At 33.8% G+C, this 57671-nt stretch carries 50 protein-coding genes and 1 pseudogene (2 of these 51 only partly in view); 27 read left to right on the plus strand and 24 right to left on the minus strand.

The window, feature by feature from the left end:
* Positions 1-928 carry the 3' portion of an ADP-glyceromanno-heptose 6-epimerase gene (gene rfaD, locus MJQ71_RS06215; RefSeq protein WP_238805529.1) on the plus strand. The gene continues 38 nt to the left of window position 1, outside the view, so only the last 928 of its 966 coding nucleotides appear in the window; its start codon lies beyond the left edge, outside the window; the stop codon is at positions 926-928.
* Positions 929-1079: 151 nt separating this feature from the next.
* Positions 1080-2870 (plus strand): translation elongation factor 4, encoded by a 1791-nt coding sequence (gene lepA, locus MJQ71_RS06220; RefSeq protein ID WP_238805534.1) that lies wholly within the window; start codon positions 1080-1082, stop codon positions 2868-2870.
* A gap of 90 nt (positions 2871-2960) precedes the next feature.
* Here the strand turns inward: lepA and MJQ71_RS06225 are convergent, their stop codons facing one another.
* Positions 2961-3674, minus strand: coding sequence for a glycosyltransferase family 2 protein (locus MJQ71_RS06225; protein ID WP_238805535.1), 714 nt, complete (start codon positions 3672-3674; stop codon positions 2961-2963).
* Between the two features lie 7 nt (positions 3675-3681).
* The gene (locus MJQ71_RS06230) at positions 3682-5262 is read right to left on the minus strand and encodes an ArnT family glycosyltransferase (protein WP_238805536.1); all 1581 of its coding nucleotides are present in this window, start codon (positions 5260-5262) and stop codon (positions 3682-3684) included.
* A 523-nt stretch (positions 5263-5785) separates the two neighbouring features.
* Here MJQ71_RS06230 and MJQ71_RS06235 point away from each other — a divergent pair.
* From MJQ71_RS06235 to hslV, 3 genes are read left to right on the plus strand one after another with little or no spacing between them, the layout of a single operon-like run.
* Positions 5786-7387 (plus strand): dihydrolipoyl dehydrogenase family protein, encoded by a 1602-nt coding sequence (locus tag MJQ71_RS06235; RefSeq protein ID WP_238805537.1) that lies wholly within the window; start codon positions 5786-5788, stop codon positions 7385-7387.
* A 15-nt stretch (positions 7388-7402) separates the two neighbouring features.
* Positions 7403-7954, plus strand: a complete 552-nt coding sequence (locus tag MJQ71_RS06240; protein ID WP_238805539.1) for a hypothetical protein — start codon at positions 7403-7405, stop codon at positions 7952-7954.
* Positions 7955-8491: an ATP-dependent protease subunit HslV gene (hslV, locus tag MJQ71_RS06245; RefSeq protein ID WP_238805541.1), complete on the plus strand. Its 537-nt coding sequence runs from the start codon at positions 7955-7957 to the stop codon at positions 8489-8491.
* A 65-nt stretch (positions 8492-8556) separates the two neighbouring features.
* On the opposite strand, the gene MJQ71_RS06250 is transcribed toward hslV, so the two are convergent.
* Genes MJQ71_RS06250 through MJQ71_RS06260 form a run of 3 tightly spaced genes read right to left on the minus strand, consistent with a single transcriptional unit; the run spans position 8557 to position 11587 of the window.
* On the minus strand, positions 8557-8937 hold the full coding sequence (locus tag MJQ71_RS06250; RefSeq protein ID WP_238805544.1) for a sugar 3,4-ketoisomerase: 381 nt from the start codon (positions 8935-8937) through the stop codon (positions 8557-8559).
* A 48-nt stretch (positions 8938-8985) separates the two neighbouring features.
* On the minus strand, positions 8986-10851 hold the full coding sequence (locus tag MJQ71_RS06255; RefSeq protein ID WP_238805547.1) for a hypothetical protein: 1866 nt from the start codon (positions 10849-10851) through the stop codon (positions 8986-8988).
* Between the two features lie 19 nt (positions 10852-10870).
* Positions 10871-11587 (minus strand): glucosamine-6-phosphate deaminase, encoded by a 717-nt coding sequence (locus MJQ71_RS06260; protein ID WP_238805548.1) that lies wholly within the window; start codon positions 11585-11587, stop codon positions 10871-10873.
* Positions 11588-11679: 92 nt separating this feature from the next.
* On the opposite strand from MJQ71_RS06260, the gene MJQ71_RS06265 reads away from it, so the two are divergent.
* The 8 genes from MJQ71_RS06265 to MJQ71_RS06300 all read left to right on the plus strand — a co-directional run bounded on the left by MJQ71_RS06265 (position 11680) and on the right by MJQ71_RS06300 (position 21382).
* Positions 11680-11853 (plus strand): hypothetical protein, encoded by a 174-nt coding sequence (locus tag MJQ71_RS06265; protein ID WP_238805549.1) that lies wholly within the window; start codon positions 11680-11682, stop codon positions 11851-11853.
* Between the two features lie 186 nt (positions 11854-12039).
* Positions 12040-13917, plus strand: a complete 1878-nt coding sequence (locus MJQ71_RS06270; protein ID WP_238805550.1) for a tetratricopeptide repeat-containing sensor histidine kinase — start codon at positions 12040-12042, stop codon at positions 13915-13917.
* A gap of 137 nt (positions 13918-14054) precedes the next feature.
* On the plus strand, positions 14055-15824 hold the full coding sequence (locus MJQ71_RS06275; protein ID WP_238805551.1) for a tetratricopeptide repeat-containing sensor histidine kinase: 1770 nt from the start codon (positions 14055-14057) through the stop codon (positions 15822-15824).
* Positions 15825-15918: 94 nt separating this feature from the next.
* A complete protein-coding gene (locus MJQ71_RS06280) occupies positions 15919-16563 on the plus strand; it encodes a response regulator transcription factor (RefSeq protein WP_238805552.1) in 645 nt (214 codons plus the stop codon).
* An 82-nt stretch (positions 16564-16645) separates the two neighbouring features.
* Complete coding sequence (locus tag MJQ71_RS06285; protein WP_238805553.1) at positions 16646-18292, plus strand: tail fiber domain-containing protein; 1647 nt, start codon at positions 16646-16648, stop codon at positions 18290-18292.
* Between the two features lie 64 nt (positions 18293-18356).
* The gene (locus MJQ71_RS06290) at positions 18357-18677 is read left to right on the plus strand and encodes a LytTR family DNA-binding domain-containing protein (RefSeq protein WP_238805555.1); all 321 of its coding nucleotides are present in this window, start codon (positions 18357-18359) and stop codon (positions 18675-18677) included.
* A gap of 13 nt (positions 18678-18690) precedes the next feature.
* Positions 18691-19752: a hypothetical protein gene (locus tag MJQ71_RS06295; protein ID WP_238805558.1), complete on the plus strand. Its 1062-nt coding sequence runs from the start codon at positions 18691-18693 to the stop codon at positions 19750-19752.
* 295 nt (positions 19753-20047) lie between these two features.
* Positions 20048-21382 (plus strand): hypothetical protein, encoded by a 1335-nt coding sequence (locus MJQ71_RS06300; RefSeq protein WP_238805560.1) that lies wholly within the window; start codon positions 20048-20050, stop codon positions 21380-21382.
* A 2-nt stretch (positions 21383-21384) separates the two neighbouring features.
* Here MJQ71_RS06300 and MJQ71_RS06305 read toward each other — a convergent pair whose 3' ends face one another.
* Positions 21385-22317 carry a 1-aminocyclopropane-1-carboxylate deaminase/D-cysteine desulfhydrase gene (locus MJQ71_RS06305; protein WP_238805564.1) on the minus strand — a complete coding sequence of 311 codons (933 nt, stop codon included), beginning with the start codon at positions 22315-22317 and terminating at the stop codon, positions 21385-21387.
* A 34-nt stretch (positions 22318-22351) separates the two neighbouring features.
* Here MJQ71_RS06305 and MJQ71_RS06310 point away from each other — a divergent pair, with 34 nt between their 5' ends.
* Positions 22352-23386: an RluA family pseudouridine synthase gene (locus MJQ71_RS06310; RefSeq protein WP_238805566.1), complete on the plus strand. Its 1035-nt coding sequence runs from the start codon at positions 22352-22354 to the stop codon at positions 23384-23386.
* 17 nt (positions 23387-23403) lie between these two features.
* Positions 23404-23856: a GNAT family N-acetyltransferase gene (locus tag MJQ71_RS06315; protein WP_238805568.1), complete on the plus strand. Its 453-nt coding sequence runs from the start codon at positions 23404-23406 to the stop codon at positions 23854-23856.
* Positions 23857-23867: 11 nt separating this feature from the next.
* Here the strand turns inward: MJQ71_RS06315 and MJQ71_RS06320 are convergent, their stop codons facing one another.
* Positions 23868-24017 (minus strand): hypothetical protein, encoded by a 150-nt coding sequence (locus MJQ71_RS06320; RefSeq protein WP_238805569.1) that lies wholly within the window; start codon positions 24015-24017, stop codon positions 23868-23870.
* Positions 24018-24225: 208 nt separating this feature from the next.
* Here MJQ71_RS06320 and MJQ71_RS06325 point away from each other — a divergent pair, with 208 nt between their 5' ends.
* A complete protein-coding gene (locus MJQ71_RS06325; protein ID WP_238805570.1) occupies positions 24226-25356 on the plus strand; it encodes a hypothetical protein in 1131 nt (376 codons plus the stop codon).
* 68 nt (positions 25357-25424) lie between these two features.
* Here MJQ71_RS06325 and MJQ71_RS06330 read toward each other — a convergent pair whose 3' ends face one another.
* The 3 genes from MJQ71_RS06330 to MJQ71_RS06340 form a co-directional block, all read right to left on the minus strand.
* Positions 25425-26417, minus strand: coding sequence for a polysaccharide deacetylase family protein (locus MJQ71_RS06330; RefSeq protein WP_238805572.1), 993 nt, complete (start codon positions 26415-26417; stop codon positions 25425-25427).
* Between the two features lie 4 nt (positions 26418-26421).
* Positions 26422-27171, minus strand: a complete 750-nt coding sequence (locus tag MJQ71_RS06335) for an NIPSNAP family protein (protein WP_238805575.1) — start codon at positions 27169-27171, stop codon at positions 26422-26424.
* A gap of 88 nt (positions 27172-27259) precedes the next feature.
* Positions 27260-28486, minus strand: coding sequence for a serine hydrolase domain-containing protein (locus MJQ71_RS06340; protein ID WP_238805577.1), 1227 nt, complete (start codon positions 28484-28486; stop codon positions 27260-27262).
* Positions 28487-28588: 102 nt separating this feature from the next.
* Here MJQ71_RS06340 and MJQ71_RS06345 point away from each other — a divergent pair, with 102 nt between their 5' ends.
* Positions 28589-28939 carry a DoxX family protein gene (locus MJQ71_RS06345; RefSeq protein WP_238805579.1) on the plus strand — a complete coding sequence of 117 codons (351 nt, stop codon included), beginning with the start codon at positions 28589-28591 and terminating at the stop codon, positions 28937-28939.
* Between the two features lie 12 nt (positions 28940-28951).
* On the opposite strand, the gene MJQ71_RS06350 is transcribed toward MJQ71_RS06345, so the two are convergent.
* From MJQ71_RS06350 to MJQ71_RS06400, 11 genes and pseudogenes are all read right to left on the minus strand, one after another.
* Complete coding sequence (locus MJQ71_RS06350) at positions 28952-29842, minus strand: carbohydrate kinase family protein (RefSeq protein ID WP_238805581.1); 891 nt, start codon at positions 29840-29842, stop codon at positions 28952-28954.
* Positions 29843-29854: 12 nt separating this feature from the next.
* Positions 29855-30265, minus strand: a complete 411-nt coding sequence (locus MJQ71_RS06355; RefSeq protein ID WP_238805583.1) for a VOC family protein — start codon at positions 30263-30265, stop codon at positions 29855-29857.
* Positions 30262-31797 carry a glycoside hydrolase family 32 protein gene (locus MJQ71_RS06360; protein ID WP_238805584.1) on the minus strand — a complete coding sequence of 512 codons (1536 nt, stop codon included), beginning with the start codon at positions 31795-31797 and terminating at the stop codon, positions 30262-30264. The genes MJQ71_RS06355 and MJQ71_RS06360 overlap by 4 nt, the downstream gene beginning before the upstream one ends.
* 192 nt (positions 31798-31989) lie before the next feature.
* Entirely contained in the window at positions 31990-34941 is a 2952-nt protein-coding gene (locus MJQ71_RS06365) for a VPS10 domain-containing protein (protein WP_238805585.1), read from the minus strand.
* Positions 34942-35060: 119 nt separating this feature from the next.
* Complete coding sequence (locus MJQ71_RS06370; RefSeq protein ID WP_238805586.1) at positions 35061-35924, minus strand: sugar phosphate isomerase/epimerase family protein; 864 nt, start codon at positions 35922-35924, stop codon at positions 35061-35063.
* A gap of 64 nt (positions 35925-35988) precedes the next feature.
* Positions 35989-37698, minus strand: coding sequence for a GMC oxidoreductase (locus tag MJQ71_RS06375; protein ID WP_238805587.1), 1710 nt, complete (start codon positions 37696-37698; stop codon positions 35989-35991).
* 87 nt (positions 37699-37785) lie between these two features.
* Entirely contained in the window at positions 37786-38301 is a 516-nt protein-coding gene (locus MJQ71_RS06380) for a gluconate 2-dehydrogenase subunit 3 family protein (RefSeq protein WP_238805589.1), read from the minus strand.
* 132 nt (positions 38302-38433) lie between these two features.
* Positions 38434-39222, minus strand: coding sequence for a cupin domain-containing protein (locus MJQ71_RS06385; RefSeq protein WP_238805591.1), 789 nt, complete (start codon positions 39220-39222; stop codon positions 38434-38436).
* A 59-nt stretch (positions 39223-39281) separates the two neighbouring features.
* Positions 39282-39689 (minus strand): Dabb family protein, encoded by a 408-nt coding sequence (locus MJQ71_RS06390; protein WP_238805593.1) that lies wholly within the window; start codon positions 39687-39689, stop codon positions 39282-39284.
* 21 nt (positions 39690-39710) lie between these two features.
* Positions 39711-40697 (minus strand): annotated as a pseudogene (locus MJQ71_RS06395) (aldo/keto reductase).
* A gap of 297 nt (positions 40698-40994) precedes the next feature.
* Entirely contained in the window at positions 40995-42158 is a 1164-nt protein-coding gene (locus MJQ71_RS06400; RefSeq protein WP_238805595.1) for a LacI family DNA-binding transcriptional regulator, read from the minus strand.
* A 353-nt stretch (positions 42159-42511) separates the two neighbouring features.
* On the opposite strand from MJQ71_RS06400, the gene MJQ71_RS06405 reads away from it, so the two are divergent.
* From MJQ71_RS06405 to MJQ71_RS06450, 10 genes are all read left to right on the plus strand, one after another.
* Positions 42512-43849, plus strand: coding sequence for a putative oxidoreductase C-terminal domain-containing protein (locus MJQ71_RS06405; protein ID WP_238805597.1), 1338 nt, complete (start codon positions 42512-42514; stop codon positions 43847-43849).
* Between the two features lie 3 nt (positions 43850-43852).
* Complete coding sequence (locus MJQ71_RS06410; RefSeq protein WP_238805600.1) at positions 43853-44743, plus strand: DUF6807 domain-containing protein; 891 nt, start codon at positions 43853-43855, stop codon at positions 44741-44743.
* 44 nt (positions 44744-44787) lie between these two features.
* Complete coding sequence (locus MJQ71_RS06415; protein WP_238805602.1) at positions 44788-46167, plus strand: Gfo/Idh/MocA family protein; 1380 nt, start codon at positions 44788-44790, stop codon at positions 46165-46167.
* 70 nt (positions 46168-46237) lie between these two features.
* Positions 46238-47398 carry a Gfo/Idh/MocA family protein gene (locus MJQ71_RS06420; RefSeq protein WP_238805604.1) on the plus strand — a complete coding sequence of 387 codons (1161 nt, stop codon included), beginning with the start codon at positions 46238-46240 and terminating at the stop codon, positions 47396-47398.
* 36 nt (positions 47399-47434) lie between these two features.
* Positions 47435-48628 (plus strand): mannonate dehydratase, encoded by a 1194-nt coding sequence (uxuA, locus tag MJQ71_RS06425; protein WP_238805606.1) that lies wholly within the window; start codon positions 47435-47437, stop codon positions 48626-48628.
* A 2-nt stretch (positions 48629-48630) separates the two neighbouring features.
* Complete coding sequence (locus tag MJQ71_RS06430; RefSeq protein WP_238805608.1) at positions 48631-49020, plus strand: VOC family protein; 390 nt, start codon at positions 48631-48633, stop codon at positions 49018-49020.
* Positions 49021-49086: 66 nt separating this feature from the next.
* Positions 49087-51198: an alpha-glucuronidase family glycosyl hydrolase gene (locus MJQ71_RS06435; RefSeq protein ID WP_238805610.1), complete on the plus strand. Its 2112-nt coding sequence runs from the start codon at positions 49087-49089 to the stop codon at positions 51196-51198.
* A complete protein-coding gene (locus MJQ71_RS06440; RefSeq protein ID WP_238805611.1) occupies positions 51195-52010 on the plus strand; it encodes an SDR family NAD(P)-dependent oxidoreductase in 816 nt (271 codons plus the stop codon). The genes MJQ71_RS06435 and MJQ71_RS06440 overlap by 4 nt, the downstream gene beginning before the upstream one ends.
* 89 nt (positions 52011-52099) lie before the next feature.
* Positions 52100-53137, plus strand: coding sequence for a glycoside hydrolase family 43 protein (locus tag MJQ71_RS06445; RefSeq protein ID WP_238805613.1), 1038 nt, complete (start codon positions 52100-52102; stop codon positions 53135-53137).
* A 468-nt stretch (positions 53138-53605) separates the two neighbouring features.
* Positions 53606-54019, plus strand: a complete 414-nt coding sequence (locus MJQ71_RS06450) for a sugar 3,4-ketoisomerase (RefSeq protein ID WP_238805615.1) — start codon at positions 53606-53608, stop codon at positions 54017-54019.
* 31 nt (positions 54020-54050) lie between these two features.
* Here the strand turns inward: MJQ71_RS06450 and MJQ71_RS06455 are convergent, their stop codons facing one another.
* The 3 genes from MJQ71_RS06455 to MJQ71_RS06465 all read right to left on the minus strand — a co-directional run.
* The gene (locus tag MJQ71_RS06455) at positions 54051-56006 is read right to left on the minus strand and encodes a sialate O-acetylesterase (RefSeq protein WP_238805617.1); all 1956 of its coding nucleotides are present in this window, start codon (positions 56004-56006) and stop codon (positions 54051-54053) included.
* Between the two features lie 171 nt (positions 56007-56177).
* Entirely contained in the window at positions 56178-57359 is a 1182-nt protein-coding gene (locus tag MJQ71_RS06460) for an AGE family epimerase/isomerase (RefSeq protein ID WP_238805620.1), read from the minus strand.
* A 5-nt stretch (positions 57360-57364) separates the two neighbouring features.
* A protein-coding gene (locus MJQ71_RS06465; protein ID WP_238805622.1) for a glycoside hydrolase family 130 protein crosses the window boundary here: on the minus strand, positions 57365-57671 show its 3' portion. Its footprint extends 884 nt past the window's final position; 307 of the gene's 1191 nt are visible here — the last part of the coding sequence; its start codon lies off the right edge, out of view — the gene reads right to left on this strand; its stop codon occupies positions 57365-57367.

The following is a 57671-nucleotide window of genomic DNA, read 5'->3' on the forward strand; positions in this document are numbered from 1 at the left end:
TTGCTTGATTCAAAGATTGAATCAAGATAACTTTAATTTCATTATTGCAGTGGATGATTTCTCTAATCCTTTGAAAATGAGAAACTTAGCTGACAAGAAAATTCAAGAATTTGTTCATCGAGATAATTTCTTTGAATGGTTAGAAAAAAACCAAGCTGAAGTAGAATTCTGTTTTCATATTGGTGCCAGAACTGATACAACCGAATTTGACACCGAAATTTTCGACCGATTAAATCTAAATTATTCTAAGAAAATTTGGAAAAAATGCCATGAATTCCAAATTCCATTGGTTTATGCTTCATCAGCGGCAACTTATGGTGCAGGTGAATTAGGTTACGATGATAACGAATTATTGATTCCGAACTTAAAACCGTTAAATCCTTACGGTGATTCAAAGAATGACTTTGATAAATGGGCTTTGCTACAAAAAGATGCTCCATTTTTTTGGGCTGGATTGAAGTTTTTCAACGTTTATGGGCCAAATGAATACCATAAAGGACGTATGGCTTCGGTTATTTTCCATTCTTTTAATCAAATCAATAAAAATGGAAATATTAAACTTTTCAAATCTCATCGCCCAGACTACAAAGATGGTGAGCAAATGAGAGATTTTATTTATGTCAAAGATTTGGTGGATGTTTGTATTTTCTTGATGCACTCTCGCCGAAATTCTGGCATTTATAACTTAGGAACTGGAAAAGCCCGCACTTTTCTTGACCTTGCAAAAGCCACATTTACTGCCCTTAATTTAGCCCCAAATATTGATTTTATTGATACTCCCGAAGACATTCGTGACAAATATCAATATTATACGCAAGCTAATATGAGTAAATTACGCATGATTGGTTATAAAAAACCATTTACAAGCCTCGAAGATGCTGTAAATGATTATGTGACAAATTATTTAGTTGGCGAAAAATATCTTTAAAAATCTGCCTTTTTCTTTCTATTTTTGCAAAAATCAATAACAAATTGTTTGTTTGACAGGTTTTTAGCCTGTTGGGGCTTTATGTTGCCATTCAAAACAATCAAAATTTGTCAACAAACAGGTTCAAACCTGTTGTACATATAGGTACTTAATGAAAAATATTCGTAATTTTTGCATCATTGCACACATTGACCACGGTAAAAGTACACTTGCCGACCGTCTATTACAATTTACAGGTACAGTTTCAGGCCGTGATATGCAAGCCCAAGTGCTTGATGATATGGATTTAGAGCGTGAAAGAGGTATCACAATCAAAAGTCACGCAATCCAAATGAATTATCAATTTGAAGGACAAGAATATGTTCTAAACTTAATTGATACGCCTGGTCACGTTGATTTTAGTTATGAAGTTTCTCGTTCGATTGCAGCCTGTGAAGGTGCTTTGTTAGTTGTTGATGCTGCTCAAGGTATTGAAGCACAAACAATTAGTAATTTATTTTTGGCATTAGAACACGACCTCGAAATTATTCCCGTTTTGAATAAAATTGACTTACCAGGTGCAATGCCCGAAGAAGTTAAAGACCAAATCGTGGACTTAATAGGTTGTGACCGTGACTCAATTATACCTGCAAGTGCCAAAGAAGGAATTGGTATCAACGAAATATTAGCTGCAATTATACATAGAATTAAAGCTCCTGTAGGAAACCCTGCAGCAGAACTTCAAGCCCTAATTTTTGATTCAACATTTAATTCATTTCGAGGAATTGAAGTTATTTTCCGAGTAAAAAACGGGAGAATTAATAAAGGAGACAAAGTAAAATTTGTGGCAACGGGCAAAGAATATTTTGCTGATGAAGTTGGAATTTTACGTTTAACAAAAGAACCTCGTGATTATGTCGATTGTGGCGATGTAGGTTATATTATTTCAGGAATTAAAGTTGCTAAAGAAGTTAAAGTTGGTGATACAATTACCAATGCCTTGTTTCCAACCAAAGAAATGATTAAGGGTTTCCAAGAAGTAAAACCAATGGTTTTTGCTGGAATTTACCCAGTTGATACGACAGAATTTGAAGATTTGCGTGATGCCATGGAAAAGTTGCAACTCAATGATGCAGCTCTAATTTGGGAACCAGAAACATCGGCTGCTTTGGGCTTTGGATTCCGCTGTGGTTTTTTGGGAATGCTTCACATGGAAATTGTGCAAGAACGACTCGAAAGAGAGTTTGATATGACTGTTTTGACGACAGTTCCATCTGTAAAATTCCATGTTATAGACAAGAAAAGTGAATTGTTGGAAGTTTCTGCACCGTCAGAAATGCCCGACCCAAATGTTATTAATTGGATTGAAGAACCTTTTATTAATGCTCAAATCATAACTGCAGCCGATTATGTTGGGCCAATCATTGGTTTATGTATGGATAAACGTGGTCTTTTGAAAAACCAAGTTTATTTGACTGCCACACGGGTTGAATTAACATTTGAATTACCACTTTCGGAAGTTGTGTTTGATTTCTTTGATAAATTAAAAACTATTTCACGTGGCTATGCTTCTCTTGATTATCATTTAATTGGTTATCGAGAATCTTCATTAGTTAAACTTGATATTTTATTAAATGGTGAGCCTGTTGATGCACTTTCAGCCATTGTTCACCGTGATAAAGCTTACGATTGGGGCAAGAAATTATGCGAGAAATTAAGAGAATTACTTCCTCGTCAACAATTTGATATTGCTATTCAAGCCGCTATCGGTGCAAAAATTATTTCAAGAGAAACTGTAAAAGCATTAAGAAAAGACGTAACAGCCAAATGTTACGGTGGTGATATTTCTCGTAAAAGAAAATTATTGGAAAAACAAAAGAAAGGCAAAAAACGTATGCGTCAAATCGGAACGGTAGAAGTTCCTCAAGATGCATTTATGGCTATTTTGAAAATAAATAATTAAATTTATCTCCCATCAAAAACTAAAGGCATGGAAAATAACATTCCAGGCCTTTAGTTTTTTACAATCACAGGATAATCTTTTTTTAATCAGTCAAAAACCATATTTTAAGATACAATACAAGGCTCTAAAACCATCTTTCCAATTTATTTTTTTTCCTTCTTCATAGGTTCTTCCATAATACGAAATCCCTACTTCATAAATACGAATTCTCGGAATTTTAGCAATTTTGGCAGTTACTTCTGGCTCAAATCCAAATCTTTTTTCTCTCAATTCAAGGCTTTGAACCATCTTGGTATTAAACAATTTATAACAAGTTTCCATGTCTGTTAGGTTTAAATTATTAAACATATTGGAAAAAAATGTCAACAATTTATTCCCTATTGTATGCCAAAAAAACAGGATTCTATGTGGATTTCCACCCATAAATCGAGAGCCAAAAACTACATCTGCATGTCCATCAAGTACAGGTTTGAGTAAAATATTAAACTCCTCAGGGTCATATTCTAGGTCTGCATCTTGAACAATCAAAAATTCACCACTTGCAACCTTAATTCCTGTGTGAAGAGATGATCCTTTGCCTTTATTTATCTCATGTTTAAGGTAAATAATAGTTGTTGTTGAGTTACTTTTAAATCTTAAAATTTCGCTTTCGGTATCATCAGACGAACAATCGTTAACGACAATTATTTCTTTTTCAATTCCACCTATCAATTGTACTTCTGAAACTTTTTGTAAAACACTCTGAATGGTTTTCTCTTCATTATAGGCAGGAATAATGATTGATAATTTCTTAATTAGTGGCATTTAGTTTTTAGTGCTTATTTATATTTTTTAAAGGTGTAAAAATAAATAAATCTGAACTATTAATGACGTTTTTTTTGTAATTATTAACTATTTTTAATGTGTCTGGAGGCGTAGAAGTGAAAAATAGGACTGCATCAAAATTCATATTTGTACTATCTAAAGATTTAGTTTGATTAAACATTTGTACTGGATAAAATTTTGATTTATGTCTCAAATTATACATAATCGGATACAAAATATCATTGCCATATTTTTCTTCAGATTTCACAGCAATTGTTTTAAAATTCTTCTTCTGTAAATATTTTATTACTGCCTGCATTTGATTGCCTTTTTCTTCTTGCATTGTATAAAATTGAGCTATCCTAGATTCTGAAAAATAAACATTCGATGTTAATGGTGGAAATTTAATAATGGGTCGATTAAAACAAAACAATGAAAAAGTTATTGCTGAAATACCTATGAGTAAAACAATTGGCTTTGAAAACTTATATTGTTCGATAAAAAAAGCAATCGGAATACTCATTAACAAAAATACTGGAATATGAAGCCTTGAATGCCATAATTGCCACTTAATCTGAAAGCAAAAAAGTAAAAATGAAAAAATCCCAAAAAAAGTAATGGCTTTTAAAGTTGTATTTCTTGATTTAAACACAAAAGTCAATGCAGGAATTATGAGAAGAATATGTAATAAATTGCCAGCATTATCTTCTGTCATTCCAAGCATCGGTAAATCGAAAGGACAAAAAGATGTAGCTGGGTCATTTACACTTACATTCAAAATGCTTTGATGTAAAAAATAGATTATTTTTTCTGCTATCAAATGAATTCCAGGAAATGTAAAATGTAAACTTAGATTTCTAAATACTACCGATAAAAAACTTGAAATAGTATGCGATTGATTGTTATAAACGTAAAATAATTCTTTAGAAACCCCCAATGGTGAACCAATTAATACGTAATTCCTATAATAAAATGATAAACAAATTGTTAAAAATGGGATAACAAGAAGCATTAAAAATTTCAATTGTTGAATAAACTTTACTTCCTTATTATAGATTTTTATCAATTTCATTATTCCCCAAAACATACAAATAGGAAACAAAAAAACGTAAGCTGTGCCTTTTGTCAGGATTGCTTCACCAATTGAGATTCCGCTCAAAAAGGCTGATGTTGATTTATTTTCTTTAAGGTTTTTTAGTAAATGTAAAGCCGTCATAATAATAAAAAAAGCAACAACAACATCATTCTGAGTTGAAGAAGATTGCAAAATTAGCATAGGAATAGTTCCTGCAATAAATAAACTTAGCTGCTGAACTTTCTTATTTGCACCTGCAATTTCCGCTAATAAACTAACGCCTAAACACGCCCCAATAGCAAATAACCATTGAATAATAAAGCTGAAAGTATCAGAATCTTTAAGCAGCCTAAACTGCAAAATCATATATTCTGCTAGCGGCGGTTGGTATAGCATTCGGTCTGTTTGTGTTGCAAAATAATTTACATTTTTATGTTGCAACCAAAATTCAATCCGAGTAAGATGATAAACTGTCGAGTCGATAGTGTTTGGAGCATAAAGAATTCCAGACAAGAAAGTAAATAAAAAAACACTACCCAAAAGAACAATAGTTGGCTGAATTTTTAGGTTAACAAACTCAATTTTAGGTAGTTTTTTTCTATTATTGAAAAGATAAAAAATTGAAAATAAAGTGGGAAATAGCCAAAAAATAAAGCATACATACCATGCAATCGCATCGAAAAAACCAAACAATTCAACAAAAAACCAGCTTAAGAAAGCAAACAATTGCAAAGACAAACAAAACGACAAACGCCAAGAGTAATTCGTAAAGATTTTTATTGATAAAAAAAAATTGAATAAAAAGAAGATTAATAGCAACATAGTTGGTGTTTTTTTGATTATTTATGGGTAAAAAAAGGCAAAATAAAACTTATTACAAACTTTCTTATTAGTTTTTTAAGGACATACAAAACTTTGTTATAATTTTGAGGATTGAAGCGGGAAGTCTCTCATCGAAACTCCGTCCAGCGGTATTGCCGCCAAGCGGAATACCGCCCATAATGATACTATCCAAAATCTAAGCAAATTTTTAAAAATGGCAGAAGTAATCAGAATGCCCAAAATGAGTGACACCATGACTGAGGGTGTTATTGCGGCATGGAACAAAAAAGTTGGTGATGTTGTAAAATCAGGTGATATTTTAGCAGAAGTTGAAACTGATAAGGCTACAATGGATATGGAGTCTTATTATGACGGTACGCTACTTTATATAGGCGTTGAAAAAGGGCAGTCAGTTCCTGTAGATGCAATCATGGCAGTAATTGGAAAACCAGGCGAAGATTTTCAAGGTCTGCTTAATGGCGTTTCTGCTGCTACTGTAACAGAAGCTGCTCCAGTAGTTCAGGAAACACCGCCAGTGGCTACTGCTCCAGCAGTTGACACTTCTAACATTAAAGCAAAAGTTGTTACAATGCCTCTTTTGAGTGATACCATGACTGAAGGTGTTATTCATACATGGCTAAAGAAAGTTGGTGATAAAATTAAATCTGGTGATATTTTGGCTGAAATCGAAACTGATAAAGCCACTATGGAATTGGAAGCATACGAAGATGGCACTTTATTATATGTAGGTGTAGAAGCGGGTCAGGCCGCTAAAATAAATGCTGTCATTGCAGTTATTGGTGAGGAAGGTGCTAATTATCAAGCTTTGCTTAATGGTTCTGCTGCTCCAACTACAGCTCCTGCTAAAGAAACGGTCGCTGCACAAGCACCAGTAGCAACAGAAGCCCCCAAAGCAGCACCAGTACAAGTCTCAAGCAGTAATTCAAGAATATTAGCTTCCCCATTAGCTAAGAAAATTGCCGAAGAAAAAGGCGTTCAATTGGCCGACATTAATGGTAGTGGTGAAGGTGGTAGAATTATCAAATCTGACGTTGACAATTTCAAACCAAAAGCCAAAGAATCAGCATCGAGTACTGCTGCTGCAATTACTACTGCTGCCGCAGGTGTTGAAAGTTACGAGGAAATAGGCTTAACTCAAATGCGTAAAGCAATTGCAAGAAGCTTAGCTGAGTCACAATCTACTGCTGTTGATTTCCAATTAACAATGGAAATTTGCATGGATAAAGCTATTCAAGCAAGAGAAGTGATGAATGAAGTCTCACCAGTGAAAATTTCATTCAACGATATGGTTTTGAAAGCCTGTGGCGTTGCATTAAAGAAACATCCAAACGTAAACTCTTCTTGGAGAGAAGACCATATTAGACGCAATCATCATGTGCATATCGGTATGGCAGTTGCTATTCCAGAAGGATTAGTAGTTCCAGTTATTCGTTTTGCAGATACGTTGCCTTTATCAGTTTTGGCAGCAACTACTAAAGATTTAGGTGGAAAAGCTAAAAATGGCAAACTTCAACCAAAAGACTGGGAAGGAAATACTTTCACGGTCAGTAATCTTGGAATGTTTGGTATTGAACAATTTACTTCAATTATTAACAATCCGAAAAATGAATCTTGCATTCTTTCTGTTGGCGGAATCAAAGAAATTGTAGCAGTTAAAAACGGTCAATTCTATGCAACTAATGTGATGAAAGTAACACTTACTTGCGACCATCGTGTTGTAGATGGTGCCACAGGTGCTGCTTTCTTGGTAACCCTTAAACAGTTACTTGAAGAACCTTATAAATTATTGGTTTAGAATTAAAATACATTCATGAAAAATATAAATCCTCCGTATAGTTGGTTAACAATCTCTCTATGGGGGATTTGTTTTATCTCATATTTTGCTGTTTCTGCTCAGATAAAAGAAACGCCGAAACAACGTTTAACAGCTTTTATAACTTGGTATGGAAAAACTGACCAAGTTCCATTTGAAGGTGATTGTTTTGAAGCAGATGGGGTTGATATTACAAAAATTGATATGAAATGTATTCAAAAATATATTCAATCAATTGAGAAAACTGGCCTTTTTTCAAGTCTTTATATTAAAGGACTACAGCAAGAATTTATTGCAAAACAGGCCCAAATTAAGAAAAATGGTTATGCAGAAGGAATTGATTATGATAGATATACACTTTCGCAAGACCCACCAAGTGATAAAGATTTGCAGTATGCTTTGAATAATAATTCTTTTACGACCATAAGCAACACAAAAGCCAAAGTAACAATTAACGTCAAAAAGCCCTACAAAATTACTTATATCTACTCAATGGATTTGGAAAGTAATGTTTGGAAAATAACTAAAATAGAATCGAAGGAAAAATAAATGCAAAAAATACACGCAACCACCGTTCTTGGTGTGATTCATAATGGTAAAGTTGCTCTTGGTGCTGATGGACAAGCAACAATGGGAAATACAGTTGCTAAAAGCAATGTACGTAAAGTAAGAAAACTATATGGTGGTAAAATATTAGCAGGATTTGCTGGGTCAACAGCAGATGCATTTACATTGATTGAAAGGTTTGAAGAAAAACTCAATGCCTACGGAGGAAATATGAAACGAGCTGCCATTGAGTTAGCAAAAGATTGGCGGACTGACCGTTTTTTACGGAAATTAGAAGCAATGTTGATAGTGGCAAATGAAAGCGAAATGCTTATCATTTCAGGCACAGGTGATGTTTTAGAACCCGACAATCAAATTGCTTCTATTGGCTCTGGAAGTATGTATGCTCAATCGGCGGCAATTGCATTAAAAAGACACGCAGATACATTAACAGCCGAGCAAATTGTGCAAGAAGGTTTGAATATTGCAGCCGATATTTGTATTTATACTAATCACAATATTATTATAGAAACGCTCTAATTATAAGATTGTTAATTCTATAAAAAAGCCGAATGAAAATTTTCATTCGGCTTTTTAGTTGTCATTTATGAGTTGACTAAAGTTTCATACTTTTCATAAATATAGTCTTCTTTTTCATAAAATCTATCGGAAAGAACCAATAATACGGCATTTTCAGAAAAATCATACATTGAATGCCAATCTTTCGGTTCTAATAAAAGACATTTTTCAGGTGAATCAAGTTCGAAAGTTTGCTCTTCAACTCCATCGTGAATATAAACTTTACAAGTACCATTCACACAAGTCAATGCATTGTAAGCAAGTTTATGACGATGCCCCCCTCTAATTTGGTTTTCAGCATTATAAATATAGAAAATCCTTTTTATTCCATTTTCAAGAATTTTTTCAAAAACTGTTAAACTTCCTTTTTCGGATAAAAATGTTTGTAGTTGTAGTAGTTTGGCCATATTATATTGGGTAAGGTATTTTATTGGGCTATTTTATAAAACTAATAATCAGCAACCGCATGGATAATGTATGAGTTTTGCTTTTGAGGCATTCATAAGCTTCTCCCAACCTTTCGGGCGAGGAATAAAAACTACTTTCCCTGCACCAGGATATACTGTTGAATGGGTTGGTTTACCGATATTTTCAATAATTTGTTGATACATTTCTTTTGGTATTAAATCAACACAAACGTTTATACCAACAAAATCATTGTATTGAAAATACTTAACAAAATGCTCAAGTTGTTGACTATCAAATGTATTTATGATTTTTGAAGCAAATTGCCAACTATTTGTATCAGGCTTCATCCAATTACCAATACCTCCGTTTACAAATCCTTTGATTGCCGACTCATGTACATGGCTATAATAACCGCCAATAACTTTCTTTTCATGAAATCTTCTGAGTGCGTAAACATTACAAGTTTTTGTAAAAATTGGACATAAATTCTCTTTTAAACCAGTGCCATCGCCGCCAACGATACAAAAAGGAAAATCCATTATTGCTTCTCCTTTTTGCTCTTTTATATGATGCATATATGCAAAAAAATCTTTATCAAACTCAAAAGGTTTTTGGCTAAATCTAAATTTATAAACTACTGACACTTCTAACACTAAAATAGTTGTAATAAGGAAGAAAAAAAGTTTTTTAAACGGTATTGTTTTAAAGTTAATTGGCAGAAAAAAGCAACTAAAAATAACTGGTAAAATTGAGGTAAACCTCGAAGGAACCCGATTATATGCCCCCCACGGAAATATTTTTAATGTTGGAATTTTATTGGGATGGTAAAAAGTTGAAATGATTAAAAGTATAATCAACGGCAGAAAAACCAACCAATATTTTTTACGATTTCTGAAAAATCCAACTATTCCCAAGAATAAACAAAACCATCCTGGACTTCCAGAACCTAATCCTTCGGGCATATCTTTCAGAAATTCAATCAGAGGATTAGGCAATGCACTAAAATACGGAAAATATGGCAAAAGCATTCGTAATGGATGACTCCAAAAATGGGGAGCATTGGCTTCGTCAAGATGAAAAGTTTTTGCCTCAAAATAAATTTGAAGTACTAAAGGCAAGTAAAAAAACAATAAAATAATAAATGGAATAGCAAGAATAAAGAACAACAATGGTGCCTGCTTAAGCTCCTTTATCCAAGCGAATAGGTAGTTTTTCAGCTGAAAATCACTCTTAATATACCGTTTTATGAAAACAATTAATACAAAAACAAAACTTATTACAAAGCTATTAAGTGCAAATCCACAAATATAACCAAGATTCATTCCGAGTGTTGTAATCAATAAAAAAGCTTTTAGAAAAACCCATTTTAGAGAAATACTTTCATTGAAAATTATACGCTTTACAAGAATAAAATCAGTAAATAGGCTCAAAATAGCCCAATGAATCGTACTATGATTGAAATGATGCGGATACTTATTTAAAGCATAAAAGTTTAAAAATGTAACAACAAAACCCACAAAAAAGGCTTTATATTCACCAAATTCTTTCTTCAAAAGTATAAATGTGCCTAAAAAAGAGACAATTAAACTAAGAATATAGTATAAGTTTAACCATGGCCCATGTCCAAAAAATTTATAAAAAAAAGCAAACCAATAATTGCTTTCTAATGACCAATCAGAAAAAACTTGTGTTGTTCCAAATGGATAGAATGTTTGATTATGATTGAAGATTAGTTGTGGAAATGGCTTAAAACTAATATTTTCTGACAAATAATAGCCAACATATTCCCATTCATCTACATCTCCTCCACCAGACAATGGCATCGTGAAGTTCCGAATAAAAAAAACTCCATAAAGAATTGGGAGTAAAATGCAAAGAGCGACAAATATATAATTTACTTTTTTTGAATTCATGGACTAGACATTGCTGTTTTTAGAGTAAACTTGCTGCAGGTTCGTCAATCCAAACAAATGCATTTTTATGTAATTTAAAAATCGTTGCTGGCAAATCTACATTTGGTTCTGTTTGGTTCATTTGTTTCAAAACTTCAGCTTTTCTTTCACCAGTTGCAATCAAAATAGCTATTTTTGCTTCCAATAAATGTTTCAAACCAATCGTAATACCATGTGTAAGTGTAGTATTTTCGGTGAAATATTTTTGTCCTACTGTAACCGTAATTTCGGCAAGTTCAGAGACGTGACAATAATTATCAAAACTTGTTCCAGGTTCATTTAAGCCAATGTGACCATTTACTCCAACACCAACAATTATTAAATCGGCTCCACCTTTTTCAAATAATAGGTCATCTACTCTTTTACATTCAGCTTGTAAATTATCCGTAATAGAATCAAAAAAAGTATATTGATTGGGATTAATTTTTAATGGTTTTAATAAATTTTCTTCCACAATAAACCTACAACTGCCCACACTTGTAGCTGGAATTCCAACCCATTCATCAAGACCAACAATCGTAACTTGTTCAAAATCAGCAGGATTGGCCAGTTCAACTATTTTTTTGTAGGTCAAAACTGGCGTATCACCTGAGGTCAGTATAAGTGTAGCATCTGGCTTGCTTTTTACTAAATTAATGATAAAATTAGCCGTATGAATCGCTAATTGCTCAGAATTCTGAAAAGTTTCTATTTGCATAAAATGTTAGTTATAAATTGCTAAATGACAAATTAGGATGATTTGGATTTGTAAATTTCAAAAATAAATAATAAAATTAGCAACTTTTATTCATGTACAATTCATTAAAAGTTTACAATGCTATGAAAAAATTCACTTTTATTCTAATTTTTCTTGCTTTTGGAGTATTCTCCTGTCAAGATGAAGCAAATGTAAAACCTAAAACAAATGCTTCAGGTAAACAAGGTGATACAGTAAATCATATCAATGATGGTCCAGGTAGTTGAACTAAAAATGTAAATGCGAAACCCTTGTCAATATTATTGACAAGGGTTTTGTGTTTTATTGAAATTCACACATCAAAGTCATTTCTTTTATAATATCGCTACTATATTCCATGAGTTAAACAACTGATTATCAATTATTTGAATTAAAAAATACAATAAAACCTTGTTTATTAATTTATTATAGTCATGAAAAAAATAATCTGTTTAATTCTATGCCTACTGACTATTGATATTTTTGGCGAAGTCCCCAAAAGCCTTGATTCGCTTGAGAAATACATAAAAACTATGCCCAAAGATAGTAATATGATTTTGGCATGGAAAAATACAGCATTTTTATATATCAATAATGCTCAATATCAACGGGCTGATTCGTTGGCTAATTTAGTAGAAAATTTAGCTCAAAAAATTAATTATCCCAAAGGAATATATTATTCTTTAATTATTAGAGGTAGTATAGCCACTATAAATTCTGAGATAGAAAAATCTCTGAATTTATATTTAAAAAGCAATGAAATTGCCGAAAAAAGTCTTTCAAAAGATTTTATAGTGACATCTCTTTCAGACATTGCTCTCGCCTATCGGAATTTAGGAAATAAAGATAAAACCATGCAATATGCTCTAAAAGCCATTGAAATTCAAGAAAAGGCCAATTTGAAAAAATTAAACGAAAGCCCTTATGGCCTAGTTGCTTCTGTATTAAAAGGCTATAAAAAACTGCCAGAAGCAATAAAATATGCCACAAAAGCCTTAGAAATTAGTACTAAAAACAAGAATTTGAAAGGTATGGGCATTCAAGAAAATCGTTTAGGAAATATTTATGACGACATGGACAGCCTTCATAAAGCCCTTTCTCATTATTTGAAAGGTTTAGATTACGCAAGGAAAGCAAACTATTTACTTCTTCAAACTGATTTATTGGTAAATGTCGGGCGTACTTATTCAAATCTTGGAAATCCCAAAAAAGGTGAGCCTTATTTATTAGAAAATGAACAATTATGTATTAAGTTAAAATCTCCAGTTGGGTTACAAACTGCTTATGGAGTTTTAGGTGAGTATTATTGGGAACTAAAGGATTTATCGAATGCAAAAAAATATCTAAACGAAGCTTACAAATTGAATTCAGAAGTTGATAATATATCTGAAAAAATTTATTCAACCGAAATATTAGCTAATTATTATGCCGATATAAATGACTATAAAAATGCTTTTAAGTTAATACAGGAATCGAATGTACTAAAAGATTCAAGTGCAAAAATAGAATCTGAAGAACTTTCAAGGGATTTACTTACAAAGTATGAAACTGAAAAGAAAGAAACGCAAATAAAGTTGTTGAATGAAGAAACTAAAAATGCAAATTTTCAAAAAAACGCTTACTTAATTGGTGGACTTTTCACTATAATATTGGCTGGATTTATAGTTTTTTCACTACAAAATAGAAATAAGTTAAAGTATTTCGAAGCACAACAAAATTTAAGAAACCGAATAGCTGCCGACCTCCACGATGAAATCGGTAGTACTTTGAGCAGTATTTCAATTTTGTCAGAAATTGTGGCATTTCAACAAAAAAAGAAAGAATATAAACCTGAAATTATGCTGCAAGTAAGTAATGACGCCCGTGATGTAATTGATAAAATGGACGATATTATTTGGACAATAAATCCTGAGAATGATGACTTTTATAACCTTGAAACTCGAATAAAGTCTTTTTCCATTCCTTTGTTTGAATCGAAGGACATTGATTTTAAATTTGATTTTTCTCCAGAATTGGAAACAATTAAAATTGACATGGGTAAACGTCGGGATATTTATTTGATTTTGAAAGAAGCTATCAATAATTTGGTTAAGTATAGTCAATGCAAAAATGCAACGATTAAGGGTTCATTTGTAGATAACAAGCTGATAATAAGCACAATAGATGATGGAATTGGTTTTGAAACAAATATTGAATCATTAAGAAACGGACAAAAAAACATGAGCGTTAGAGCTAGTAAAATTGGGGCTGACTTTAAAATTGAAAGTAAGATTGGTCATGGAACAACTGTAAATTTGGAAATTATTTTATGAATGGTCAAGCTCTGAAAAAACAATTAAAGATAAGTAATATCAAAAAGATTATTACTTTTTTCATTATCCTTCTATCCAATGCTACTATTTGTTGGGCAAATAGTCAATCAGATTCTCTAAATACGCTTCTGAAAAAAATGCCTAAAGACACTAATTATGTTAGGACAGCAGAACGATACGTATGGCAACTAATGAACCCTTTGGATGATGTAAAAAAAGCGGACTCTGTTATTAAGGAAACAGAAAAGCTTGCTCTAAAAATAAAAGATTATGAGGGTTATGCACGCTTGCATTGGTACGCTGGATTATTGAAATACCGAAATATAGAACCTTATGAGGCACTAAAATACATTGAGAAAGTTGAAGTAATGATTAATAAATATCATCTTTCTAATCATCTTTTACAAAAAGTTTATACATTATATGGTTCGTGTTACAATCATATTAATGAATTTGAGAAAGCCTTGAAATACTATTATAAAGCAATAGAATTGACAGAAAAATACAATCTGCGTGAATATATCACACAAGCATATTTAGGTGTCTATGAAATTTATCAAATTTCAGATATGGCAAAAGCACTTACCTACATTAAAAAAATTCAAGAAGCAACCTATAAAGACACCGACTATTCGATGCGGTTTTTAGGTGAACATGCACTCTTCAACTATGGAATAATTATAAAAGATTTTAACTATGCACTTGAGCATTTAAAAAAATCAGAACACTTTGCCATCAAGTATTGTCGAAAATCAATGATTATTAATTGCTGGGTGGGTTATGGACATCTCTATGCTTATTTAAACAATCTTGACGAGGGTTTAGTATATTTATATAAAGCAAAAAAACTGGCTGAAGAATTAAATATAGATGTTAGAAAGGCCCAAGTGTATGGTGGACTGGGTCACTACTTTTTGCTACAAAAAAAATATAAAGAATCAGAAATGTATTTCTTAAAAATGCTTGAATTAAGTAAAAAAGACAATTTTGGTTTAGGACAAAAGGAAGTTTATGAAGTACTCAGTGAAATTGCCGTAAAAACAAATAATTATCGTAAAGCCTATAATTATCAAAGCCTAGCACATACAATTAATGATTCTTTATTCTCCTCAAACTTAGCTTCTAAAATAAATAAGCTCGAAAAAGAAAAACAGGACGCAAATATAAAAGTACTTGAATTGTCAAACAAGAATTCTGTATTTCAACGAAATATCATTCTTTTTACAGGAATTTTAAGCCTTATGTTTGCGATTGTGATAATTATTCTAATTCTAAACCGTAATAAATTAAAACGATTCAAAGAAGAACAAATTCTCAGAAATCGAATTGCAGCAGATTTGCATGATGAAATTGGCAGTACATTGAGCAGTATTTCAATTTTGTCAGAATTGGTAGCCTATCAACAAAAAAAAGGTGATTTTGAGCCAGAAATAATGCAACAAGTAAGTAATGATTCAAGAGAAGTGATTGATAAAATGGATGATATTATTTGGACAATCAATCCAGAAAACGATGCGTTTTATAACCTTGAAACTCGTTTAAAATCTTTTGCAATACCATTATTTGAGTCGAAAGACATTGAATTCAAATTTGAATTTTCACCAGAACTTGAATCAGTTAAAATTGACATGGGTAAACGTCGTGATATTTATTTAATATTAAAAGAAGCCATAAATAATTTAATTAAATATAGTCAATGTAAAAATGCTATTATCCAAGGAACAATTTTTAATAATAAATTGATAATGAGCGTGATAGATGATGGAATTGGTTTTGAAACAAATGCTAATTTAGGAAAAAATGGACAAAAAAATATAAAAAATAGAGCTAAAAAAATTGGTGGCAGATTATTAGTTGATAGCATTATTGGCAAAGGAACACTAGTAAAATTAGAAATTACTCTATAATGATTTAAAATTTGTATGCCATCAATTTATAAAACCATATATTTATTCGATTGTCATTTACATTAAAAAGTGTTCAATTTGCTATCCAAACATTATGAGCGAAACAGTGATAAAAGTTGCACTTTACGAAGATAACGACACCCTGCGAACAAGTCTAAGTCATTTACTTCAAAGTTCGGAAGAATTCAATTTTTTGGGTTCATATAATTCGCCTGTCGATATTATCCAAAATTGTAACAATACAATGCCTGATGTTATTTTGATGGATGTTGATATGCCATTAATGAATGGAATTGATGCCACAAAACTCGTTAAAGAGCAATTTCCACAGATAAATATTTTGATACTAACTGTCTTTGAAGACAAAGAAAAACTATTTAGTGCTTTACAAGCAGGAGCATCTGGCTATCTTTTAAAAAAATCAAAAATCATAGAAATTATTGAAGCCATCCATGAAATTTATCACGGCGGTTCACCGATGACACCCGCAATTGCACGTAAAGTCTTAGAGTATTTTACGATTCCAAAAATAATCAAAAACGAAGAAAATAATCTTTCAGAAAGGGAATTAGTCATTTTAAAATGCTTAGTTGATGGCGATAGTTATAAAATGATTGCCTCAAATTGCTATATAAGTATGGGAACTGTGCGTAGCCACATCAATAATATCTATAAAAAACTACACGTAAACTCAAAATCAGAGGCAGTTGTAAAAGCATTGAAGGATAAATTGGTTTAAGAAAAATCATATATTTATTCGATTGACGAGTATTGATTGATTGTAGAAATTTGCAAAGTAACCAATCAAACTCGTTATACCCATGAAAAAGATTTTTATATTCTCACTTTTCGCTCAAATATCTTTAGCTCAGAACGCAGTCGAAATTGCAAATAATAGTATCAGAGTAATTAGTAACTCCTTAGGTTATGGATTGCATAGCACAAGTACAGGCTCTTTCGGGACTGCTGGGGTTTTTGAAAATACTTCTGGAGCAGGTATTTCATCAGCTTTGGTTGCTTCAAATGCTGGTTTTGGTTCCGCAATATATTCAACCAATTTCGGTATTGGAGCTTCGGGCGTTTTTCAAATCTCCAATGCTATATCAATTGCTACAAGTTTAGTTGCACGAACAAACGGGTTAGGTTCCTCAGGCTTATTTGAGACCACACTTAATACCAACACAAAACCAACACTATCGAGCCTATCCAATAGTAATAATTACACTTTTCAAGCCATAAATAGTGGTACAGGCATTAATGGTGGAACTGCAGGATATTTTGAAAACTCTAGTGCATCAAACTTTACCCCTGCTTTGATTGTAAAAAACAATGGTGGATATAATGCCGCTTCATTTAGTATCGATAACATAAGTAATTCTAATGACGTTATTGTTGCTACGACAACGGGAACTGGCTCGGCTGCAAGACTTCAATCAAATGGTTCTAATCCTACTTTGGATATCATTCAATTGGGAGGCGGAAGAGGCATAAATAGTTATTCTACTGGAATAGCTGGATATTTTAATAGTAGTTCAAGCTATTCAATCATAACAAGTTCGGGTAATGTAGGGATTGGTACTATAACACCCGACAAGGCTGGTTTAGTTGTCAATACAGTGGTAGGGAGTACACCAGCCATATTTGGAGAAAATACCGCAGGCGTTGGATTGGATGTAGCTTGGCCTGGAATATCCTTTAATGGTTACTATAATGTAGGACGTAAACCTTTAGTAGATGGATTTGTGGGCGGTATGAGTATGGACCCAACCAATGGTTTGATTCGAATATATAATTCTGCAGCAAGCGGAACAGCTAATACTAATATCTCACAATTTGACAGAGTATATATCAATAATCAAGGTAAAGTCGGCATAGGCGTTTCATCGCCTGACCAACTTCTTGATGTAAATGGAAGAGCCAGAATAAGACATAATACCTTCACAGCTGGTATCTGGATGAGCAATAGTCTCAACAGTATTAATGGAGCTGATGGTGCATTTTATGGAATGAAAAACGATACCGAAGCTGGAATTTATATTGGAAATGCATGGCGATTTTCGGTAAACAATGCAGGTAATGTATCCGTTGGAGGGACAGTCACAGCTTCATGTGGTGTTTTGGTTTGCTCTGATTTGAGATATAAGAAAAACATTACTTCTCTCAACAATTCATTGGAAAATATTCTCCAAATAAACGGTGTACGTTATGATTTTAAGAGAGAAGAATTCCCCGAAAGAAATTTCTCAGATAAAAATCAGATTGGTTTCATTGCTCAAGAAATTGAAAAATTATTCCCAGAAATGGTATTTACAGACGAAAAAGGCTATAAATCAGTTGATTATGCAAAGTTTACGCCTGTACTTGTGGAAGCAATTAAAGAATTGAAAAAGGTGAATGATGAATTAAAGTCCAAAAATCATTCACTTGAAAACCGTTTAGATAAAATAGAAGCTATGCTAAGTAAATAAAATTATCCTAGATTTCTGAATCATATTATTTACATAAAATTGGGTTGATAATTAAAATAATGAGATGCAAAACAAGCCAAATCCAAAACATTCTCAACTTATTCAAAATGTTCCAAATCAGGTAATTAGGCTTGAAGGTGTTGAAAATTATACTAGATTTATTTTTGATGATGGTAGTTCAAAATTGATGTCATATACTCTAAAAAAATATGATTCAAAACTAAATTTCCCATTTGTAAGAGTAAATAAATCTTGTATTGTTAACTTCAATTTTTGTTTGAGTCTGTGTCAAATAAACAAAAGAATTCAACTTATTGATGGTTCGGAAATTCAGATTTCACGGAGAAGGTTTGAAGAAGTTTTAAAAAATGTTGTACTAATCTAAATTCAAAATATTTATGAAAAATTTCGTTTTTTTTATATTATCAATTTTAATTATTAACAATTCGTTAGGACAATCAATTACGATCACACCAATCAGTGGAGTTGATAATGAGGTGGTCAAGATAAAAAAAGATGGTATCGGAATTGACCACACTGATAACACTCAAACGGTTCGTGTAGGTACTTATGTACATTCAGGTGGTGCCTTTATTCAAACCCATTCAGATCATAATTTAAACTTTTCAACAAATAATGGGAACGCTCAAATGACATTAACAACTTCTGGAAAAGTCGGCATTGGTACAACTACAGTTTCTGCCAATGAAATTATGGAGGTAAATGGCAGAATGAGACTTAGTAGAGGCACATTTGCATCAGGTCTATGGTTTAATAATAGTACAAATGGAACAGCTATTACCGACGGGGCATTTATTGGCTTAAATAACGAAACTGCTGGCTCGGAAACTGCTGGTTTTTGGTTAAATGGAGCTTTCCGCTGGTTTGTTGATAGAAATGGAAATACAACACAGAATTCTACAACAATTTCAAGTTTGGCAGGAACTGGTGTTAGAAGCGTATCCGTCGATGCTAATGGAACTTTAACTACTACAGCCGCTCAAACAAGTTATTTAGCAGTCTCTCCCGCATCATTTCAACCAAGATATAATAACAGTGGTACGTTTACCTCAATTGGTTTATATGGTCATTGCTATATGTCAAATGGTTCTACTGATATGATTACTACTGGTATAAATCTACCATCAGGAGCTAGCATCACTAATGCCGAGTTATTTTACATCAATACTGATAATACAAAAAGATTTAGATTTCAGATTCAGAGAACAGGATTTAGTAGCCCCATTTTTCAAGGTGTACTTTCGGATATTACAACAACAGTTTCTTCAAGTAATAATGATATTAAGAGTATTTTATTTGAAAATGTAGTGAATCGAACAATCGATAATAGTCTTTATAATTACCTCATCCTTATTTATCCCGAAACCACAGGAGGAGAATTATCAACATGGTCAACAAGCATGTCAATCAAAGGTGTAAAAATTACATATACATTATAGCCAAAATATTAGTTATTTCTTAAATGTAATTTAAAAGCGACTTCTTACATATTTTAAATTGATTAGAAAAAAAATCTCCGAAAAGAATCTAAAAGTTCATTTCTGAGATTTTTTTTTATTTTCGCATTCATGCTCAATATCATTATTTATCAATAAAATTCTCCTCACATTTATATGTAGAATTAAATGACGACCTTTTTTAGTCAAATGTGTGAATTTTGTTAATCTTTTGCACAATTCTGTAACATTTTTAAGCATAAACATTCTCATCTTTGCAACAAAAAAATCCATACCCATGAAAAAAATATTAAGTTTAGTATTCATTCTTTTTGTTGCAAATTCTTGCAAAACAAAAGAAATTGTTCCAATCCCGCCAACTTTAGGCATTGTTTCGGCTTCAGAACTATTAATCAACTCTGCCCGTCTTTCGTCCGAAATAAGTAATTTAGGCAACCAATATATTTCTGAATATGGCTTTGTTTATTCTGAAACAAATGCAGAACCTACCTTGGCTGATAGTAAAATTTCGCATGGAGCGGTAACGGCCGTCAATGTTTCTTCACTTACATTTTCAGATTTGGTTCAAGGTTTAAAACCAAGCACCAATTATAAAGTTAGAAGTTATGCAACAATAGCATCAGGAACTATTTTTGGAGCAGTAATCACATTTAATACTTCTGATATTATTCAGCCTGCCATAAAAACTGATGCAGTTATTTTAGTGTTTGAAAATACTGCCAAACTTAGAGGAATTCTCGAAAATAAAGGAACTTATGATGTAAGTGAATATGGTATTTGTTGGTCAGCAAGTAATGTTATTCCAACAACTGCCGATGCAAAATCTAGCAGAATCAATAACCCTAATGTATTTCCATCCATTTTTACCGAAGATGCAGCCAATCTTACACCAAATACTACCTATTATTTCAGAGCATTTGTTGTTTCCAATGGCATAACATCTTATGGTAATGTGCTTACATTCAAGACATTAGCAATAAGACAACCAACTATTGAAACGTTAGCGGCTCAAACAATAACTGTAAATTCGGTAAAAGTAAATGGTGTAGTTGCAACACAAGGTTCATACGACATAACCGAATACGGCATTTGCTGGTCGCAAAGATTCACGACTCCAACAACAGAACATTCTAAAAGCAAAATTATAGGAAATATATCTAATTTTCCTGCCAACTTTGTCGTAGATATTTATAATTTGCCAGAAGGAGGCACATTTTATTATAGGGCTTACGTAATTTCAAATGGAATAACTACCTATGGCGAAGTTTTTACTTATACTTTACATGTAGATGGTTTTCCAAGATTAACGACTGATAATTCATTCAATATTTCAAATCTTTCTCAAAGATTACAAGGAACGATTTTAGAAAAAGGCGATTTTGGAATAACTGAATATGGAATGTGTTGGGGCTACGAAGATGCTTTCACAACGCCAAATACTTGTCAAAATAAAGGTTCAATATTAGGAAGCCCAACAATTTTTCCTAATGTTTTTACCATTGATGCAACCAATCTAAATGTTGGAACTGTTTATTTTTATCGTTCGTATTTGATTTCAAATGGCGTTACAACCTTCGGAACACAAAAATATTTTATCATCAGTAATAATTAAATTTAGTTTTGAATTCCGCCCGTATGAATCAAAACGACTGTTGAATTTGGCGGAATCATCTTACTGATTGATTCATAAAAAGCATAAAACATTTTGCCCGAATAAATAGGTTCTATCTTAATTTGATGTTTTCTTTCAAATTCCTTGATAAAATCTATCAATTCGGGCGTTTTTTTTGCATATCCGCCATGATGTTCATTCCAAAGAATTTCAAAATTATCTTTAGTTTTACCAATTTCATGTTCAACCAAATGATTTATTTCTTGCTCTAAATAATGTCCATTTTTCAACACACAAACACCTAAAATTTTTGTTTTTTCATCAGATTTAGCAATTATCCCTGAAATCGTGCCGCCAGTTCCTACTGGACAAATAATATAATCAGGAGCAAAACCCAACTGTTCTGTGATTTCCTCAACCATCTCTCCCACTCCACCCAAAGCAAATTCATTTGTTCCACCTTCAGGAATAATAATTGAATGTTTGAATGGGTGAATTAGTGGATGACTACTTGGATTTGTCCGAATTTCTCGATAATATTCTCTTGATACAAAATGTAATTTCATGCCACATTCGGCCGCAAATCTTAACGTTGACGACGAGTTTTCATTCAATTCATCGCCTCTAATGACCCCGATTGTTTCAAAATCAAAGTATTTTCCTGCGGCGGCCGATGCATAAATATGATTGGAATATGCTCCACCAAATGTCAAAATACTTTTAATTCCTAACTGACTAGCATTCAGCAAATTAAACTTTAATTTTCGCCATTTATTCCCCGAAATTTCTGAGTGAATCAAATCGTCCCTTTTGACAAATACTTTCAATGCTTTTGCATCAAACAATTCATCATAAATTTGTTGTATGGGTGAAGGCAAATGAAGTAATTGAGATATTTGTTTGGTGAAAGGCGAGTTTGCAGAAAATTCTCTCATTTTTATCTTAAATTTGTATCAAAATTAAGATAAAATGACCGAAGAACAAGAGAATATTGAATCTGAAGAAGAAGACGAATTGTACGAACATCAAAGAATTGTAGTTGATAAAGGTCAAATAATGATGCGTTTGGATAAATATTTACCACATTTCACAAAAAATATCTCACGCAATAAAATACAAAATTCGATTGATGCCGAAGCCATAAAAGTTAATGGAATTACTGTAAAAGCAAGTTACAAAGTGAAACCTTTCGATGTTATCACTTTTTCATTGCCTAAACCACCGAGAAATACAGAACTAATTCCTGAAAATATTCCATTAAATATCGTTTTTGAAGATGAAGATATTATGATTGTCAATAAACCTGCAGGAATGGTGGTCCATCCTGCGGTTGGAAATTGGACAGGCACTTTAGTAAACGGTTTGATTTATCATCTTCAAAATTTACCAACTCACCGAAATGGCGAAATTCGCCCAGGACTTGTTCATCGAATTGATAAAGACACTTCTGGCTTATTGGTAATTGCTAAAAACGATTTTGCAATGACTTTTCTTGCTAAACAGTTTTTTGAACATTCCATCGAACGAACCTATTATGCCCTTGTTTGGGGTGTTCCGAAGGAAGAAAATGGCACAATTCATACAAATATTGGCCGAAGTCTAAAAAATCGTAAAGTTTGCGACGTATTTTTGGATGGTTCTCAAGGAAAAGATTCGATTACGCATTATAAAATTTTGAAAGATTTACGGTATGTTTCGCTTATTCAATGTAATTTAGAAACTGGTCGAACACACCAAATTCGGGTTCACATGAAGTATTTGGGACATCCGCTTTTCAGTGACTCAGAATACGGTGGCGATAAAATTTTAAGAGGACAGGTTTTCAATAATTATAAAAAATTTGTAGAAAACTGCTTTGAAATCATGCCTCGACAAGCACTTCATGCAAAAACACTAGGTTTTGTTCATCCTAGAACCAAAGAATGGATGCAGTTTGATACTGAATTACCCGTTGATTTTTCTACCGTTTTAACGCAATGGGAGAATTATTTGAATTCAAATTAAATTTTAAATTTTAATCAATGAAAATTAACATCAGAAAAATAAAAAAGAACGATGTTCAACGTGTACATGAGCTTGTTTATGAACTTGCCGTTTACGAAAAAGAACCCGAACAAGTTACAAATACCGTTGAAATGATGCTGAAAGATGGGTTTGGAAAAAACAAAATATTTGGATGTTTTGTGGCAGAAGTTGATGGAAAAATACAAGGAATTTCGATATATTATTACCGATATTCAACTTGGAAAGGAAAAAGATTGTACCTTGAAGACATCGTCGTTACGGAAGCAATGCGTGGATTTGGACTCGGAAAACTGCTTTTTGACAGAGTAATAGCGGAAGCAAAAAATACGGAATGTACAGGAATGATGTGGCAAGTATTAGATTGGAACGAACCAGCGATTAATTTCTACCGCAAGAACTTTCCAACCCGATTTGATGAAGGTTGGATAAATTGTCATTTGGATTTTTAATATTTTTACTATTAATGGCGTCGTCGTTCCATTCGGCGACGCTCTTTTTGAAGTTTTTTCTGCTTTTTCAAATCTTTTACAGCTTTTTCACCAATATAGTGAATTTTCCCTTTCCAAACTTTTCTTGGATTGAACGTTTTACTTCCATGTTTATGCTCCATTTCTACCCGACAAGATTTTATCGGGCAAACACGATAGACGTAACAATTTTGTAACGTAAAAGCAAGTATTAATATGAAGGCAAGGTTTTTCATCAAAATTGCAACGATAAACGGAACGTTTTATTTTTAATCAACAAAAGTTTCTATAATATTTGGCAAATTTAGTCATTCACACATTCTTATTTTAGAAAAAAACACTTTCATTTCAATGTCCGAACTCATTCAAATAAAGACAGAAAATTCTGCCGTTTTAACCAAGCTACAAAAACAATTCAACACCAGCATTCAAAAGATTAATCATCTTAAAAAATTGGCTTTGAATATGAAACAAGAAATTGAACAAATTCAAGCCAAAATCTCAACAGATATTATTCCATTAGAACGAAAATTAATTGATATTCAAATCAAGGAAATTATTCATTTGGATACAATTTATCAGGAAAATGTTTTCAAAAAAAGAGATAATGATACATTATCCGAAATGATTTTGGAGAGAGCGGAAGCATATATCGGTCGTTTTCCTACGGAAGAATTGTCTGACATTTTTACACGCCACAATGACGGAATTAGTTACGAAGAGGTTGTTGAACAGATTAATTCAAATGCTTCCACTAACATAAAAGATTCATTTTCAACGATGTTTGGAGTTGAGTTTGAAGAAGAAGTTGATTTGAGCGACCCTGAAAAACTACAAGAATATTTAGATAAACAGATGGCAGCCGATGAAGCTGATTATGAAACTAGAAAGAATAATCGAACAAAGTCGGCCAAACAAATCGAACGAGAAGAAAAAAAACGACAAGAAGAAAAAAATCTGAATAGAACAAGTCGGCAGATTTATATGGAATTGGTAAAAGAATTTCATCCTGACAGAGAAAAAGATGAGCTTGAAAAAGAGAAAAAGACACTTTTGATGCACAAAATCTCGGAAGCTTATGAAAAAGATGACCTTTTTGACCTACTTCGTTTAAGACTTAATTTGATGGGAACAAATTTTGAAAACTCAAATAATGATAATTTGAAATATTATGTCAAATTGTTGAAACAACAAATCGTGGAATTAGAAAATGAAGTTTCAGAACTTCAATCTTTCGGACAAAGTTCATTTTTTGGTCCATCGTTGTATGAGCGTTTTGCCTCAGATGGATTTTATTCATTAGAAAACAAGTTCAAAAAAGAAGTTGCTGCAATTAAGAAAGCTATTAAAGAATCAGAAAGGCAATTACCATTTTATAGAGATTTTTCACAAGTAAAATACCTCATTGACGCTCATAGACAAGAGCAAAAATACCGTAATAAAAGAGGTTTTGATATCAATGATGTTGTGGCGAAAATGTAATTAAATTTAGAGTTTTTTTATTCTTTCAGAAAGAAGGCTATTTATTTGAAATAAATAGCCTTCTTTTATTACTTAACCTTATCGCGGCGTTGTTTCAATTCACGCCAAGTGGTCAGAATGATACCATTGTCCTGAATATATTTTTTCAAATCTGGGTCAATCATAGCCAACATATCACCACGGCGAGTATTGCCCGAATCAGATATATGTTCAAAAACCTCTGTGGGCGAAGTACAGTGCATAATCACCATCGTTACACCTGCTTGTACATCTTTGAACGACTCAATATATTTCTGAGTTTTATATTTTTGCAAAGTTCTTTCATCAGGATTTTTTACTTTATCCATCGTCCAGCCATAACTTATATTATGCAAATCATCTAAAACTGGTAAACCAGCATCCCAAAGCATTTTGCCAATTGCTTGGGCTTTTTCAAGAGTTAGACCAGCCGCTCCATCTTTGATAATCATGGTATCGTGTCCTCCTGGAAACATTACAGGTATTTTTTGCTCAATACCAACTTTGAAATATCGTTCCAAATAATCTTGGCGAGCAAATAAAGTACCCATGTGAGAGTCCATGTGCGTTGGTTCAAATCCCATCGTTCTTGCTCTATCCAATTGGCTTCTAATTTCTTTCTCTATTTCATCTGCTGTTGCGTGTTTGGCGGTTTCTTCCACACTTCTCCACATCGCTCCTTCCGCATCAACCAAATTCGGAACACTTGATTTTCCAGTCAATGGCCCCCAACGGTAATCTTTCCATTCGGAAGTAAGTGTTAAGTGCAAACCCGCATCGATTTGTGGGTGATTTTTAAGATAATGTACAAATCCCGGAACCCAAGCACAAGGCATCATTACACTCATCGAAGTGGCAACGCCCTCTTCAACTGCTTTGATTGCCCCAATATTTGAATCATACGACATTCCAACATCGTCAACGTGCATGATGATAACTTTTGCTCCTTTAGGAAAACCCAATTTCTCGGCGTAAGTTTCATTTTGAGCTAGAACAAAATTGGATAATATCGTGAAAAACAAAACAAAAACGTATTTTTTCATGATTTTATAGCTGAGAATAAGGTAATGGACTTAAAAATACACGAATAATTCGAGAAACTGAATTGGCATACTCAGCAGCACTCGAAATCCGTTTCCAATCAGCATTTGCACTAAATTCTTTCCAATTTGCATCTCGTTCTTCCATATTTTTGAACGCCAACATATAAGTCAAACAAGGCATGTGTTCTCCAGCAATCACTTCGCCAAAAAATACCGAATTGAGTTTTGTATCTCTAAAAATCTTTATTTCTTCGTCATTAAACATTTTTCTTTTTCGACGAGCAGCATCTTCCGAATAGCTTTCGTAGATTCTTAATTCAAATAATTTTTGGTCAGAAGTTGGCTTTATTAGTTGAGGAATTCCATCAAAAGCATCCATTATTGAGGATGTATAGCGAGTGTATGGAGCTTTTTCAGGTGGTAAACTATTGTATTCTTGGCTAGCTTTTATAAACTCTTCATCTGATTTAATCTTTGCAGAAATGCTCGCAAACGCTTCAATCGACGAATAAGGAATAAAAATATAAATTTTACTAGGTTCTGAATTCCCCATTTCGCTAAAAGCACCAATATTTTTGATTCCGTATTTATTTAATGCAGGAAAAAGAGCATTTTTAAAATAATTTTCAATATTTACTTTTGGTGAACCGTAGCGTAATTCATAGGTACGAAGTTCATAAAATTCTTTTTTGGCTTGGGCAAAAACTGTCATCGAAGCAAAAAGGAATAATAATATTAAGCTGTTTTTTTTCATTTTGGTTGGTTAGAATAAAATATTTAAGAATAATTTAAAAATTGATATATAGGTTTTATACTATAAATTCCTTTGAAATGCGTTTTTATTACTTTGAAAATGCTTCTAAAACTTTTTTTACAATTTCATCTAAAGCATCATTGGCAATCCATCTTGTAACCATCACAAGTTCGTGGTCTGGGTCAACATAAATCATATTGACTCCATTGCCTAAATGATAAAAAACATTGCTCGATGCACTCGGCAATAGTTTTTGGTTAGTATTCAAAAACCAATTCATGTAGCCGTAAGTTGGCTGAGCGGTTGTAGGAGTGAGTGCTTGATTTACCCAATTTTCTGATAATATTTGTTGGTCTTTCCAACGGCCTTTATGCAGCGATAATAGTCCAAAACGTCCCATATCATAGGCATTAATAAACATTCCTCCTCCCCAATGCCCGCCACCACTAACCGATTGTACGGCCTGTCCGTCTAGCACAATCCATGAACTTCGGTAGCCTGTCCATCGCCAAGTGTTTGAAGCACCAATTTTATCCATTAAATTTTCTTTCAAAACTTGTGGTAATGGTTTTCGCCAAACGCTCAAAGCCGCCAATGAAAGAGCATTTACTCGTACATCATTGTATTCATAAACACTTCCTTGCTTATTTCTTGGTCGGTTAAGCCACTGAGACGCATCTTTATCTGGTCGGTCAGCCCAATCTGGTTTGCCCCAAAGTGTACCTTCCCAATCGCTTGTTTGGCGAAGCATTGCATCCCAAGTAATTGTTTTATTATGAGGTGTATCAAAAAGTCTTAACATTTCAGGCTTTCCAAAATCATCAGCCAAACGATTGACTGGTTGACCATAAATTTCAATCGGTGGGATATATGAAGCAACTGTATCATTGACACTTTTAATTAATCCACGTTCAACAGCCAAACCAACCACACTCGACAAAAAACTTTTGGTTACACTATGCGTAATATCGCAGCGAGAAGGTTCTCCCCAAGTTGCAACAATATACCCTTTATAAATAATTAGTCCAGTCGGCTCTCCACGGTCCGCAAATGGACCAATAGCAAAACCAAAAGGTTCTTTACCGAAAGATTGATAATGTGAAACCTCCATATTTCTTGGATTTTTAATTTCATTTTCTTTCGCAAAAGCAATGACTTCTTGAATTTTGATTGGGTTTAAACCAAGTTCAGCAGGTGTTTTTACAAGCCAATTATTTGAAGCAGGAAAATAGGTTTCAGCTTTGTTTTTTTGAGCAAAAACAGCATTTATTGAAAGAACTACGAGCAAAAATCGCCAACATATTTTTTTAGTCATTGGTTAGTTTGTATTTTGAAGAATAGATTATTAATTGTAAAAATAAGTTAATTTATCAATTTTTAGCCTAAATTGCGATGAATAATTTCAATATTGAGACCTATGGAGAAAATAGCACTTTACGTCATGTCAGCCTTCTTTATTTATGCAGGGATATCACACTTCACGACAAAAAACTTTTTTATGAAAGCTATGCCGCCCTATATTCCTAAACACGAAGAAATGGTAATTTTGAGTGGTATTGCAGAAATAGTTTTGGGAATCGGGTTGATATTTAAACAAACGCAGGCATTGGCAGCTTGGGGAATTATTTTGCTACTAATTGCCGTTTTTCCAGCTAATATTTACATGGCCACTTCTGGAAAATTCAAAAAAATACCCCAACCATTGTTATGGTTGAGGTTACCGTTACAAATTATTTTGATCTGGTGGGCATATCTTTACACAAAATAAAGGCAAATAAAACTAGCCTTTTTCAATCATTTCTAAAATATCTGCTTCATTAATTATCGGTGTTGCTCCTTTTTGTGTTGCCACATAGGCACCAACTGCACAAGCAAATTCCAAAGCTTTGCTTGCCGAAAAACCATTGAGCCATTTAGTAATAAACGATGCAAGAAACGAATCTCCACTACCAATTGTGTCATTCACTTCTACTTTAAAACCCTGATGCTCAGCCATTTCGTTATTTTTATCAACAAAAAAAGCACCATTCCCTCCTCTTGTAACGATGATTCCTTGAAGTTTAAATAAATTTTTAAGGAATTTTGCATTGCTTAATTCATCACCAGATTGACCGTACCAAGCACAAATCATTTCTAATTCTTCATCATTTACTTTCACCAAATCGGCTATTTCAAAAAGTTCTTTTGCTAATTCAGCTGAATAAAATGGTTTTCTTAGATTTATATCTAAAATCCGTAATTTTGCCTTTGCTTGTAAAGCCAAAATTGTATTTTTTGATATTTCATTCCGCAAAGCTAAACTTCCAAAAACCAATGCATCAGCTTCTATCACTTTTTTTTCAGCAGAGTCAGTTAGTCCAATAAAATCCCAAGCAACAGGTTCAATTATTGTGTAAGTTGGACTTCCCTTTTCATTCAAAACAACCTCAACAATGCCCGTTTGTTTGTCATTTAGTGTTTGAATATTTTCGATTGAAAGTTGACGACTTTCTAAAAAACTTTTGATTCCATCACCTAAATCATCATTGCCAACCGCACTAATCATTGTGGCATTTAAACCTAATTGTGTGGCATGAACAGCAACATTCATAGGAGCTCCACCTGCAATTTTTCCGCTCGGTAGCAAGTCCCAAAGTACTTCTCCGAAGCAAACTATATTTTTTTTTGACATTTCACTACTAAATTATAAGATTTGGTTAAATTCAATTCGTTCACCATTCGGGCCAGAAATATTAAAATATTTACAGCCGTTTTTCCAAAAAGGCAAAAAAACAGGTTCTGGCTCTAAAATAATGAATCCTTCATTTTTGAGCGAATCATAAACAAAATCAATGTCATCAACATCGAATGCAATGTGGTCAATTCGACCATCTTTTCGACTTTTTATTTCGGTCAAAAACAAATCAGGCATTTGATAAATTTCAACGATAACTTCACCACTTTGCATCATAGCTACTTTTCCTTGTCCGCCGCCGTGTTCAAAAGTTGAACTCATTACATTTTCAAAGCCTAATTTTTGATAAAATACTTCTGAAATAGACAAATCAGCAACGGGGATTCCGATGTGTTGAATACGATTTATTTTGAAATTCATTTTTTCCAAATTGATTTTAATGGATAAATTTCTCCTTTAATAAGTTCCGCATTGCCACCTTTACTGTAAATGGATAATTGCGTATAATCTTCATTAGGAAAAAACAAATCAGTTAAAGCAATTTTTCCTCCATTGACAAAAACTTCAATAGAAGAATTATCAACCAAAGCCTTGATTGTCAACTCTTTATCATCATTAAGTGGAGCTAAATGTTTTTTTGCAAATAGTTTAGAAAAATCCGATTTGCCAGCATTAGTTCGGTCAATAAATACTTGTTTTGTTGTTTTATCATATCCCAAAACAACTTTTTCATTCAAACTATTTGATAAAATAAATCCAAATTCGTTAGCCGTTGAAGTTGTTAAATCAAATGATAAATTGATTTCTTTCAAGACTGACTTTTCACCAATTTTAGTATCATTACTGATTGTTTGCTTTGAAATTTCAGTTTTACCTAAACGTAATTTTTCAATTTGAGTAACTGGCATTTGTGCCAAACGATAACCTTCAGAAGTTTTGATTAAAGAAAGTTTACGAGGAACAGTCATTGCACTTCTCCATGATGAAGTAGGAACTTTTGTTGCATAATCATCCCAATTTGACATCCAACCAATAAATATTTTTTCATTATTAGGAGCATTAAACCACGTTACTCCAGCATAATTATCTGCTCCATAATCTAACCAAAGTGTAGTTTCGGGAGGATTATCGTTAATAAATGTTTTTCCATGGAAAGTACCTACAAAATACTGCGTTCCAGAACCTCCATTTATTGCCCCACGTCCTATATTTTGAATCAGAACCCACTTTTCAACGCCATCTTCAGCTTTCAAAGAGATGATGTCAGGACATTCCCAGACACCGCCATGAGCACCATCTTTGTTACCAAATTCACCTGTTTTTTCCCAATCTTTCAAATTTGGAGAAGTAAAAATTTCAAGATGTTGTCCAACAGCCAAAGGCATAACCCAATGTTTTGTAGCCTCATGCCAAAAAACTTTAGGGTCTCTAAAATCGGCATCTCCTTTATTGGCTAAAACTGGATTTTTCTCATATTTTGTCCAAGTTCGACCTTTGTCTAAACTATAAGCAATTCCTTGTGACTCACGGTCATTTCGGCCTGCCTTTTCTTTAACCATATCGTGTAGAGTAAAAATAGCAACCAATGGTTTTTCTTTACCCGTTTGAAATCCTGTTGTATTATTCTCATCCACAACGATACTTCCTGAAAAAATATAACCCAGTGAATCAGGATAAAGAGCAATAGGTAAATGTTCCCATGTTGTTAAATCCTTGCTAATGGCATGTCCCCAATGCATTGGCCCCCAAACAGTACTATCGGGGTAATGTTGATAAAAAAGGTGATATTCACCTTCATAATAAACAAGTCCATTTGGGTCATTCATCCAACCTTTTTCAGGTGAAAAGTGAAATTGTGGACGATGTTGTTCTTGATAGAAAGTATCAGTTTTGCTTTTTTGCTCACAGGCCAAGCAAAAGATTATCGCAAGCGATAAAAAGGTAAGTCTCATAGGTTAAGTATTATGTAAAACTTCGATTAAAAATTTTTCAAATATATAAAATTTAGATGGGTAATTTTCAATTTCGGATTTAACTTTCATGTCATAAGAAAGTTAAAAAGTTACAAAATTCACTTCTTTATAAAATAAAACAGAGCTAAATCTTGTAAAGAAATAGCTCCGAATCGAGGTATTTTTTAATAATTATTTTTTCAACAAACCATCTAATTTTGCCAAAAGCTCCTTTGCAGATATTACTACTTGCGTTGTTGGCTTAGCATCTGCATCTTGCAAAATATTATGAACTGCGGCCAAACCTGACTGAATTTTCTTTAAATCAGCTTCTTTCGCCTCAAATTGCTTCATTCCCTCTTCGGTCATTCTTATTCTTTGTCGAAGCTCTTTCATTTTTGACAATTCAGCTTGCACTTTTATTCGTCCTTCATAACAAGCCAACGATAAATCATGTTGAGTTTTCAAATCTGTAGCTGAAGTTTTCACTCTTGGGTCTATTTTAACATTAAAAGTTTGCGTAAAAGTTTGCCCATTAACCGTTAATTTGGCAGTATAATTTCCAGGCATCACCCATGGCGAAGTGGCATCTGGAGCCGTATTTTGATAAACCGCTGAAATAGGATACGAAGGCGGCAAATTCAATGGAGCATAATGTAAATCCCACATAAAACGGTGAGAACCTGCATCAGCCGATAAGATTTGTTGCGGACGAATCCAATAAAGAGGGATATTCAAATCTGGTAACTCATAAGGTTTATCATCACTAGAAAATTTACGAACAGATTTTCCATTCAAATCAAAAAATTCTAATGTTACAGTTCCTTTTGCTTTGTCTTTTAAATAATAATTAATAATTGCTCCATCGGGCGGATTCTGACCCTGTGGCTCTTCTTGGGTAATTGGCGTGTCGGTATAGGTGCTCCAATGAACACGGTAGGTATTTTGTGGTTTGTATAAAATCGCATCATTTTTTGCTAAACTTGTTGTTATTTGACGCAATGGAGTAATATCATCTAAAATCCAAAAACTACGACCATGTGTACCAACCACAATATCATCATCTTTTATAACCAAATCTCTAATTGAAGTTGCTGGCATATTTTGACGAAGTGTTTGCCAATTTTCACCATCGTCGAACGATACATAAACTGCTCTTTCTGAGCCTGCAAAAAGTAATCCTTTTTTTAATGGGTCTTCTTTTACTGTATTAATTGGGTCATTGGGTAAACCTTTAACAATTTCCTGCCATGTTTTTCCACCATCTTTAGTTCGGAAAATATGCGGTTTTTGGTCATCTAATCGAATCCGATTCACTGCAACATAAGCCACATTGACATCAAAATGCCCTGCATCAATTTGTGATACTTTCGACCAAGCTCCAAAATCATTGGATTTTTGCCAGCTTTTTCCACCATCTTTTGTGATGTGTATCAGTCCATCATCAGTTCCAGCCCAAATAAGATTAATATCTTTCGGCGATGGAGCGATGGCATAAATTACCCCTCGACGAGGCATTTTTTTCATACTTTCTTTACTATAAACACCGATACTTGCAGGTATTTCGTCGTAATTTTCACGTGTTAAATCTGGACTAATTACCTGCCATGAATCGCCGCCATTTTGCGTTTTAAATAGTACATTTCCTGCAAAATAGAGCGTTTTTTTATCAACTGGAGAAAACATTACTGGAGCTGTACGAACAAAACGATATTTACCCGAACGAACTGCTTCTGGGGCGATATTCTGCGTTTGTCCAGTTCGTTTATCATATTTCGTGATTTTTCCACCATAAATAATATTTGGGTCAAGTGGGTCGGCCGCTACATATCCATACTCCTCTACTCCAACTGGATGCCAATCTCGGAAGGTAATTATACCGTCATTTCCTCTTGAAGTGATACCAACTGAACCACTTTCTTGCTGTCCGCCATAAACATTGTATGGAAAAGCATTATCTGTACTTACATGATAAAATTGTGCGGTAGGTTGATTATACCAAGAAGAAAAGGTTTTTCCGCCGTTAACTGTTATAATCGCACCTTGGTCGGCTGCCAAAAGCATGATTTCAGGATTATTTGGATTTATCCAAAGGCGATGATAATCATCTCCACCTGGAGCTCCACGAAAAGCAACCCAAGTTTTTCCACCATCTTCAGATTTCCAAGTATCCACATCTGCACTAAAAACAATATCTGGATTGTTTGGATGAACTTTTACTTCAGCAAAATCACTGCCACGCCCCCAAATTCTTGGGTCTTGACTTGCTAAAGTCCAAGATTCTCCTGCATCGTCTGAGCGAAAAACACCTCCCCCATTTTGACAATCGACTGTTGCATACATTCTATTTGGGTCGCTTGGTGCAATACAAAAGCCAATTCTTCCCAAACCTTGTTCGTAAGTTGGTAAACCTTTAGTTAATTTTTTCCAAGTTGTACCTCCATCAGTTGATTTATACAAACCGCTTTCAGGCCCATCCCAAGCCCCATTTTCCCACGGCCCTTGACGAGCAGCCCAAAGGTCAGCATACACAATATTCGGATTTTTTGGGTCAATCGTAACCTGAATAGCTCCCGTATTTTCATCTTTGTATAAAACTCTTTCCCAAGATTTACCACCATTGGTAGTTCGATAAACGCCCCTTTCACTATTTGGACCATAAGGATGCCCTAAAACTGCCGCAAAAACTCTATTTTCATTCGTTGGATCAATAGCCAATCCACCAATTTGCTGACCATCATTCAAACCTGTATTTATCCAAGTTTTACCTTCATCAGTTGATTTATAAATCCCATCACCTACTGATAAATCTGGTCGTTGAATTCCTTCTCCTGAAGCAACATAAATCACATTCGGGTTTGAGGGAGCAACCGCAACATCACCAACTGAACCTGTGGGTTGATCGTCAAAAATTGGAAACCATGTATGTCCAAAATCAGTCGTTTTCCAAACACCACCATTATTGACTCCGATATAAAAAACATTGGGTTTCTGTGGAACACCAACCGCACCAACGGTTCGACCACCTCGATGTGGGCCAATCATTCGCCATTTCATACTGTTGTATAATTTGGGGTCGAAATTTTGAGCTGAAGCATAAACTGTTAATAATGAACAGATTACTGTGAAAATTTTTAATTTCATTTTTTATTTTTTAGGGGTTTGATGAAGATTATTTTCAACTTTCAATTTAAACATATTTTTTCAATTGACACTTTTTTTATGCAACAAAAAAGCCAAACAACTGTCTGGCTTTCAATAGTTTATTTTAGTTTTTTCAAGTAGTCAATACTCAATGGAACATTTTCTAGTTCGTGTTCACTTTCGTCTTCGATGAAATAATGCTTGATACCGATTTTCTTTGAAAGCTTAAAAATGTTTTTCCAATCAGCTTGACCTGTTCCCAAAACAACATCGTTTTCGGCGGGTGTATTTCCTGAAAAATCACCAACGATACCTTTTTTCAAATCTTTCACGTGCATCAATTTCCAACGATTGCCATATTTTTTGAGTAACTCAACTGGATTTCCACCTCCATGTAAAATCCATAAAACGTCCATTTCAAAGGAAACATAAGCAGGATTTGTATTTTTGATGATATAATCTAACAAAGTTCCATTTTCATAAGTACGAAATTCGTACCCATGCGGATGATAACAGAAAGTTAGACCATTCTCTTTCAAAAATTTTCCTGCATTATTAAAGACTTCAACAGCTTTTTGAGCATCTTCTATCGTAAAATTATTGCCTTTGTGAGGTATCCAAGCACACATTACGTATTTAGCTCCAAAAATCTTTGCCTTATTTACAATATCTTGCGACATTTTTTCCAATTGGTCATAGCCTGCTCCAGTCGATGGAATTGCAATACCACGTGCATCACAAAGTTTTTTATATGCTTCATCAGTCACTCCTTTTGCCCCACTTGTTTCGATTTCAGTAATTCCCATTTTCTGAATAATATCCAAAGTTCCTTCAACATTTTTAGGAAAATGATTGCGGAAAGTATATGCTTGCACTCCAAACGGATATGTATAAAGATTTTTGCTGCTTGGTTGAGCGAAAACATCTTGTATAAAAGCGAGCATTATGATAGATAAAATTAAGCTTAACGTTTGTTTTTTCATTTTTATATTGATTTGAGGTTGAAATTGTACATTTATAAAATTAACTTTCTGTATATGTAATGTATTAAAGATTTCTTTTTTTCAATTCCTTTACGGCAAAATCGGCTGCTCGTGCGGCAAACGCCATGTAAGTCAATGATGGATTTTGTGTGCCAGTTGAAGTCATGCATGCACCGTCTGTTACAAAAACATTCTTACAAGCATGCAATTGATTCCATTCGTTTAGCATTGACGTTTTCGGGTCTTTACCCATTCTAACACCACCCATTTCATGAATATCAGCACCTGGATTTGAGTGAGAATCTCCTCCTCTAATATTTTTAAAACCTGCTAAAGTAAACATTTCTGTCATTTCTTTGATGTAATCAAGCACCATTTTATCATCATTTTCAGTCCAATCTACTGAAGTAATTAATTGTGGAATGCCATATTTATCTTTTAAATCAGCATGAAGTCGAACATGGTTTTTTTCAATCGGAACGGTTTCTCCCATCATCCAAGTGCTAATGTACCAATTCCCAAGTTTTGGATTGAGCAAGTTTGCTTTTAATTCTTCACCAACACCATCACGGTTTTGAACCAAACCTCGACCACTTCCAACACCGACGGCATAACCTCTTAAATAATCTTTTTCTTGATTATATAAATTTTGAAAACGTGGTAAATAGCTATTACTTGGATTTTTGCCATCAGTCTTTTTATCTAAAAAACCTTCTACATCAGCACTTAATTTTCCTCGATAATTATGCCAAGCAACGTACTTTCCTAATGTACCACTGTCATTTCCGATACCATTTGGAAAGCGATTTGAAATCGAATTCAACAAAATTAAATTAGAATTAAGTGCAGAAGCATTTACAAAAATCACTTTTGCATAATATTCTATTACCTCTTTTGAGATTGCATCAACAATTCGGACACCAGTGGCTTTATTTTTCTTTTCATCGAAAATTACAGAATGAACAACCGAATTTGGGCGAAGTGTCATTTTACCAGTTTTCATCGCCCATGGTAAAGTAGAAGTATTGCTACTAAAATACCCGCCATAAGGGCAACCTCTATTACATAAATTACGATTCTGACAAGTTGCCCGTCCTTGGTCGAAATGAATTTGTTTTGCTTCAGTAATATGAGCACACCTTCCATGAATCAGTGAGCGGTTTTTATATTTTTTTTGCAAAACATTTTTAAAATAGTCTTCCACACAACTCATCTCAAAAGGAGGCAAAAATTCTCCATCGGGAAGTTGCGGTAAATTATCTTTATTACCCGAAATTCCTGAAAATTTTTCAACATGACTATACCAAGGAGCTAAATCTGCATAACGAATCGGCCAATCAACTGCAAAACCATCTCGTTTTGGGCCTTCAAAATCTAAATCTGACCAACGTTGCGTTTGTCTTGCCCATAAAAGTGATTTACCGCCAACATGATAGCCACGAGTCCATTGAAATGGTTTTTCTTCAACAAAAGGTTGTTCATCAGGTTTCAATGCCCAATGTAAAGTTTCTTCACGCATGAAACTAGCACGCCCTTTTGGATATTGATTTCTAATATCAAAAGGTACTTGTCCACGATGCTCAAATTCCCATGGATTTTTCATCATTGTTGGGTAATCTGTAACGTGTTTTACATCTCGCCCACGCTCCAAAACCATAGTTTTTAGCCCTTTTTCACACAATTCTTTGGCAGCCCAACCACCACTGATTCCAGACCCAATTACAATGGCATCAAAAGTTCTGGATTTGACCGAATCTATATTTAAGAAACTCATTTGTAGAAAATTTGTAAGGTTGAATTTGATTGAAACTTATTCAGCAATAAATACTAAATCTTCATTTCTCAAAACTTTATATTCGGTTTATACATTTACACAACCATAATAATGACCTGGAGCCATTACATAATTATAATGTTTTGTTAAAACATACTCGGAAGTTGTGTAAGCCAAAACAGTGAGGGACTTTAAAAGCGTAAAAAAATCTTTTTGTTGGGAATCGTTTGAAGTAGAAAGCTTGATTAACAAATCATTTCGTTGAGTTTTATCGCACAAAATAAGGTCTTTTCTATAAGTTTCGTTGGCGAGTTTTGCAGCATTTTCTAAACCTGTAATAAAGTTATTTTGCTCCGATTTTTCATAACAATCAGTAATCATTTTGTCGACAAAAATCGAAATTTCTAAATCTTTTGCTCCAAGAATCGAAGAACTTGGAATCAAGGAATCAACCAAAATCTCAAGCGTTTGAACTTGATTGGCATTAAAAACCGAATTAGTTATTTGAAGCGAATGACTATTCCAGCTATTTCCCCACGCAGGCAATGTAATTATCCCAGCCGCAGCAAACAGCACATTTTTGATTGCGGTTCTACGTTCCATTTTTAAAAGTTAGGTTGAATAATAAATAGAAGTTAAATCTAATTAAAGATTTGATAATAAAGAAGTTATCTTCGACCAACGATTAAATTAATGCGACGTAAAAGGGCTTAGTTTTTTGATATTAAATATTACTTATTCAAACTGAAAGGCAAAATAAGTACAAGTGCCTTTACCAACATTTTTGATTCCATGTAAATCGTTTGATTGTAAAAAAATCACATCTCCAACTTTAGCATTGTGCCATTTTTCATTGATTGTTTCTTGCACTTTGCTATCTTTTTCAGTCGACTTGCTATTAATTAGCAAAATAATCTCGGCGGCATTGTGCGTATGTGCAGCGTGGCTCATCAAGCCTTCATTCAAAGTTGTTGTATGCATTTCAAACCGTTTACTCATACTAGTTGGGCGATTAAAAAAATCTTTTCGACCGCCTTTATCATGTGCTTTAAATGCCACTTCATCCCAGTTAAGCATCAATGAACCACCTGCATTTTTACCTCTTTCAATGTTGACTGGTTCGTTAGAATTATATTGAAAAACATAATACGTTGTTATCGAATCTGTTGTATTTTCGGTTGCACGCACATCTCCCGACATAATTAATGCAATTCCACCTGCCTTCAATTTCTTTGTTTTTCCTTCAATCGTTACTGTTAACTCACCTTCTTTTACAATAATTAACTCCTCATTTTCTTGCGTATAAGCTTCTTTTCTCATCCGACTTTTGGGCAAAAGTGTACTGGCATGAATCTTACAAAGTTTAAAATGAGGAGTTGTTCCATCTAAAATTGGTCGTGCTTCGCCTTGAGGTCTTTTAATAACCGCCAATTCATCCCATTGATAAACTTTAGATTCGAGCATTTTCCCTTGTGAAAAAGCTATAGATTGAATCAAAATGAAAAAAGGTAATAGTTTTAGCATTGTTTTAAGGATTAAATTTCTCAAAAACGAAGTCTCAAAAACGAAGTCTCAAAAATTGATTATCTTTTTGGGCCGATTGCATCATAAACAATAACTTTTTCCCATAAATAAGAATAATCTTCTACAAATTTTAGGTGAATTGGGTGTTTTTGATAAATTTCCTCTTCTTCCAAGTTATCAAAAAAACAAAGCCACGAAACTGCATAACCACGCTCAATAACCGAACGATTAGTTGAAGCTGGCGAACCAATATGAACCATTCGAATAGTTGGTACTTTTGATAATTTTTCTAGGCCTTCTAACAATTTGGATTTATCAGCTTCACTATTTGGATTTTTTAACCAAAAATATACATGATGCACAAATATATCTTTGATATTTTTTGCATCGGCAGTCGAAAAAGTTGCTGTCGCAGCCGTTGCTAAAGACACATTTTTTACAAAATTTCTACGAGAAAGGTTTTTCATTTTACTAAATTATTTAAAAGATTACCACAATTGATGAACTGATTTTTTGATAAATTTTGAATAAACTTCATTGATTTCAATTATTTGTTGCTGACTCAACGCTGGAAAATTCAATGCTTCAAGATTAGCCAAAACTTGCTCTGGCCGAGACGCACCTGGAATAATTGTACTTATTTCGTCATGTTGTAAAATCCATTTGAGAGCAATTGGCGTTAAGTTTTCATTTTGGGGAAAAAGATTTTTTAGTGCATCAACAGCAACTAAGCCAGTTTCGTAATCTATGCCCGAAAAAGTTTCGCCCTTATCAAACATTTCGCCATTTCTATTAAAATTACGGTGGTCGCCAGCAGTGAAAGTTGAATGTTTTGAAAACTTTCCAGTCAATAATCCACTTGCCAAAGGCACTCAAACGATAATACCTACATTTTTCTTTTGAGCTTGCTCAAAAAACAATTCCGCTGGACGCTGACGAAATACATTGAATATAATTTGAACACTTGTTACATTTTCAAACTCAATGCCTTTCAATGCTTCTTCAACTTTTTCAACACTAATTCCAAGATTCAAAATTTTACCTTCATCTTTCAATCTATCGAATAACTCAAAAATCTCTGGACGGTAATAAACTTCAGTGGGTGGACAATGTAACTGAATCAAATCAAGTGCTTCTAGTCCGATATTTTTAAGACTATTTTCAACAAATTTTCGTAGAACGGCTGGTTTATACGCTTCATTCACATGTGGATTGAGTTGACGACCACATTTGGTTGCCACAAAAATTCGTTCAGAACGACTTTTTACAAATTTTCCGACAGCTTTCTCACTTTCGCCATCACTATAAACATCAGCCGTATCAATAAAATTAATACCCGAATCAACGGCTGCATTCAATATTTTTTCAGCATTTGCATGACTAAAATCATCACCCCATTTTCCACCAACTTGCCAAGTTCCAAGACTAATTTCAGAAATTTCAAATCCTGTTTTTCCTAATTTTCTGTATTTCATTTTTTATTCGAGCGTATATTTTATTTTGTTTATCTACTTTGATTTTCAACTTAAAGCTAAATTTCAATTACTAATTTCATCAAAAAATCATTCAACTTTTAATCATTTCACTTATAAAAAAACTTTTTTCTTCAAAAACATTAACAATTTTGATTCAAATCTAAGGTTATATTTTTCGAATAAATTTTAAATGAAATTTGCCATAAAATAGTACCACAATTATAAGTTAAAATATTTGAGAAATAGAAAAAAAGTTAGAAACCTATTTATAATGGTTAAAAAAGTATTACTCTACGTTTAATTAGCATTTAGATTTTTTAAAGACGATTGTCGCACAATTAATTCCCCTTTAATTGTTTTGGTGAATGGCTGAAAGGTATCTTTATTTATGATGTTTTCAATCAAAATGCTGGCCGCTTCTTGCCCAACTAAATATGGAAATTGATTGTAAACTGTCAAGGAAGGCTCAATTAAAGCCGCTAACAAATCATCTCCGAATGCCGCCAAAGCAATTTCATCAGGAATTTTGATTGCTCTTCGCTTTAATTCCACAATCATTTCGATAGCATTGGCATAGTGAATCGTAAAAATTGCATCAGGTTTTTCGCGTAAACTAAACCAATAATTTAAGGCATCAATTGACTCTTCATGCTTAAAATTACTATGAAAAATCAATTCATTTTCTATTGAAATACCATACTTTTTCAAAGCAGACAGATAACCATTTAGTCTTTTTTGACTAATTAATAAATCTTCAGGGCCAGCAAAAACAGCGATTTTTCGACAACCTTGTAAAATTAGATGTTCAACCAACCCAAAACTTCCTGCAAAATCTTCTTGAATAACTTTTGCCGTATCAAGTTCATCACAAACCCTATCAAAATGAACGATTGGTAAACCTTTTTTTAGCTGTAATTTTACGTGTTCAAAAGTATTCGTTTCTTGTGAATGACTAATCAAAAGTCCATCCACTCGACTAGCAACCAATGCTTGAACATTTAAAGTTTCGGTATTGTGCGACTCGTTCGATTGGCAAATCATCACCCGATAACCAGCCTCGGAAGCTACTTTCTGAATTCCAGCAACAACTCCAGCAAAAAAAGGACGTTGAATGTCAGGGATCACCACGCCAATGGTGTGCGTTTCTCCCCGATGAAGGCTCTGAGCCAATAAATTGGGTCTATAATCTAGTTCGTTTGCTACTCTAATTATTTCGGCACGCGTATTTTCGTTGATTTCTGCACTATTATTCAAAGCACGAGACACGGTTGAAGGAGCTACTCCCAAGACTTTTGCAACGTCAATAATTGTGGTTTGGTGTTGTTTTTTTGATGTTGATGGATTCGGTGGAGTAACTGAAAAATATACGTCACAAGCTTTGCAAAAAAGTCTTTGTTTACCTCGAACAAAACCTGAACGAATAATATTTTCTACTTTTCCACATTTTACACAAGCAATCATAAATATAACTATTCTAATATTTTCATCTGAGAAACTTCTATTTTATTAAACATTCAGTATTGAAATTTAATAATACAATTTCAATATAATTTATAAATTTAAGAATAAAAAATAACTATCGGAAACGTTTCCGAAAACGAATTCGATAGTTTTCGAATTCCATAAATTAAAATAGCGTATTATTTTTTTGTAAAACTTAAAAAGAAACCTATTTTTATAATAGCTAATAAAAAATAAAGGAAAGCAATCTATTTTTCAGTCAAAATTACGGATTAATTTTATTCAACAATGAAAACAAAATTGTACTTTTCCATTATTCCAACGAACATCTAACAATTCAATAAATATAAACGATGATAAAAAAAATTGGATTTGGGCTTATTTTTATTGCAAATGTAATTTTTGCACAAAATAAACCTGTGAAGTTTATTACACTTGACCCTGGTCATTTTCATGCAGCATTGGTTCAAAACAAAATGTATGAAAATGTAGAACCAATAGTCAATGTTTATGCTCCTGCAGGGCAAGATTTGCAAGACCATCTGAAACGCATTGAAAGCTATAATGCACGAACTAAAAATCCGACACATTGGAAAGAAAATGTTTATCAAGGCAATGATTTCTTTGAGAAAATGATTTCAGAAAAGAATGGAAATGTTTTAATTATTGCTGGAAATAATCGAAAAAAGACCGAATATATTCTAAAAACTGCCGAAGCAGGCATCAATATTTTGGCCGATAAACCAATGTGCATTGATGCAAAAGGATATGAACTCCTGAAAAAAGCTTTCGTTGTGGCTAAGAAAAACAATATTCTGCTTTATGATATTATGACTGAACGGTCAGAAATTACCACAATTTTACAGAAAGAATTATTGCATACACCAGCAATCTTTGGAAAATTAGAACAAGGAACACCACAAAATCCAGCAATTTTCACTGAAAGTATTCATTATTTTTATAAGTACGTTTCTGGGAGTCCACTCAAACGACCAACTTGGTTTATGGATGTTTCACAACAAGGCGAAGGCATTGCAGATGTGATGGTTCATTTAGTAGATTTGGCTCAATGGGCAAGTTTTCCAAATATTTCGTTGACAAACAAAGATGTTAAAATAAATTCTGCCAAACGCTGGCCAACACCCATGACACTCAGTCAATTTTCGACCATAACTGGCGTTTCAATATTTCCTGATTTTTTAAAAAAAGATTTAATGAATGACTCGACTATCAATGTTTTTGCAAATGGTGAAATCAATTATAGTTTGCGGGGAGTTCACACAAAATTGCGAGCATTATGGAATTATAGTGCTTCCGAAGGTGGCGATACGCATTTTTCGGTTATGAGAGGCACGAAAGCAAATATTGAAATTAGACAAGGAAAGGCAGAAAAATTTGTACCACAATTGTACATCAAACCAATCAATCTTTCCGAAAATGAACTGAATCTAGCCTTTGAAAACCTAAAAAATAAATTTCCAGGCATTAGCCTTATCAAGCAAAATTCTGAATGGTTAGTACAAATCCCTGATTCGTACCGCACTGGCCATGAAGCTCATTTCGGTGAAGTAATGGATCGTTTTTTAGATTATCAAGCAAAAAAACAATTACCCGAATGGGAAGTACCAAATATGCTTTTAAAATATTATATCACAACAAAAGCCTTAGAAATAGCTAAATCAGCACGATAATCAATGAAAACAAAATTAACTATATTATTGATTTGCGGAATTTGTATCAATGTATTTGGACAAGCCAAAATTGTTGCACAAAAATTCAATTCAAAAATTGATATTAGTATCAACAATAACCTTTTTACGAGTTATATTTTTTCACAAGATGAAAAATATCCTTTCTTTTTTCCTGTAAATGGCCCGTCAAATGCCAGCGTAACTTCTATGAGAAATGGAAATTATCCGCATCATAGTTCATTATTTTTTGGTTGCGATAAAGTAAATGGTGGTAATTATTGGCAAGAAGGACTTGAAAGAGGGCAAATTATTTCGCTGCGAGCAGATATTATTGAATCAGGTAATGATAAAGTTGTGATTGAAGATGAATGTATTTGGCGACGACCAAATGCCAACGCTCCGATAAAAGATTTACGCAAAATTACTATCACCGCTCCTTCTAAAGAGCTTTTTCAAATTGATTTTGATATTATAATGGAAATGCTCATGGATGTGGTTATTGAAAAAACTAATCACTCACTTTTTAGTGGACGAATGGATGCAGACCTTGCGGTAATTAACGGCGGTACAATGATTAATGCCAATGGAGAAAAAGGAGAAAAAGAAACATTTGGAAAAAAATCTGCATGGATAGATTTTTATGGCAAACGAGGCGATAAAATAGAAGGAATGGCTATTTTTCAACATCCATCAAACGAATGGTATCCTTCACCTTGGTTTACTAGAGACTATGGTTTCTTTTCTCCAACACCCATGTATTGGCCTTCAAACGATAAAGAAACAACTTTAAAAAAAGGTCAAACAATCAAATTAAAATATCGTGTAATTGTACATTCAGGAGATGTAATTTCGGCAAAAATTGCTGAACAATTTGAAAAGTATAAAGCTGAGTAATACCGTTTAAAATAAAGAAATTCAACCTTAATTATAAAATAATTATGAATCGTAGAAAATTTATTGGGCAAACCATTACTGGAGTTGCAGCTTCAACGATAGGCATCCCAACCATTGTTCCATCGTCTGTTTTTGGTAAAAATGCCCCAAGTAATAAAATTAATATTGGGCAAATTGGCTGTGGTAGAATCGGACGTGACCACGATATGCCAGGTACAATGCAACATGATATTGCCCGTATGATTGCTGTTTGTGATCTAGACAGTAATCGCTTGAAAGACGGCAAGTTACACGTCGAAAATTATTACCAAAAGAAAACTGGTAATAACAAATACGTTGATGTAAAAATGTATGACGATTATCGAGAACTACTTTTGAATAAAGATATTGATGCCGTTGTAATTAGTACTCCTGATTTTTGGCACGCTCAACCTGCCATTGAAGCAGCATTGGCGGGAAAAGATATTTATTTACAAAAACCCACTTCGCTTACAATTGCCGAAGGCCGTTTATTAAGTGATGTAATTAAGAAAACGGGCAGAATTTTGCAAGTTGGTACACAACAACGTTCATCAGCTCAGTTTAGAATTGCCGCAGAATTGGTTCGAAATGGTCGCATAGGAAAACTACATACCGTAAAAGTTGGCCTTCCTGGTGACCCATCTGGGCCAGCAGCTCCAGCGATGCCAGTTCCTAAAGGTTTTAATTATGATATGTGGCTAGGCTCAACGCCAGAAATTCCTTATACCGAAATTGGCGTTCATCCACAAGTTGGCTATGGTCGCCCTGGTTGGCTAAGAGTTGAACAATTTGGAGCAGGAATGATAACAGGTTGGGGACAGCACCACTTCGATTCGGCTGCCTGGGGAATGGACACAGAATATACTGGCCCAACCTCAATTCAAGCCGTAGCTGAATTTCCAAAATCAGGATTATGGAATGTTCATGGTGATTTTATGGTAAAAGCTGACTATGCCAATGGCGTAACGATGTACACAAGCGGAGGATTTCCAAATGGTATTCGCTATGAAGGAACAGAAGGTTGGATTTTTGTATCAAGAGGAGATTATGTTGCTTCTGCAAGTGACCCTGTTTCTCAAGCAAAAAGTAGTAAAGCATTAGATGCAAGCGACCCTAAAATATTGACGTCTGTTATTGGTGAAAATGAAATTCATTTATATAAAAGCACCGAGCAGCACGGCAATTGGTTAGATTGTATCCAAAGTAGAAAAGAGCCGATTTCACCCGCTGAAATTGGTCATCGAACTTGTAGTGTTTGTTTGATAAGCCATATTGCCATGAAACTACCAAGAAAACTAACTTGGAATCCAGTTACAGAACGCTTTGTAAATGACGATGAAGCAAATGCGATGCTTTCACGCACACAAAGAAAACCTTATGGAACAAATTACATAAAAATGTAAAATTAGAATCAAAATTTTGTATTCAACGCTTCAGAAGAATCAAGAACTTTAATTCTTTACCTTAAAAAAAATGGAAAACAACAATAGAAGAAATTTTCTCAAAAAATCAAGTTCTGCTGCAGCTGGTCTAATGGCTATTCCTATGTTTCAAAACAATGATTTGGGACACTATAAAACTGAAAAAGTAGTCGCCACTAAACAAGCAAATTACGAAAACCCTCGCCTTCGTTTTTCGGTTATTGGCATGAATCACGGTCATATTTATAGCCAAGTAGAGGCCGTAAAAAAAGGTGGTGGTCAATTGGTTTCATATTTTGCAAAAGAAGCAAATCTAATTGCTGATTTTGCAAAACGCTATCCTGAGGCCAAATTAGTAAAAGATGAAAAAGAGATTTTAGAAGATAAAACAATCCAACTTGTTTTGAGTTCGGCCATTGCATCCGAAAGAGCTCCTTTGGGAATTCGGGTAATGAAATCTGGAAAAGATTTTATGTCTGATAAGCCAGGAATTACAACTTTGGAGCAGCTTGCAGAAGTGCGTAGTGTCCAAAAAGCAACTGGTCGAATCTATTCGATCATGTACAGCGAACGCTTTGAAAATAGAGCAACCGTAAAGGCTGGTGAATTAGTGAAATCTGGGGCAATTGGCAATGTAATTCAAACAATTGGTCTTGGACCACATCGAATGAATACCAAAACTAGACCTGAATGGTTTTTTGATAGAGATTTGTTTGGTGGAATTATTACTGATATTGGCTCTCATCAATTTGACCAATATCTCTATTTTACAGGTTCTAAACAAGCAGATATTATTGCTTCTCAAATTGGAAATGTTCATCATCCTGAGTTTCCGAAGTTTGAAGATTTTGGTGATGTAATGTTACGTGGAGATGGTGGAATGGGCTATATTCGAGTTGATTGGTTTACGCCCGATGGTTTAAAAACATGGGGTGATGGAAGATTGACAATTTTAGGAACTGAAGGTTTTATCGAAATTCGTAAAAACATTGATATTGGCGGTCGTGAAGGTGGAAGTCACTTGTTTTTAACAGATAATAAAGAAACAAAATATTTTGATTGTACTGCACAAAACTTGCCTTACGGCTCACTTTTGGTTGATGACATTTTGAATAGAACTGAAACGGCAATGACACAAGAACATTGTTTTTTTGCAACTGAACTCGCTTTAAAAGCCCAAAAAAATGCCCAAAGAATTAAACTTTCAAAGTAAAAATAAGGCTTAAATAGTTTATTTTAGTTATAAGATATGATACACACAATGCGTTGGTTTGGGCCAAACGACCCAGTTTCTTTAATGGATATTCGTCAAGCTGGTTGTACTGGGGTGGTTTCGGCTTTGCATCAAATCCCAGTGGGGGAAGTCTGGTCAGTTGAGGCAATTAAAGAAAGAATTCAAATAATCGAAAAAGATAACGACAGATTTATTCCATTAAAGTGGATGGTTGTTGAAAGCTTGCCTGTCCATGAAGACATAAAAAAGGGCTTACCGACTTGCGAATATTTCATCGAAAATTACAAGCAATCGTTACAGAATTTGGCCAAATGTGGCATTCAAACGGTTTGTTACAATTTTATGCCAGTTTTGGATTGGTCTCGTACTAATCTAAATTATGAAATGCCTGACGGCTCGAAAGCACTGCGTTTTGTTTGGGAAGATTTTGCAATTTTCGATTTGTACATTTTGAAACGCCCAAATGCTGAAAAAGATTACGAAATTGCTGTTCGGGAATCCGCAAAAAAGAAGTTTGAAACAATGAGTCAAACCGAAATCAAGACACTCAAAAATACAGCACTTTTGGGTTTACCTGGCTCGGAAGAAGCATTCGATTTGAATACTTTTCAAGGATTATTAGATAATTATGCCCACATCGGTGATGCCGAATTGAGAGCTAATTTGTATTATTTCATTCAACAAATAGCTCCTTTTGCCCAAGAAATTGGCATTAATTTGTGTATTCATCCCGATGACCCTCCAAAGTCATTATTGGGTTTGCCCAGAGTTGTAAGCACCGAAAATGATTTGGCTCAACTAATGAATGCTTGCGATACAATTGCGAATGGTATAACTTTTTGCACTGGTTCGTTGGGCGTTCGTGAAGACAATAATTTGCCAAATATGATTGAAAAATTTGGCGAGCGAATTCATTTTATTCATTTAAGAACAACTAAAAGAGAAGAAAATCCACTGAACTTTCATGAAGCAGCTCATTTGAATGGAGATGTTGATATGTACGAAGTTGTAAAAGCAATTATTAACGAGCAAAATCGTAGAAAAAAAGTTGGTAAAGGAAACATTTCGATTCCGATGCGACCTGACCATGGACATCAAATGTTAGACGATTTGAACAAAAAAACATATCCAGGATATTCTGCAATTGGACGCTTGAAAGGCTTAGCTGAATTAAGAGGCCTAGAAATGGCTATCGAAAAAAGTATTTAGAAATGAAACAACACATTGCTCATTTTGCCTTAGTTGTTGATGATTACGACGAAGCTATTAATTTTTATACAAAAAAACTCAACTTCGATTTAATTGAAGATACAGTTTTAAGTCCCGACAAACGTTGGGTTTTAGTTGCACCAAAAGGTTCAAAAGAGACTTCAATTTTATTGGCAAAAGCAGCTAATGAACGACAAAAAAACTATATTGGAAATCAAACTGGTGGACGTGTTTTTATGTTTTTATATACTGATGACTTTTGGCGAGATTATCATAAAATGAGTGCTGATGGAATAAATTTTGTTCGTTTACCAGTTAAAGAAAATTATGGAACAGTAGCAGTTTTTGAAGATTTGTACGGAAATCAATGGGATTTATTGGAACCAAAATAACTTAGAAAAAACAATCGAACATCTTGAATGAAAGTATTTCATTTTATAAAAAATCTCATAAAAAAAATGCAAAAAAAATTAATCATACTTTTCTTTTCCTTCATTTCATTGGCAGCTTTTGCCGATGACGGTTCTCGTCTATGGTTAAAATATGATTTAATTAAAGACGTAAAACAAAGAGAAAATTATGCAAAATTCACAAAGTTCATCACAACAAGTTCTACAAATGCAACAATCTTAAAAGCATCCGAAGAACTAAAAAATGGTTTTGAAGGCTTAATGGGAAAGAAGGTTTCTACAATTAAAAAAGCTGATAGCCAAGTTGGTGGAATTATTTTGGAGGTTTCAGAAAAGCAAATATTCACTAAAAATCTTGCCAATGACGGTTTTGCAATTTTCTCCAACAAAGGAAATATTATCATTAGTTCTAAAACTGAAGTTGGCGTTTTGTATGGAGCTTTTGAATTATTGAGGAAAGTACAAACTGGTCAATCTTTATCAAATATTTCGGTAATAAGTAACCCAAAAATAAAAATCAGAATGCTCAATCATTGGGATAATGCCAATGGAACTGTTGAGCGAGGCTATGCTGGTTCATCCATGTGGAAATGGAACGAATTACCGTTCAGAATTGACCCTCGTTACATTGCTTATGCTCGTGCAAATGCTTCAATTGGTATCAATGCCACGTCAATCAATAATGTAAATGCGAGTTCCCGATTTTTAACGGCAGAATATTTAGAGAAAATTAAAGCAGTTGCAGACGTATTGCGTCCTTATGGTATCAAGGTTTTTATTTCTGTAAACTTTCGTTCTCCAAGAACACTTAGTGGATTAAAAACTTCAGACCCACTCGACCCAGAAGTTAGGCAATGGTGGAATGAAAAGACTAAAGAAATTCATCAATATATTCCTGATTTTGGTGGATATTTAGTAAAAGCTAATTCGGAAGGCGAACCTGGCCCACAAGATTATGGACGAACCCACGCTGACGGAGCAAATATGCTTGCAGAAGCAATGAAACCATTTGCAGGAATTGTTATTTGGAGAGCGTTTGTGTATAATGCCGATCCTAATGGAGATAGATTTAAAGAAGGATATGAACAATTTAAACCTTTAGATGGAAAATTTGACTCTAAAGTAATTGTTCAAGTAAAAAATGGGCCAATTGACTTTATGCCACGTGAACCTTTTCACCCAATGTTTGGTGCATTTTCTAAAACCACTTTGGGTATGGAGTTTCAAATAACGCAGGAATATCTAGGACAATCTACTCATTTGACTTATCTAGCTCCGATGTTTAAAGAATGTCTCGACACCGATACTTATGTTAAAGGAAAAGGCTCAGAAGTAGCGAAAGTTATTGATGGCAGCATATACAACAATCAAAACTCGTTGATGGCTGGAGTGGCTAATACTGGCTCAGATGTTAATTGGTGCGGACATCCTTTCAACCAAAGTAATTGGTATGCTTTTGGGCGGCTGGCTTGGGATTACTCTTTGAGTTCTGAGCAAATTGCTAACGAATGGATTGGAATGACTTTAACAAATGATGTAGTAGCAAAAAAGCAGATAAACTCTATCATGCAAAAATCCTTGCCGACATATATCAGTTACACTTATCCACTCGGTTTGCACCACATGATGGGTGAAGGCCATCATTATGGCCCAGAACCGTGGTTGTCAAAATCGGGGCGACTTGACTGGACATCCATTTATTATCATAGAGCCGACTCTATCGGTCTAGGTTTTGATAGAACGGGCAAATTGAGCAATGCATTGAAACTTTATTCCAATGAACTTATTGAATCGTGGGGAAATCCTGAAAAATGCAATCTGAATTACTTACTTTGGTTTCATCACATCGCTTGGTCAAAGAAACTTAGCACTGGAAATAATCTTTGGGATGAACTTTGTTTTCGCTATTATGATGGTGTAAAACAAGTTAAAGTTTTGCAAGATGAATGGGAAACACTAAAAGCACATATTGATTTCGAGACCTTCCAAAGTGTACAAGGAAGGCTTAAAATACAAGAAAAAGAAGCCATTTGGTGGCGTGATGCCTGCGTTTTGTATTTTCAAGAATATTCAAAAATGCCTATTCCAAAAAATTTAACACCGCCGAACAGAAGTTTAGAAGAAGTAAAAAAATTAGTAGAAATATATCATTTAAGATGACTAACCTATCAGAAACAATCCAAAAAACCAATGAGGTTCAAAACCATATTTCGCACCAAACCGCCTTTTCTTTAGCAGGAAAATTGGTATTGATAACTGGCGGAGGTAGTGGTATCGGCTACGAAATTGCTCATTGTATGATTTATGCTGGAGCAACAATTATTATTACAGGTCGTAGAGAAAATGCTTTACAAGAAGCCATCGCACAATTGGGACCAAATGCTCATTATTTTGTTAATGATGTAACCGATTTAGCATCTTTGGAAGGCTTGGTTGCAAATATCGAATCGACTTACGGACCAATTGATATTTTAGTTAATAATGCAGGAGTAAATATGAAAAGACCTGCTTTAGAGGTTTCAGATGAAGATTTTAACCGAATCATTCAGACAAATCTCAATGCTGTATTTGCCCTTACTCGTGCTTGTGCATCACGCATGATTGCACGTAAAAATGGAACAATTATTATGATTTCATCAATGGCTGCCTACTATGGAATTGATAGAGTTGTAGCTTATGCGGCTTCAAAATCAGGTCTTGAAGGAATGGTAAAAGTACTTGCTTCCGAATTTTCCCCACACAATGTTAGAGTCAATGCCATAGCACCAGGTTTCATCGAAACAAACATGATGAAAACCGCCATGAACAGCGACCCCGACCGCATGAACCGTGCATTAAACAGAACTCCAATGGGTAAATTTGGAAAACCAAGTGATATTGGTTGGGCTGCAGTTTTCTTGGCCTCAGATGCTGCACGATACATTACTGGTGTTTCATTACCTGTAGATGGAGGCAATTCAATTGGATTTTAACAGGTTAAATGATTAGTAAAACTTATCATTATTTGCCTATAATCATCAAAAAAGTTCATTATAATTAACCATCAATTAAATTATTTCAAATGAGTAAAATCCGTTTTTCAATCGCTTCACTCCTTTTTTTAGGAATAATAAATGCTTTCGCCCAAGGCAAAACTCCAGTTTCAAAACCTCTGGTTTCTCACATTTTTACTGCTGACCCATCAGCTCATGTATTCAATGGTAAAATTTATATTTACCCATCGCATGACATTGAATCAGGAACAAAAGAAGACGATGAAGGCGGGCATTTCGATATGAAAGATTATCATATTTTATCAATGGATTCACCGCAATCGAAAGTAAAAGATAATGGTGTAGCTCTTGATATTAAGGATGTTGCTTGGGCAGGAAGACAAATGTGGGCTCCTGATGCTGCTTATAAAAATGGCACTTACTATTTATATTTTCCAGTGAAAGACAAAGAAGATATATTTAGAATGGGCGTTGCAACAAGTAAGAGTCCAATTGGGCCATTTAAAGCTGAAAAAGAACCAATTAAAGGAAGTTACAGTATTGACCCTTGTGTATTTAAAGACACTGATGGCAGTTTTTACATGTATTTTGGAGGAATTTGGGGTGGACAACTACAACGATGGAAGAACAATACGTATCAAGGAAAAACAGAGAATCCAAAAAAGGGAGAAATTGCTCGTTTGCCTCGAATTGCAAAACTTTCGGCTGATATGAAAAGTTTTTCGGAAGAGGTAAAAGAAGTTAAAATTTTAGATGAAAAAGGCAATCTTTTAATGGAAGATAATAATGACAAACGCTTCTTTGAAGCCGCTTGGGTTCATAAATATAAAGGAAAATACTATTTTTCATACTCAACCGGCGACACACACAATATTTGTTATGCCATTGGAGATTCACCTTATGGGCCATTTACTTACAAAGGAATTGTACTAAATCCCGTACAAGGATGGACAAATCATCATTCGATTGTTGCATTCAAAAATAAATGGTATTTATATTACCACGATACTGAAATTTCGGGTAAAACACATTTGAGAAATATCAAAGTTTCAGAGTTAAAACATAATGCCGATGGAACTATCCAAACCATTAATGCCTACAAATAATTAAAACTTTATTGAATAAAAACATGATTTACATTACCCAACTCATTTATATTAAAGATGAGCAGGAAAGTGTTTATTTTCATTAAAACATCATTTTTGAGAAAAATTTGCTTTCTCTATAAGAATTGATAATTTGATGGTCAATTCTTATAGTGTTTCACAACAAAATCTATTAATTGAAATATTGTAGGTTTAAAAATTGTAATTTGATTTAACTAAAATTTGTATTTCTTATGAAGAATTGATAATTATATTCTATTATTAGAAAAAAGTAATGTACAAATTTTTAACCAATTAATTATATTTTCTAAATAAACTGAGGTTACGCTAAATAAAAAAAACACTAAAAAGTGCGTAAACGGTCGTAAAGTATATTTTTTTTGTTAAGTTTACAACCATAAAGCAATGAATACTATCAACAAGGGTAATTTATAAGTATATTTATGGTTACTCACTTTATAATTTTTTATGCCTAAAGTCTTTACATTACCAGTACATTCAAGTAGCAGAGGAGATTTGACAGTTTTTGAAAACATTTTACCTGGCTCACTTAAACGTATTTTTTATATAACTAATGCCGATGGCGAAACTCGTGGTGGGCATAGACATATAAAAGCATGGCAAGCATTGATTTGTGTACAAGGAACATGTGATATTTACGTTGAAACACCAGAAAAAAAAATGGTTTTTGGCTTAGATGAACCAAACAAAGTATTAGTTTTAGAGCCGCAAGACTGGCATACATTAGAAAATTTTTCCGAGAATGCGATTGTTTTGGTAGTTTCAAATGAAAATTACGACCCAGAAGATTACATTTATCCAAGTTACACAGACACATTAGCACAATCGGAACTTGAAAAATATACTTTAAAAAAGGATTGATTTTAATAATCAATCCTTTTTTAATTAATTGCTATTCAAATTTCTGTCCTAAAGTTATAGTTTGCCAATCATCTGTTCTGAATGAATTTGCAGGAAATCCTTCTACATTAAACAAAGTTGCATCTTCGGGAGCATCCGCCCAAGCATACCTCACAGATACTACTTTAAGATTTTGAGGATGCGAAACAACTACGTTTTTACCGACGATTTCAGCTTTTGCATAGTAAAAAACTTTATCTTCCCCAGCAATCTCAAAACCTCTTAAATAACCGTATTTATCCTTTGTAACTAATCCTGAACCGACATTTGAGAAAGTAATTGTTGCTTTCGGCCCTTCAAACTTGTACGACTTAAACATTGGCCCACTTGCAATTATATTTTTTGAATAATCTTGATTGAGAGCTGTTGCTGCTAGTCGTTTAGCAACGTCTTGTTTATTTATCGGGTGAATATCATTAGGATTTCCAACATCAGTCGTGACAGCCATGCCTGTTTTAGGCAAACTCAAAGTCATTGTTTGTGCTTCCCTTAATTCTGCCCAATTACTACCTTGGTTACTACTTTGATTAGCTCCATAACTTGATAATTGAACAAAGTAAAAAGAAAAATCATCCTGCCACTGCTTTCTCCAATCATTAATCATCAAAGGAAATGTTTGTCGATATTGAAAAGCTCGACCAGCATTAGATTCGCCTTGATACCATAAAACACCTCTAATAGCAAAAGGCAAAAGCGGAGCAATCATTCCATTATAAATAGTTGTTCCAATATTATTACTACTATGGACATAGCTGTGTTTATCCGCAAAAGCTGGCATCAATTTCCAATCATTTGCTAAACTCACTTTTTCGCTACCACCTGATACATACAAATCTTCATTCAAACCCATGATTCCCAAGCCAAACCACGGTAGTTCTTGCATACTTCCTGATTTAATGACAATTTGATTTTTACCAACTTTCCATGAGTTGGTTGGAATAACAATTTTACGATTTCCTTTCAAAACTCCTGCTGAAATTAATTTTCCATCGATATAAATTTCATTAAATCCATCCTGAATCCCTAATCCAAGTGTCGTTTCTTTCTTTGACATTTCATCAGAAATTTCAACATATCGAGCCATATACCCATTTCCTCGAAAAGCCCAAATTCCTTTCCAATCCCATTGGCCAAGTGGGCTTCCAGCATTCACCCATTTTGAAAAATCGTAATTAGCTTCAAGATATTTTTTCTCATCATCAATTGTTGGATTAAAATCATTACCAAAAATTTTCTTTCTTACATTTGCATCATGAAACGAATCGGCTTCTTGCCAATTTGAAGGAATATTTTGGGCATAGGATTTGAGTTCATCATTACTCAGCATAGCTTCTTTACTCAACCACCCTTCAATTTGAGAGCCACCCCAAGAAGCGTGTAAAAGTCCAATCGGGATATTTAATTTTTGGGTTAATTCTCTTGCAAAAAAGAATCCGATTGCCGAAAAATCACCAACTGTTTCGGCTGAAGCTAATTTCCATGCACCATTTTTTAAATCAATCTGAGGTTGAATCGAAACCTCGTGTTCTACAAAAAAATGCCTTATTTGAGGAAAATTTGCATTTTTCTTCTCTTCTTTGAAGTTATTTGCTTGTTTTACCGTCCACTCCATATTTGATTGCCCCGACAAAAGCCAGACTTCACCAATCAAAATATCTGTTACTTCTATTTTTTCAGCATTTGAAGAAACCGTCAATTTGAATGGTCCGCCAGCTTCCATTGGAGAAAATTTTGCTAACCACTTTCCATTATTATCTGCTTGAATTGTTTGTATTTGATTGGCTAATTCGATTTTCACTCGCTCATTTGGCACAGCCCACCCCCAAACTGGAATTGTTTTTTGACGTTGAAGTACCACGTGGTCGGCAAATAATCTAGCAAGTTTTAATTGGGCAAAACCCGAAAAACTAGTGATTATAAGTAATGTTGACACTATTGATTTTTTCATTTTGGTTGAATAAATTTAAAAATAAAAAGAGCAATAAAATTAAGAATTAGTTCTTTCATTTTATTGCTCTTCATCGTATAAATTAAAACTTTAAATCAGCTTCAATGAAGCTTTTTAATACAGGCAATTATTGTTTTGGCGTTTTCGGGTATTCTTATTAATTGGTATTTCTTATATTCTTTTTATTAATTCCATACAAGCCCTTGCATTATGGTAAGGGCATTTCCAAAATCCGATTTTATCTTCCTTGTTCATCCTCAAATAATTATCAAAAACACCCCAAAACCACTCACCTTTCTGTCGGTCAAGAAGATGAATCTTAATAAAATCCCATAAATGAAAAACCTTTTCAAGATAAATTTCATCTTTTGTTATTTGATAGGTATTATAAAATCCAACCATCGCCTCAGCACTAACCCACCATTCACGATGACTATCCAAATGATTGGTTTTTGAGTCATATTCGTGGTTTAAACTACCATCTCTATTAAATCCATCGCAAACGGCTTTTGTAATTTCAACAGCATTTTTTTTCCATTTTCTAATCAAATCTTCATCTTTTAGCACCTCTGCGGCTTCAAATAATAGCCAAGTTGCTTCAATATCATGTCCGTATGAAATTACATCAGATTGTTTTTCCCAAGTTTCTGAAAAAAAAAGCGTCAAGTGCTTCGTTTCATTATTGATTATTTTTTTGTCGAACAAATCAAGTAAATACTTAATTTTCGTTTTTAATTTTTCATTTTCCCAAATATTATAAAGATTTACATACGCTTCAATAATATGTAAATGTGTATTCATTGTTTTAGGGTCGTTTCTATCTTTTTCGCTTAATCGCAAGTCTTCTAGGGTATTCCATTCTTCCGAAAAGGCTTCAAAATAACCACCATTTTGCTTGTCAAAACTGTAAAGTTCTAATAATTCGTACAATTCTATAGAGAAATCAAGGGCTACTGGCAATTTTGTTGCTTTATAATATTCCGACAAACCATAAATCATGAATGCAAGTCCATAAATTTGCTTTCTAGTATTTGCTGGATTTCCTATCGTATCAACTGACCAATATGTTCCGCCAAAAGTTTTATCTCTAAAAAATTGATTGATATATTGATAAGCTCGATGAGCCATTTGTAAGTATTTTTCGTTATTTGTTTGATTATACGCAGCCGAAAAAGTCCATAAAATTCGAGCATTTAAAACCCCACCTTTTTCAGCATTCTGATGCACAATACCTTCATTATCCATTTTCCCTACATAGCCACCATTGATATTGTCAAGAGAATTATCTATCCAAAATTGAAGAATATTGTCTAATTCTTGCTTGATTTCAGTTTTGAATTTTACTAATTTCATTCATTTTAGGATAAAGTTTTTTCTAATGTCATTTCAAGATTCTTTGAAATAATTTTCTTCAAAGTTTCTACTGAAGTTGCCGAACGCAAACCATCAGCTGATGTATTGATACAATAATCAACTAATTTATCAATTGTTGAAGTTGCCACGTGCATTCGAGTATCAGAAGAAGCGTAATAAATAAATACAGTGCCATCATCATCTAAAATCCATCCATTAGAGAAAGTAACATTCGATACATCACCTACTCGCTCATCACCTTCCGGGGCAATAAAATAACCTGCAGGTTTATAAATCACTTTCGTTAAATCG

The sequence above is a fragment of the Emticicia aquatica genome (assembly GCF_923079645.1).
Classification (GTDB): Bacteria; Bacteroidota; Bacteroidia; order Cytophagales; family Spirosomataceae; genus Emticicia; species Emticicia aquatica.

Bases quoted from the DNA above. Each gene is read 5' to 3' on its own strand.
- lepA (WP_238805534.1), top strand. From the start codon at position 1,080: ATGAAAAATATTCGTAATTTTTGCATCATTGCACACATTGACCACGGT.
- MJQ71_RS06225 (WP_238805535.1), bottom strand. From the start codon at position 3,674: ATGCCACTAATTAAGAAATTATCAATCATTATTCCTGCCTATAATGAA.
- MJQ71_RS06235 (WP_238805537.1), top strand. From the start codon at position 5,786: ATGGCAGAAGTAATCAGAATGCCCAAAATGAGTGACACCATGACTGAG.
- MJQ71_RS06240 (WP_238805539.1), top strand. From the start codon at position 7,403: ATGAAAAATATAAATCCTCCGTATAGTTGGTTAACAATCTCTCTATGG.
- hslV (WP_238805541.1), top strand. From the start codon at position 7,955: ATGCAAAAAATACACGCAACCACCGTTCTTGGTGTGATTCATAATGGT.
- MJQ71_RS06250 (WP_238805544.1), bottom strand. From the start codon at position 8,937: ATGGCCAAACTACTACAACTACAAACATTTTTATCCGAAAAAGGAAGT.
- MJQ71_RS06255 (WP_238805547.1), bottom strand. From the start codon at position 10,851: ATGAATTCAAAAAAAGTAAATTATATATTTGTCGCTCTTTGCATTTTA.
- MJQ71_RS06260 (WP_238805548.1), bottom strand. From the start codon at position 11,587: ATGCAAATAGAAACTTTTCAGAATTCTGAGCAATTAGCGATTCATACG.
- MJQ71_RS06265 (WP_238805549.1), top strand. From the start codon at position 11,680: ATGTACAATTCATTAAAAGTTTACAATGCTATGAAAAAATTCACTTTT.
- MJQ71_RS06270 (WP_238805550.1), top strand. From the start codon at position 12,040: ATGAAAAAAATAATCTGTTTAATTCTATGCCTACTGACTATTGATATT.
- MJQ71_RS06275 (WP_238805551.1), top strand. From the start codon at position 14,055: ATGCCTAAAGACACTAATTATGTTAGGACAGCAGAACGATACGTATGG.
- MJQ71_RS06280 (WP_238805552.1), top strand. From the start codon at position 15,919: ATGAGCGAAACAGTGATAAAAGTTGCACTTTACGAAGATAACGACACC.
- MJQ71_RS06285 (WP_238805553.1), top strand. From the start codon at position 16,646: ATGAAAAAGATTTTTATATTCTCACTTTTCGCTCAAATATCTTTAGCT.
- MJQ71_RS06290 (WP_238805555.1), top strand. From the start codon at position 18,357: ATGCAAAACAAGCCAAATCCAAAACATTCTCAACTTATTCAAAATGTT.
- MJQ71_RS06295 (WP_238805558.1), top strand. From the start codon at position 18,691: ATGAAAAATTTCGTTTTTTTTATATTATCAATTTTAATTATTAACAAT.
- MJQ71_RS06300 (WP_238805560.1), top strand. From the start codon at position 20,048: ATGAAAAAAATATTAAGTTTAGTATTCATTCTTTTTGTTGCAAATTCT.
- MJQ71_RS06305 (WP_238805564.1), bottom strand. From the start codon at position 22,317: ATGAGAGAATTTTCTGCAAACTCGCCTTTCACCAAACAAATATCTCAA.
- MJQ71_RS06310 (WP_238805566.1), top strand. From the start codon at position 22,352: ATGACCGAAGAACAAGAGAATATTGAATCTGAAGAAGAAGACGAATTG.
- MJQ71_RS06315 (WP_238805568.1), top strand. From the start codon at position 23,404: ATGAAAATTAACATCAGAAAAATAAAAAAGAACGATGTTCAACGTGTA.
- MJQ71_RS06320 (WP_238805569.1), bottom strand. From the start codon at position 24,017: ATGGAGCATAAACATGGAAGTAAAACGTTCAATCCAAGAAAAGTTTGG.
- MJQ71_RS06325 (WP_238805570.1), top strand. From the start codon at position 24,226: ATGTCCGAACTCATTCAAATAAAGACAGAAAATTCTGCCGTTTTAACC.
- MJQ71_RS06330 (WP_238805572.1), bottom strand. From the start codon at position 26,417: ATGAAAAAATACGTTTTTGTTTTGTTTTTCACGATATTATCCAATTTT.
- MJQ71_RS06335 (WP_238805575.1), bottom strand. From the start codon at position 27,171: ATGAAAAAAAACAGCTTAATATTATTATTCCTTTTTGCTTCGATGACA.
- MJQ71_RS06340 (WP_238805577.1), bottom strand. From the start codon at position 28,486: ATGACTAAAAAAATATGTTGGCGATTTTTGCTCGTAGTTCTTTCAATA.
- MJQ71_RS06345 (WP_238805579.1), top strand. From the start codon at position 28,589: ATGGAGAAAATAGCACTTTACGTCATGTCAGCCTTCTTTATTTATGCA.
- MJQ71_RS06350 (WP_238805581.1), bottom strand. From the start codon at position 29,842: ATGTCAAAAAAAAATATAGTTTGCTTCGGAGAAGTACTTTGGGACTTG.
- MJQ71_RS06355 (WP_238805583.1), bottom strand. From the start codon at position 30,265: ATGAATTTCAAAATAAATCGTATTCAACACATCGGAATCCCCGTTGCT.
- MJQ71_RS06360 (WP_238805584.1), bottom strand. From the start codon at position 31,797: ATGAGACTTACCTTTTTATCGCTTGCGATAATCTTTTGCTTGGCCTGT.
- MJQ71_RS06365 (WP_238805585.1), bottom strand. From the start codon at position 34,941: ATGAAATTAAAAATTTTCACAGTAATCTGTTCATTATTAACAGTTTAT.
- MJQ71_RS06370 (WP_238805586.1), bottom strand. From the start codon at position 35,924: ATGAAAAAACAAACGTTAAGCTTAATTTTATCTATCATAATGCTCGCT.
- MJQ71_RS06375 (WP_238805587.1), bottom strand. From the start codon at position 37,698: ATGAGTTTCTTAAATATAGATTCGGTCAAATCCAGAACTTTTGATGCC.
- MJQ71_RS06380 (WP_238805589.1), bottom strand. From the start codon at position 38,301: ATGGAACGTAGAACCGCAATCAAAAATGTGCTGTTTGCTGCGGCTGGG.
- MJQ71_RS06385 (WP_238805591.1), bottom strand. From the start codon at position 39,222: ATGCTAAAACTATTACCTTTTTTCATTTTGATTCAATCTATAGCTTTT.
- MJQ71_RS06390 (WP_238805593.1), bottom strand. From the start codon at position 39,689: ATGAAAAACCTTTCTCGTAGAAATTTTGTAAAAAATGTGTCTTTAGCA.
- MJQ71_RS06400 (WP_238805595.1), bottom strand. From the start codon at position 42,158: ATGATTGCTTGTGTAAAATGTGGAAAAGTAGAAAATATTATTCGTTCA.
- MJQ71_RS06405 (WP_238805597.1), top strand. From the start codon at position 42,512: ATGATAAAAAAAATTGGATTTGGGCTTATTTTTATTGCAAATGTAATT.
- MJQ71_RS06410 (WP_238805600.1), top strand. From the start codon at position 43,853: ATGAAAACAAAATTAACTATATTATTGATTTGCGGAATTTGTATCAAT.
- MJQ71_RS06415 (WP_238805602.1), top strand. From the start codon at position 44,788: ATGAATCGTAGAAAATTTATTGGGCAAACCATTACTGGAGTTGCAGCT.
- MJQ71_RS06420 (WP_238805604.1), top strand. From the start codon at position 46,238: ATGGAAAACAACAATAGAAGAAATTTTCTCAAAAAATCAAGTTCTGCT.
- uxuA (WP_238805606.1), top strand. From the start codon at position 47,435: ATGATACACACAATGCGTTGGTTTGGGCCAAACGACCCAGTTTCTTTA.
- MJQ71_RS06430 (WP_238805608.1), top strand. From the start codon at position 48,631: ATGAAACAACACATTGCTCATTTTGCCTTAGTTGTTGATGATTACGAC.
- MJQ71_RS06435 (WP_238805610.1), top strand. From the start codon at position 49,087: ATGCAAAAAAAATTAATCATACTTTTCTTTTCCTTCATTTCATTGGCA.
- MJQ71_RS06440 (WP_238805611.1), top strand. From the start codon at position 51,195: ATGACTAACCTATCAGAAACAATCCAAAAAACCAATGAGGTTCAAAAC.
- MJQ71_RS06445 (WP_238805613.1), top strand. From the start codon at position 52,100: ATGAGTAAAATCCGTTTTTCAATCGCTTCACTCCTTTTTTTAGGAATA.
- MJQ71_RS06450 (WP_238805615.1), top strand. From the start codon at position 53,606: ATGCCTAAAGTCTTTACATTACCAGTACATTCAAGTAGCAGAGGAGAT.
- MJQ71_RS06455 (WP_238805617.1), bottom strand. From the start codon at position 56,006: ATGAAAAAATCAATAGTGTCAACATTACTTATAATCACTAGTTTTTCG.
- MJQ71_RS06460 (WP_238805620.1), bottom strand. From the start codon at position 57,359: ATGAAATTAGTAAAATTCAAAACTGAAATCAAGCAAGAATTAGACAAT.